Raw genomic sequence first — 53,319 nt, 5'->3', positions numbered from 1 at the left:
GTGTCGATCGACTGGTCGATCCGGCCGCACGGGCGGCTGGCCGACCGGCTGGCGGAGGACGTCGACGCGGTGCTGGCCGCGTGGCGGGAACGGGAGGACGCATGAGTGAGTCTGCGAACGAATCATCAACACTGAGTTTGCGGGGCAAGGTCGCGGTGGTCACCGGGGCGACGAGGGGCTGCGGGCGGGCGATCGCGGTGGAACTGGGCCGCGCCGGCGCGACGGTGTACGTCACCGGCCGCACGACACGCGAAACGGTGTCGCCGATGAAGCGCCCGGAGACGATCGAGGAGACGGGCGAGCTGGTGGAGGCGGCGGGCGGCAAGGCCGTCGTCGTCCGCTGCGACTTCACCTCGGTGTCCGATGTGGACGCTCTCAAGGCGCGTATCGAGTCCGAAGTGGACGGAATCGACGTCCTGGTCGACGACGTCTGGGGCGGTGACATGTACTTCCACTTCGACGCGCCGTTCTGGGAGACGCCGCTGGAAGACGCGCTGAACCTGACGCACAACGCGCTCGACACGCACCTCATCGCCCTGCACCGGCTCCTGCCGCTGGTGGTGGCCCGGCGCGGCCTGGTCCTGGAGGTGACCGACGGCGACAACGACGACTACGTCGGCGCGGGCCTGCCGTACTACCTGGCCAAGTGCGGCATCCGCGCGCTCGGCCGCGCCCTCGGCGTCGAGCTGAAGAAGAACGACTGCGTCGGCCTGGCCGTGACGCCGGGCTTTCTGCGCTCGGAGTCGATGCTGGACCACTTCGAGGTCACCGAGGAGAACTGGCGCGACGCGGTCGGCAAGCTCGCCCCGGCCGACTTCAAGATCTCCGAGACGCCGTACCTGCTGGCCCGCGGCGTCGCGGCACTGGCCAAAGACCCCGAGGTCTCCCGCTTCGCCGGCCAGACCCTGGCGTCCTGGACCCTGATGAAGGAGTACGGCTACACCGACATCGACGGCGACCGCCGGACTTCGGCCGCTGGCTCACCGAAGTCCGCCACCAGGGCAAGAACCCGGCAACCACCCCACCCGACACCTTCCGCTGACCCAAACCCGCCACTTTCCCTATGAAAGTGGCGGCCCTGGGGCTCCACGACGGCACTTTCCCTAGGAAAGATGCGGGGTTGTGGAGGGATTTCGGGGGATGTGGACAAACAAGCCGTAGTTGATCTTCGACGGGGCTGGTTGTCGGTGGCGTGACGCAGGTTTGGAGGGTGTTCCGACTTCGTAACAGTGACCTGGTCGACTTCGCCGAGCCCTTCATCGGCAGCCACGCCGTGGCCGAAGAGGCGTTGACGTTGTGCGACTTGCGGTCCCCCTCGTTCACCCGCTTGTTCCGGAACGTCTACGTCGCTTCGACGACCGAAGTCACGCACGCGATGCGCTGCCGGGCCGCTGCTCTGCTCGCCCCGAGCAGCGCCGTCCTGACCGGGTGCTCGGCAGCGGCCGTCTGGGGTCTCGATCTGGTCGGTTCGCAGGACTTGGTCGAATTCGTCGTGCCCGAGCGCCTGAAGTTCAACCGGCAGGCCGGACTGCACATCCGCCGGACCAGCCGAGTGATCGACAGCGAGCCGTGGGGTGACATCCAGCTCGCCACGCCTCTGCGGCTCGCGTTGGACGTCGCCACGAACACCAAGCTTCATCGTTCGCTTCCCCGGACTGTCGGCTACCTCGACGCCTTCCTCGGCTGCGGGCTGGTGGACCTGGCCGAGCTTCGCCGCTATCTCGGACCGCGCCGTGAAAATGGAATGGTGCGAGCCAGGAAAGCGGTCGCGCTGGTGGACGCGCGCTCGGAGAGCGTGCCCGAGTCCGAGCTGCGCGTGTGGCTCACCGTCGCCGGGCTCAAGCCGGCGGTCCAAGTTGACGTCATAGCGGCGTCAGGTGGCTTCCTTGGCCGCCTTGACCTGGCGTTTCCTGCGCAGAAGCTGGCTGTCGAGTACGACGGCGAGTGGCATCTCGACGGTATCCAGCCGCGCCTCGACGCGCAGCGCCGTGCCGCGATCGAGGCCGAGGGATGGCGCTTCGTGATCGTTACCAAGGCTGACTTGTATGGCGATCCGAAGCGAGTGGTCGCGACCGTCCGGTCATCACTTTCCCTATGAAAGATGCGTCCGGAGGGGTTCGGCGCGCATCTTTCATAGGGAAAGTGCAGCTTCCGTCAGGCGAGGCCGGGGCGGGCGAGGCCGGTTTCGTAGGCCAGCACCACCGCCTGGACCCGGTCCCGCAGCTCCAGCTTCGCCAGGATCCGCCCGACGTGCGTCTTCACCGTCGCCTCGGAGAGGAACAGCGAGTCCGCGATCTCCAGGTTCGACATGCCCTTGGCGATCAGGACGAGCACCTCGCGCTCGCGGTCGGTCAGCACGTCCAGCTCGGCGGTGTCCCGCATCGGCGAGCCGCCGGTGCCGACGAAGCGGTCGAGCAGCCGCCGGGTCACCGACGGCGAGACCACCGCGTCACCCGAGGCGACCGCCCGCAGCGCCGACACCAGGTGGTCGGGCTGGGTGTCCTTGAGCAGGAACCCGCTCGCGCCGCCCTGGAGCGCCGAATAGACGTACTCGTCCAGGTCGAACGTCGTCATCACCAGCACGCGCGCGGTGCCGGCGGCGACGATCCGCTTCGTCGCTTCGACGCCGTCGAGCACCGGCATCCGGACGTCCATGAGCACGACGTCGGGGCGCAGTTCGTCGGCCATCCGGATGGCCTGCTCGCCGTCGCCCGCCTCGCCGACGACGTCGATGTCGGCCTGCGCGCCCAGCACCATCCGGAACCCGACGCGCATCAGTTCCTGGTCGTCGACGACCACCACACGGATCACGGAGCCAACCTAACCGGCAGGGCCGCGCGGACCTGCCAGCCACCACCCGCGGCCGGGCCCACTTCCAGCGTCCCGCCGTACACGTGCGCGCGCTCGCGCATGCCGATCAGGCCGTTGCCGCCCGGGAGCCGCGGGTCGCGCCGCCCGGCCGGGACCAGCTGCGGGACGCGGCCCGCGCCGTCGTCGGACACCAGGACTTCCACCAGGTCGCCGGTGCGGCGCACCCGCACCGCCGCGGTCGCGCCGCGGCCGGCGTGCTTGAGCGTGTTGGTCAGCGACTCCTGCACGATCCGGTACACCCCCAGCGAGACGCCGGCGGGCAGGTCGCCGAGCTCGTCGATCTCCAGCTCCACCGGAACTCCCGACGCGCGCATCCGCTCGGCCAGGTCGGCGAGGGCGTGCGCGTCGGGCTGCGGCACGCGGGGTTCGCCGTCGCCGTCGTCGCTGCGGAGCACGTCGAGGAGGCGCCGCAGCTCGCCGAGAGCGCCTCGGCCGGTCTCGGAAATCGTTTGCAGGGCCCGCTGAGCGAGCTCGGGGTCGCTCTGGATCGCGTACGACGCGCCGTCGGCCTGCACCACCATCACGCTCACCGCGTGGGCGACGACGTCGTGCAGCTCGCGCGCGATCCGCCCGCGCTCCTCCGCGACCGCGATCCGGGTGGCCTGGTCCCGTTCGGTCTCGAGCAGGTGCAACCTGGCCTCCACTTCCACGTCGTAGGCGCGCCGCGCCCCGACGAACTCGCCGAGCGTCCAGCACAGGGCGATGCCGAACGCGAGGAACAGGCTCGTGATCACGAGCTCGTCCGTCTGGTCCAGCGCCAGCTGCAGGGCCGAGGCGACCACGACCGCGCCGACGAACACCAGCCCCTGCCGCCGCCCGACGTAGACGACGACCGAGTAGATGCTCATCGCCAGCCCGGCGACGCTGCCGATGCCGAGCAGCAGCGTCGCGTGCACGGTGCTGATCACCAGCACGACGTACGCCGACCACAGCGGCGACCTCCGCCGGAACACCAGCGGCGCGACCATCGCGATGTTCACCGGCACGGCGACGTACCAGGGCGGCAGCTCCGGGATCTCGGTCAGGCCGTCCGCGGCGAACAGCAGCAGGTCGACCAGGCCGAGCAGGACGGCCAGCACCGAGTCGCCCGCCATGGGGTGGGCACGCATCCAGAGACTCAGCCGTCGCACCACACAACACTAGGTCGCGTCGTGAAGACCGCGCGTCGGTCGGCGGTACGACCTTCGGTGCGACCTACGGATGAGGGACATGGCACGATTCACCAGGGTTTGTCCGTACGACCGGGGAGGACTGGGGGCCGTGACGTCACCGGAGCAGGGCCGGCTCGCCGGCCCGCTGTCGATGTCGGTGGCCAACCTGTGTCACCGCCTGCAGCCGCAGGTCTCGGCGCGCACCGCGGCCGGGTTCGCGGAGGTGCTGCGCCGGCTCGGCGCGCCGCTGCAGGTCGCCGTCGCCGGCCGGATCAAGTCGGGCAAGTCCACGCTGGTCAACGCGCTGATCGGGCGCCGGGTCGCGCCGACCGACATCGGCGAGTGCACGCGGCTGGTGACCCGGTTCCAGTACGGCACGGTGGACCGCGTCGAGATCGTCTTCACCGACGGCCGCAAGCAGGTGCTCCCCTTCGCCGCCGACGGGATGATCCCGGCGGAGCTGGGCGTCGACATCGAGCAGGTGTCGCACATCGAGGCGTACCTGACCAACGCCGTGCTGCAGGGCATGACGGTGATCGACACCCCGGGTCTCGGCTCGCTCGACGCCGCTTCGGTGTCCCGCACCGAGCAGCTCCTCGGCGCGGCGAAACACCGCAAGGAAGAAGACGACGAAGAGGGCTCGGACGAGCTCGACGACACCTCGCGCAGCGCCGTCGCCGGCGCGGAAGCCGTGCTCTACGTCGTCACCCAGGGCGTCCGCGCCGACGACCAGCAGGCCCTCGCCGCGTTCACCGCGGCCACCGCCAGCCGGGAGGCGGGCCCGGTCAACGCGATCGCCGTGCTCAACAAGGCCGACACCATCGCGCCCGAGTCCGTCGAGGGTGCGGGCAGCGACGTCTGGAAGGCCGCGACCCTGCTCGCCGAGAAGCAGGCTTCGACGTTGAAGCCGCGCGTCGCCGACGTGCTGCCGGTGATCGGGCTGATCGCCGAGTCCGCGGAGTCCGGCGGGTTCACCTCCGCGGACGCCGAGGCGCTGCGGCAGCTCGCCGACCTCGACGACGACGTCCTGCAGACCATGCTGATCTCGGCCGACATCTTCACCAGCTGGGAGTGCGACGTCCCGGCCGGCACCCGGCTGCGGCTGCTGGAGAAGCTCGACCTCTTCGGCGTCTCGCACGCCGTCGAGGCCATCCGCAAGGAACCGGAGATCACGGCGGGTGCGCTGCGGCGTTCGCTGCTCGACGCTTCCGGCCTCGAAGCGGTGCGACAGCGGCTGTCGGTGGTGTTCGCCGCCCGCGCCGACGGCATCAAGGCTGCCGCCGCTCTCGCCTCGGTCACCGCGCTCGCGCACGCGTCGGCCGACCCGGCCGAGCGCCAGCGCGTGCACGACGCCATCGAGGTGCTGCTCGCCAAGCCCGAGGCCCACCAGCTGCGGCTGCTCGAAGCGCTGACGCTGGTCGCGTCCGGCGCGGTCGACATGCCGGAGGACCTGTCGGAGGAGGTGCTGCGGGTGGGCAGCAACGCCGACATCGGCGCCCAGCTCGGCAAGCCCGGCGCTCCGAGGCGGGAACTGGCCGCGCACGCGCTCGAACGCGCGGGTTGGTGGCGTTCGTTCGCGTCCTTCGGCGCGACGCCCGCGCAGAGCCGCGTCGCGCACGTCGTGCACCGGGCGTACTTCTTGATCTGGCAACAGGTCCGCGAACCGCAAAGCTGAGTTGTTTCTGCTTGCCGAGTTTGGCTTGACGTGCTGGTCCGCCGCGTACTGTGGAATCGTGCGCCTAGAAAACACGACATCCTGGCGAGCGGGCTGGAGCAGCGAGACGGAGATCGACGTCGCGCTGTACATCCGTGACGCCCTCGCCTTGTCCGTTTCCGAAGGACAGGTGCTGCCGCCGGTGGAGCCGCGGGTTCCGGTGCACATCCCGCCCGAGATCGACCGGGCGGCCGTCCAGACGCAGTGGGCCGACTGGTGGACCGACCTGCTGGCCTACCTCCGCAACCGCGAGGACCCGGACCCGCGCAGCCCGCGCTCCCGCTACGGCAGGCCCGCGCTCTCCCAGGGCTCGGCGATGCGGCAGGCGGTCGAGTTCTTCACGACGGCCGCGGCCAGTCACTTCGCCAACGCCCGCGGTCCCGCCCTGCGCGGCGCCGGCGAGCCGGCGGACAGCACCCCGTGGGCGCCCGGCTTCTACCGGCGCCAGATCGTGGCGGGCGAACGGCTCGGGCAGCTGGTGCGCGAGGCCGAGGTGCGGCAGGGGCGGCGCGCGTACCCGTTCCGGCTGAACGTCATCGAGATCTCGGTCGCCGGTTCGATCTGGTTGCGCACGGCCGACGACCAGCTGCTCGTTTCGTCCCGGCTCGCCGAGGACGGTCCCGGCCTGGAGGCGGTGCTTCGCGCGGTGATCGACGAGCTGGTCTGAGACCCCGGCTTTCATAAACCGAGCGCGCGGTCTAATAATGGTCGTCATGGAGACGACCGTCGACGAGCCGTCGTGGCTGCGCACCGGGTCCTGGATCGGCTGTCCGCTGCTCGGCGCCGGGCTCGGCGTGGGCGTGTGGGCCATCGCCGCGTGGGTCAGCGACCTGCCCGCCTTCCCGTTCCAGGGTGTGTTCAAGGTGCTCACGAAGCTGCCGCAGCCGTGGGCGACGTTGGCCGCGGTCGCCGGCGGGCTGGTGCTGGGCCTGGTGTTCGCCGCGATCTGGGCCCACGAGCGCCTGGTCGTCACGGTCACGCCGACCCGCGTCACGCTGGTCCGCGGCGACAAGACCCGCCGCATCGAGGCCGACCTCGAGGCCGTCTACCTCGACGGCAAGGAGCTCGTCCTGCGCACCACCGACGGCCGCGAGATCGCCAGGGAGAAGACCGATCTCCGCGGCCACGAGCTGGCGCCGGCCTTCACCGAACACGGCTACCCGTGGCAGGACGAGCCGGTCGAGCGATGAGGACGGTCGACCCGGCGAAGCACGCGGCCAAGCGCCGCGCGATCGTCGACGCCGCTGCCGGGTGTTTCGCGGAAAAGGGCCTCGAGCGGACGACGACCGCGGACATCTGCCGGGCCGCGGGCATCAGCTCCGGCAGCCTCTTCCACTACTTCCCCAGCAAGCGCGCGGTGTTCACGGCGATCTTCGAAGAAGACGCCGTGGAGACCGCCGCCCGGCTGGCCGCGGCGGCGGAAGCGGACGACCCGTGGGCCGCGCTGCTCGACGTCGTCACCGAGCTGGCCGGCCAGCTCGCGCACCCCGCCGTCGCCAGGCTGGTCCTGGAGGCCGCCGCACAGGCGGCCCGCGACGACGAGTTCGCGCACCTGATCCACCGCAACGACGGTGCCCTGCGCGACGGCTTGGCCGTGCTGGTCGAGCAGGCTGCCGACGCCGGGCTGATCGACCCCGGCATCCCTTCGCGAGCGGCCGCCGGCTGGGTCGCCGGGCTGCTCGACGCGATCATTTCGCGGGCCAGTCTCGACCCGGACCTCGATCGGGCCGCCGAACTGGCGATTCTCCGGACGATCCTGGTCCGGTTCCTTCGTCCCGTTTCGTCCCCGGACGGCGGCTGAATCCGCCAGACTGTCGGCATGGCGTGGTTTCGCAAGGAGGGAACCGGCGGCGGGTCCGTCGCGTCGGACACCGATGTGCACCCCTTGCAGCAGCAGGTCGGGACCGTGTCTTCGTCGGGGCTTCGCCCCGAGCCGGGGGCTCTGCCACCCGGAACCCCCGAAAAGACGGCCGCCCTCGAGCGTGCCCTCGCCGATCGCCAGGCCTTGATCCAGATGTGCCTCTACGCGCTGGACCGCGCCCGCAGCGGTGGCGTGGTCGAACGCCTCGAAGAAGGGCTCGCCGCGATCGGCGTCCAGGCCCTGCGGCCCGACGGCGAGCGGTTCGACCCGGCCCGCCACGAGGCGGGCGGCGCGATCCCGACCGACGACCCGGCGCTCGACGGCGTCGTCGCGGAAACCGAGGTCACCGGCTTCGCCGACCACGACCGGCTGCTGCGGGCCCCGATCGTCACCGTCTACGCGAAGAAGACCCCGTGAGCGCGCCCACCGCGCCGAGCCTGCCCACGCAGGTCGCGGCGGCGCGAGACCAGCTGCTGACCGTCGTCCGCGACGCCGATCCGGCCGCCGCCAGGTGGGTCGAGGACATCCGGAAGGCCCGGCCCAAGAAGCCGTCCGTCGTGGTCGTCGGCGAGACGAACCGCGGGAAGAGCTCGCTGGTCAACGCGCTGCTCGCGCGGCCGGGACTGTCCCCTGTGGACGCCGACGTCGCCACCGCCACCTACCTGGTGTTCGACCACGCCGACGCGTGGGGCGCGCAGGCCTGCTACCCCGGTCAGCTCGCGCCGGTGCCGATCGACCTGGGTCAGCTGATCCACTGGGTGTCCGCCGCGCACGAGCTGCCGCCGGGTCAGATTCCGCCGCGGTACGTCGAGGTCACCGGGCCGGTGCCGCTGCTGGAGCGGCTTTCGCTGGTCGACACGCCGGGCGTCGGCGGGCTCGACTCGATGCACGGCGAACTCGCCAAGGAGGCCGCCGCGGGCGCGACCGCGCTCCTGTTCGTCGTCGACGCCTCGGCGCCGTTCACCGCCACCGAGCTGCAGTTCCTGCGTGACGTCGGCGAGCGCGTCGAAACCGTGGTGTTCGCGCTGACCAAGGTGGACATGTTCCGCGGCTGGCGCGAGGTCATGGCGGCTGACCGGCAGCTGCTGGCCCAGCACGCGCCCCGCTTCGCCGACGCGGTGTTCCACCCGGTGTCGGCGCGGATGTTCGAGACGGCGGCGAAGGCGCCCAACGAGCAGATGGCCGCGATGCTGCGCGAGAAGTCGGGCATCGCGGCGGTGCAGGCCGCGTTGCAGGAACTCCTCGTCGGCCGCTCGGCGATGCTCGGCGAGGCGAACACGCTGCGCGCGCTGTCCAGCGCGCTGGGCGAGCTCAAGGCGAAGCTGCAGGCCGAGAGCCGGGCGCTGTCCGCGGGCGAGGCCGAGGCGGAGCAGCTGCGCGAACGCCGTGACCAGCTGCAGGCCGAGCGCCGGACGTCGACCCGCGGCTGGCAGCTGAAGCTGCGCGGCGAGGTGCAGCGCACCCGCGTCGAGGTCGGGCACGAGAGCAGCCGGCAGATGCGGGACGCGCAGACCCACTTCCGCCAGCTGATCGACGCGGCGAAGCGGGACGACCTGGCCGCGCTGCCGCAGCAGGTCGACATCGCGCTGCAGACGACGTCGCAGCGGATCTCGATGCTGCTCTCGCAGCGACTGAACCAGGTCACCAACGTCTCGCTGTCGGAGCTGTTCTCCCCCGAAGAGCTCGACGTCATCCGGGCACAGTTCGCCAGGGCGGGCGGTCCGCCGGTGGTGCTGCGCCCGCCGGACAAGAAGCCACCGACGGCCGAAGACAAGCTGCTCGTCTTCATGGGCATCTCGGGGGGCGTCGGCGCCGGCAAGGTGGCCGCGCTGCCGCTGGCCGGCGTCGCGATCCTCAACCCCGTGGTGCTGCCCGCGACGATCATCATCGGCCTCGGCGCCGGCTGGTGGATGGCCCGCACGCGCAAGCACGCGGCCGACAAGCAGCACATGAAGCAGTGGCTGGTCGAGGCCATCGCGGACGCGCGCTCGACGCTCGACCAGCTGGTCGCCGAGCAGCTCATCGAGGCCGAGCAGCAGCTGTCGATGGCGCTGGACGAGGCGCTGGGCCGGCGCATCGACGCGATCGAGGCCGAGCTGAAGGAAGTCGACAAGACGATCAAGATGGGCGCGCAGGAGCGTGCCAAGAAGATCGCGATCGTGTCGAAGCGGCTCAAGGAGGTCAGCGACGGCCGCGAGCGCGCCGAAGCCTTCCTGACGCGCATCCGGGCCCTCCGGGACAAGACCGCCTGAGCACCCGTCCGGTTGTGAAGCGGAACCGAACGGGCCTACGGTGAGTCATACCCGCAGACAGCAGGTCGGAGACGTGTTACCCGGTTCGAAGGGGGAAGTTCCATGTGGGTCGACGAGAGTGGCGGCAGCGACGCCGAGGCCGGCAACCCGGACGCGTTGACCGTCCACGTCGACGGCCAGGAGTACCAGGCCGAGGTCAACTACGACCTGAACGAAGACGGCGTCAACGACACCGCGATCATCGAACACGACGACGGCACGGCCCAGGCCTTCACCGACACCAACCACGACGGCGAAGCCGACCAGTACGCCGTGCTGGACGAGACCGGGCACGTCGTCGAGCAGGCTGTCTACGACGAGGCGAGCGGCCAGTGGGTGGAGGCGGGTGGCGGGGGCCACGACGACTCCGACACCGGTGGCCGGGACGACAGCTCCGGCGGCCACATCCACGCCGACCTGCCGGACGGTGAGGTGGACGCGGGGGTCGCGACCATCGACACCGACCACGACGGACACAACGACACCGTCATCGTCGAGACGAAGAGCGGCGGCACGATCGCCTTCACCGACAAGGACGGCGACGGCGAAGCCGACATCGCGGTGCAGACCGGCGCCGACGGCTCGACCACGACGTTCGAGCACTCCGGCCCCGGCCAGTGGACCGAGGTCTCCAGTGGGCTGATGGACGGCGGCGCCGGCGGCGAGCAGCCGGCCGGCGACCCGGCGGGCGACGCCGAGTGGGGCGGCGCCGGCACGCAGACGCTGGAAGGCGTCGCGCGCATCGACTCCGGCACCGGGCAGTGGATCTCACCCAACTGAAAAAGTAACCCACGTCACAGTTTGAAAGCCCGGCGCACAAGCGCCGGGCTTTCTTCATGTCGAAAATGAAAACGACCAGGTCACAAGTGTGACTGCGCCCACCGGAAGATTTTCGGCGAATACCCCGTTCCGGTGACGTCTGAATCGATTCCCTTATCGTTCTTGTGAGAGAACGTACACGTCAGCTCTCGGTTACCTGCCGGTCATGCGGCTACGCTCGGGGAATCCCAAAACACGCAATACCGGTTCGCCAGCCGGTGTGCGAAGCCATTCGGTCGCCGGCAATGAGGCCCGCACCAGGACAGCGTCGTTCCGGTGCGGGTTCTTTTGTCGTCGGAAGTCAGGAGTAGAGATGACCGCAGTCGCCATCCCCGGACTGGACACCGCGCCGACGACGCACACTGGCGTGCTGTCCTTCGTCCGGGAGGTCGCCGAGCTGACCACCCCGGACCGCGTGGTGTGGGTCGACGGGTCAGCCGAAGAAGCCGCCAGGATCAACCAGGAGCTGGTCGAAGCCGGCACGTTCGTGCAGCTCAAGTCGAAGCCGAACTCCTTCTGGGCCACTTCCGACCCGAACGACGTCGCCCGCGTCGAGGACCGGACCTTCATCTGTTCGGAGCGTCCCGAGGACGCCGGTCCGACCAACAACTGGATGGACCCGGCCGAGATGAAGGCCACCATGACCGAGCTGTTCCGTGGCTCGATGCGCGGTCGCACGATGTACGTCATCCCGTTCTGCATGGGCCCGCTCGGTGACGAGAACCCCAAGCTGGGGATCGAAATCACCGATTTCGCCTACGTTGTCGCGTCGATGCGCGTGATGACCCGCGCCGGTAAGGCGGCGCTCGAGAAGTTCGTCGCGCCCGACGGATCCGAGCGTGAATTCGTGCCCGCGCTGCACTCGGTCGGCCACCCGCTCGAACCGGGCGAGAAGGACAGTTCCTGGCCCTGCAACGAAACGAAGTACATTTCGCACTTCCCCGAGGAGCGCGCGATCTGGAGCTACGGCTCGGGTTACGGCGGCAACTCCCTGCTGGGCAAGAAGTGCTACTCGCTGCGCATCGCTTCGGTGATGGCGCGCGACGAGGGCTGGCTCGCCGAGCACATGCTGATCCTCAAGCTGATCTCGCCCGAGGACAAGGTCCACTACGTCGCGGCCGCGTTCCCGAGCGCCTGCGGCAAGACCAACCTGGCCATGCTGCAGCCGACCATCCCGGGCTGGCGCGCCGAGACCCTCGGCGACGACATCGCCTGGATGCGCTTCGGCGAGGACGGCCGCCTGTACGCGGTCAACCCCGAGTTCGGCTTCTTCGGCGTCGCGCCGGGCACCGACTGGCACACCAACCCGAACGCGATGCGCACGATCGAGAAGGGCAACACGGTCTTCACGAACGTCGCCCTCACCGACGACGGCGACATCTGGTGGGAGGGCATGGAGAACCAGCCCGCCCACGCCACGTCGTGGAAGCAGCAGGACTGGACGCCGGACTCGAAGGAAAAGGCCGCCCACCCGAACTCGCGCTACTGCACGCCGATGTCGCAGTGCCCGATCCTCGCGCCGGAGTGGGACGACCCGAAGGGCGTGCCGATCTCGGCGATCCTGTTCGGCGGCCGCCGCAAGACCACGGTCCCGCTGGTGAACGAGGCCCGCGACTGGCAGCACGGCGTGTTCATGGGCGCCACCATGTCGTCGGAAACCACCGCCGCGGCGGCCGGCGCGGTCGGCAACGTGCGCCGCGACCCGATGGCGATGCTGCCGTTCCTCGGCTACCACGCCGGTGACTACTTCAAGCACTGGCTGAACCTGGGCAAGAACGCCGACGCGAACAAGCTGCCGAAGATCTTCTACGTCAACTGGTTCCGCCGCGGCGACGACGGCCGGTTCCTCTGGCCGGGCTTCGGCGAGAACTCGCGGATCCTCAAGTGGGTCCTCGAGCGGGTCGAGGGCCGCGGCAACGCCGTCGAGACGCCGGTCGGCTTCGTGCCGCGCGCCGAGGACCTCGACACCGAGGGCCTCACCGAGCCGCTCGAGGACATCCAGGCGGCCCTGGACGTCAAGCCCGAGGAGTGGCGCGAGGAGCTGCCGCTGATCGAGGAATGGTTCGACAAGATCGGCGACCGGGTGCCGGCGTCGCTGCGTGACGAGCTCGACGCGCTGGCCCAGCGTCTCGGCTGAGCTTTTTGAACGGAAGGGGACGTCCCGCGCGGGACGTCCCCTTCTTCCGTTCCCCGGTAGCTTCGGGTCCATGAGACCGTTCCGGTTCGGCGTCGATCTGGTGGTGCCCCGATCCCGGGCCGAGTGGGTGGAGAAGTGCCGGAAGGCCGAAGACCTCGGCTACGACGTCGTCGGCGCGGCCGACCACCTCGGGATGGCGCCGCCGTTCCCGGCGCTGGTGCTCGCGGCCGAGGCGACCGAACGGGTCCGGCTCAACACCTTCGTCATCAACGCCTGCTTCCACAACCCGGTGCTGCTCGCGCGGGACGTCACGGGCACCGACCAGTTCACCGGCGGCCGCCTCGAGCTGGGGCTCGGCGCGGGGTACGTCGAGGCGGAATTCCGCGCGGCCGGCATCGAATGGGGCACGCCTGGGCAGCGGTTCGCGCGGCTGGAGCACGCGGTCACCGAGCTGAAGCGGCGGTACGCCGACCCGGAGCACAAGCCGGAGCCGGTGCGGAAGCCCGGTCCGCCGCTGCTGCTCGGCGGGCGCGGCGACCGCGTGCTGAAGCTGGCCGCCGAGCACGCCGACATCGTCGGGTTCACCGGCACCGCCGGGGCCAAGACCGAGGGCCGGATGGCGCTCGCGAACGCCGCCGAGCTCACCGGACGCGTCGAGTTCGCGCGGAAAGCTCTCGGTGACCGCGACGCCGAGCTGAACCTGCTGGTCCACGTCACCCGGATCACCGGCGACCGGCGCGCGGCGCTGGACTTCGTCCACCGGCGGGTGCCGGACCTCGGCGTCGACGAGCTGGCCGAGCTCCCGACCGTCCTCGTGGGGTCCGCGGAAGCGGTCGCCGACCAGCTGCTGCGCACCCGCGAGACACTCGGGATCAGCTACTTCACGGTGATCGAGGACGATCTCACGCGGCTGGCCCCGGTGATCGAGCGACTGCACGGCCGATGAGTATCTTGGTCATATGACTGGGGATTTCCGCTTCGGTGTCAACATGGTCGTGCCGGACAGTCGCGCCGTCTGGGTCGAGAAGTGCCGCAAGGCCGAGGACCTCGGCTTCGACGTCCTCTCCGTGGCCGATCACCTCGGCATGGCCCCGCCGTTCCCGGCGCTCGTGCTCGCCGCCGAGGCCACCGAGCGGGTCAAGGTCAACACCTTCGTGCTGAACACGCCCTTCTACAACCCGGTGCTGCTCGCGCGCGAGGTCACGGGCACCGATCAGTTCACCGACGGGCGGCTGGAGCTGGGCCTCGGCGCCGGGTACGTCAAGGCGGAGTTCGAGGCCGCCGGGATGCCGTTCCCACCCGCGCGCGAGCGCGTCGACCACCTCGAGCGGACGATCACCGAGCTCAAGCGGCGGTACGCGGACCCGGAGCACAAGCCGGCGCCGGTGCGCCCGGCCGGGCCGCCGCTGTTGCTCGCCGGCCGCGGCGACCGGATCCTGACCCTCGCCGCCGAGCACGCCGACATCATCGGCTTCACCGGCACCGCCAAGACGCCGGACGGCGCCGCGGTGGTCCCGGCGAGCGCCGAAGATATCGAAGAGCGTGTCAAGTTCGTCCGGGCGAAGCTCGGTGACCGCGAGGCCGAGTTCAACCTGCTCTGCCACTTCGTGAGCATCACCGACGACCGCGCGTCGGCGCTGGAGGAGCTCGCCAAGCTGACGCGGGGCGCGCTGAGCGTCGACCAGCTCGCCGAGGTCCCGACCGCGCTGGTCGGCTCGCCCGCCGAGGTCGCCGAGCAACTCCACGCGCACCGCGAGCGCTTCGGCCTGACCTACTACACCGTGCTGGAGCACAACATGGAGCAGTTCGCCCCCGTGCTCGAACACCTCCGATGATCGACGCGACGGGCATCGGCGTCCGGGCCGGCGAGCACTGGCTGTTCGACGACCTGGACTTCTCCGTCGACCCCGGCGAGTGCGCCGCGATCGTCGGGCCGAACGGAGTCGGCAAGTCGACCCTGATGCGCTGCTTCTACGGCATGCAGAAGCCACAGCGAGGACGCGTGCTGGTGGACGGCAAGGCGCCGGACGAGCGGGACGTCGAGTTCCGCCGCAAGGTGTCCGTGCTGTTCGACGACTCCGACTTCTTCGCCGAGCTGACGCCGCTGCAGCACCTGGACCTCCTCTCCGGTTCGTTCGGCGCCGACCTCGGCGACCACGAGGACCTGCTGCGCGACGCCGGCCTCGGCGAACGCATGCGCGTCACGGCCGGGCACTTCTCCGCCGGCCAGCGCCGCCGGCTGCTCCTGCTCGGCGTCACCGCGCGCCCCCACCGGGTGCTGCTGCTCGACGAGCCGGAGCGCGCGCTGGACGTGGCGGGCAAGGACTGGCTGGTGGAGCTGATCGCCCGGTCGACGGCGGCCGGCGCGGCGGTCGTGGTGGCCACGCACCACCCGCCGCTGCTGGAAGCCGCGGACAGCGTCCTCGAACTATGGTGACACTGGCGCCGCGCCGGATGCGGATCCCCGGCCGCAAGCGGTTCGGCGGGATCTTCAGCGGCGACACGGCGAGCTTCGTCTTCCTGTTCGGCTTCGGGTTCCTGTTCACGGCGTTCTTCCACGTCGACGCCTGGCGCCCGGCGGTCTACGGCTCGTCGCGGGTGGACTTCCCGGCCGTCCTCGGGCTGCTCACGCTGTGCTGCGCGGTCGGCTGGCGCGGCCTGCTCCGCCGCGGGTTCGCGTGGGCCGAGCCGGCCGAGCTGACCTGGCTGGACTTCGCGCCGGTGGACCGCGGACGTGTCGTCGCGTTGCGGCTCCTCGGCGCCTGGACCGGCGTGGTGGCGGTGACCGGTTATCTGGCGGCGCTGCTGCTCGCCATCGGTGGTGCCGGGCTGGACCAGTGGCGTGCGGCCGTCGCCGTCGTCGCCGCGTCGGGAGTCGTGGCCTTCGTAACGGCGCGGCGGACGGCTCTCCGGCTCGACGCGTTCGGCCCGTTGGTGCTCGCGGTGCTCGGGCTGGGGATCGCCGCCTTCGGCCTCGGCCCGGTGACCGTGCAGGTCGTCGCGGCCGGGGTGCTGGTCGCGGCCCTGCCGCTGGCGTTCGGCGGCGAGCCGGTTTCGCGCGCGGGCCGGGCGGTGCTGCTCGCCGGCTGGGACGGCCGGGTGCTGCGCTCGGTCGCCGTCACCTTCCTCGACCCGATGATGCTGCTCCCGTCGTCCGCGCCGATCGGGCGGTTTTCGCTGCGCCGCCCGACGCCGCTGCGGCTGGCCTGGGCGGGCACGCTCGGCCGGTCGCGGTACGCGGGCGCGGCGGTGCTGGTCGGCTTCGCGGTCGTCATCGCGCACATCGCGGTGCCCACGATGCCGGGCGCGGTCCTGGTCGGCATCGGCGCGTACGTCGCGCTGACGCCGTTCGGCGGCGGGCTCGGCGAGCTCTGGCGCAACCCGGGACGGCGCCGGTGGCTGGGGTCGGGGAACCGCGAGCTGGTGCTGGCCCACGGCCTCGTGCTGGCCGGCGTCGGCCTGCTCTGGGCCGCGCTGCTCGCCGTGGTCACCCTGGCGGCCGGGACGTCGTTCGCCGTCACCGCGTGGTTCGCCGTGCCGCTGTCGGTGCTCTCGATCCTCCGCACGGTCACCCGCGGCGCGATCGACTACGGCAACCCGGCGTTCGTGGACACGCCAATGGGTCCGCTGCCCGCCAACCTCGTTCGTCAGCTCTTTCGGGGGCTCGACCTGCAGATCTTCGGTCTGGTGCTGCTCTCCGCGATCACCTGACAGGGCGGCATTCGGTCGTTCGGCGCATCCTCCTGGCCCGTTCGCACGTTACCCTCGGTACAACGAAGGGAGCAGCCTGTGGGCGGCGGACACGCACCGGGGGTCAGGCGCAGAGCGACGAGCGAATTTCCGCCCGGCTGGAGCGACGAACACATCATCTCGGTGATCAAGGACGTCGCGAACGACCCCAGCGAGGCCAGGCGCCGGCAGCAGAACGGCCGCTGGCGGTGCGCCGGCGAGCGGTTCAACGTGCACCTCATCGTGCTGGTGGAGGAGAACGGGCACGTGCACACCGGCTACCCGGTGGCCGGGCCCGGCGTGATCCGCAACGCCGACAGCGCGCGCGACCCGGCGAACCCGACGGTCGCCGACCTCAAGGAGAACCGGATCAGCTTCTTCGCCGACTCCGTGCTGACGACGGTCGGAAGCCGGCTCAGGCCGGAGGACTACACGCAATACCGCACGCTGCTGTGGGCCGGCGAGTGGGAGGAGCTGGCCGACGTGCTGGCCGCGCACGCCGTCAAGGTCGGCCTGAACTTCTCGGCCGACGAGTTCTCCGACTTCGAGAGGCTGCTCAACAGCTACGACCTGCCGGTCCCCGGCTGCGCGTTCCTCAACGACCGGGATCACATCCTGCGGCAGCTGCGTCCGGTCTAACTCGCCTGGGAAAGCGGTGGTGACGCGGCGGGTGTGACGGTCGCTCGCAGTTCGTCGAGCGGCAGGCCGACGGCGTCCGCGATGGCCGTGACCGTGAAGAACGCCGGCGTGGGGATGCGGCCGGTCTCGATCTTCCGGAGCGTCTCGACCGAGATCCCGGCCTCGGCCGCGACGTCGACCATGCTCCGGCCGGCGCGCGCCGTCCGCAGGGCCTGGCCGAGGCGTTCGCCCCGTTCGCGCTCTTCGTCGGTCAGCGGCACTCGCACCATGGCGCCGATTCTAATACCACTTCTGATCCCACTCGGAGTTGTCCACCGCCTGTGGACAACTCTGTGCACAGGTGTGGAAAAGGCCCCGCCGAGCCGAAGCTCGACGGGGCCCCACCACATCTAGTGCCCTCAGGCGCCCGCGGGCACCGGAAGTGGCATGCCGGGCAGGCGCTGGTCGTTCGGCACGACGCCGTCGACCAGGTAGGCCTCGACGACCTTGTCCACACCCGCGTTGCCGCCGGCGTAGATGCCGTGGTCACCCTCACCGGTGATCGTCAGCATCCGCGAACCCGCGAACGCCTGGTGCGCGCGCTTCGCGCCCTCGAGCGGCGTCGCCGGGTCGTGCTCCGACTCGACGATCAGCACCGGCGGGACACCCTTGCCGTCCAGCACGGGCAGCGGGGACGGCGGCTTCTTCCAGAACAGGCACGGCTGGATGAACCAGCCGGCGCCGAGCAGGGGCAGCTGCTTGTCGATCAGCTTCTGCGAGTCCCTGATGGCGCTGTTCGTGGTGCCGGTCCACGGACCCTCGTTGCACGGGATGGTCCAGAAGCTGGCGTCGTAGGAGTCGCCGTCGGTCGGGACCATCAGCGGCTGGGCGCCGGAGGTCTCGGTGCTCTTGTCGGCGGCCTTGACCTTCTGCGCGGCCGACGCCTTGGCCTGCGCCGACGCGGTGCCCTGGGTCAGCGTGCGGACGCTGACCAGGTAGTCGGCCAGGCCCGGGAAGGCCCGCTTCGAGTAGATGCTCGACGCGATGGCCGAGTCGAGGCCGTTGGCCGAGACGGTCGAGCCGTCGGGCAGGGTGACCGCGCCCTGGGTCAGGGCGTAGCGGACCTGCTCGTAGGTCTGGCGGGCCGCCTCGCCGGTGGTGCCGAAGTGGTAGAGCTTGTCGTACTTCGCCACCCACGGGAGGAAGTCCTGGCGGAAGCGGCGCTCGAAGCCGAGCGGCTGCCAGTCGAACGACTTCTGCCAGGTCGTGGTGAACTCGACCGCCGAGTCGAGCACGAACCGGCCGGTGCGGGTGGGGTACGCCTGCGCGTAGTGCGCGCCCATCCAGGTGCCCGCCGAGTAGCCGACCCAGTTGATCTTGTCGCGGCCCAGCAGCACGCGCAGCAGGTCGATGTCCTTGACCGTCTGGTCGGTGTTGATCAGCGGGCCCAGCTCGCCGGACTTCTGCTGGCAGGACAGCGCCGCGTACTTCGTCGCCTGCAGGATCAGGTTCAGGTTCTGGCGGTCGCGGTCACGCGGGTCGAGGTCCGAGCCGGTGCCGATGGCGCCACCGCAGGTGATGTTGGTGCTCTTGCCGGTGCCGCGCGGGTCGAACCCGACGATCTCCTGGTGCTCGCGCAGCTTCTGCTGGTTGCGCAGGCGGGCCGGGAAGTTGCGGCCGGGCGCGCCGGGGCCGCCGGGGTTGGTGACGACGCTGGCGGTCGCGTCCTTGGTCGCCTTCAGCCTGCTGACCGCGATGGTCAGGTCGATCTGGGCGTTCGCCTGGTACCAGTTACGCGGCGTCTTGTAGGTCGCGCACTCCATGTTCTCGGCGCCCGCGGGCGGGGCCGTCGGCAGTTCGGCGGGAACCGCGCACTTGTGCCAGTCGAGCTTCTGGTTCGCGTATTGAGGCGGGATGTTCGTGGAGTTCAGCGGCTGCTTACCGGCCGCGACCTCCTGACCTGCGAACGCAGGAGTGAACCCGGCCAGCAGGGTGCCTGCGATTGCCGGGATCACCACCGCGTAGCGGAGTCGAGTCATTCAGTTGCCCCTATCGGGTATGCGCGTGCGGAGTCGGGTTATTGATATCGGCCGCGTACCGGCGGGGCAACCCACGTTCGTCGGAGAGCTTTTCCGCGTGGCGATCAAATCGATACCGGACCGACGTGACGCGCCGTCACCGAGGTTCTAAGGTCAGGCGGTCGGTTACGGGAGTGTTAGGTGAGGTCCGATGTCGACTGTGAAGCACGACGGAAAGGTCCGCGGGTTCCAGTTCAGCCCGTGGAATCTGCTTCTGATCGTCCCGCTGCTGGTCCTGGTCACGCCACTGTTCAACATGGACGGTCCACGGCTGTTCGGGCTGCCGTTCTTCTACTGGTTCCAGTTCCTCTTCGTCGGGATCGGGGTGCTGAGCACCTGGATCGTCTACATGATGACGCGGGAGAAGCCGACCGTTGACGCCCCGGACAAGCTGAGCGTCGAAGACCTGGACGAGGGGGACGCTCGATGAGCAACCTGCAGTGGCCCGAGCTGATCATCTTCACGATCCTGTTCGCGCTGGTCACCGTCCTCGGCTTCATGGCCTCGCGCTGGCAGCGGGGCAGCACGCTGGACCACCTGGACGAGTGGGGCCTCGGCGGCCGCAAATTCGGCTCGTGGATCACCTGGTTCCTGCTCGGCGGTGACCTCTACACGGCGTACACGTTCGTCGCGGTGCCCGCGCTGGTGTTCAGCGCCGGCGCGCTGGGCCTGTACGCCCTGCCGTACACGATCGTCGTCTACCCCATCGTGCTGCTGCCGGCGCTGCGGATGTGGTCGGTCTCGCGGGTCCGCGGCTACGTCACCCCGGCCGACTTCGTGCGCGGGCGCTTCGGCTCGCCGATCCTCGCGCTGCTGGTCGCGATCACCGGCATCGTCGCGACCATGCCGTACATCGCGCTGCAGCTCGTCGGCCTCGAAGCCGTGCTGCGGACGATGGGGATCAACGGCTCCGGCATCGTCGGGCACCTGCCGCTGCTGGTCGCCTTCGTCATCCTGGCCTTCTACACCTACCAGTCCGGCCTCCGGGCGCCCGCGCTGATCGCGTTCGTCAAGGACATCCTCATCTACATCGTGATCCTGGTGGCGATCATCTACCTGCCCTCGAAGCTCGGCGGCTGGTCGCACATCTTCGACACGGCGGTGGCCAAGTTCGACAAGACGCCGTCGAAGGCCGACGGCATCCTGTTGACCGCCAACAACCAGCTGCAGTACGCGACGCTGGCGCTGGGTTCGGCGCTCGCGCTGTTCCTGTACCCGCACTCGCTGACCAGCGTGCTGGCCTCGCGCGGCCGCAGCGTCATCAAGCGGAACATGGTCGCGCTGCCGGCGTACTCGCTGGTGCTCGGCCTGCTGGCGCTGCTCGGGTACGTCGCGATCACGGCAGGCGTCAAGCCGCTGACGAACGCGGCGACCGGCAAGCCGGACGGCAACACCATCGTCCCCGTGCTGTTCGACAGCACCTTCTCGTCCTGGTTCGCCGGCATCGCGTTCGCCGCGATCGGCATCGGCGCGCTGGTGCCGGCCGCGATCATGTCGATCGCCGCGGCCAACCTGTGGACGCGCAACATCTACAAGGAGTACATCCGCAAGAACGCGACTCCGCAGGAAGAAGCGAAGCAGGCGAAGCTGGCTTCGCTGGTCGTGAAGCTCGGCGCGGTGGCCGTGATCATCCTGATCGACCCGCAGTTCTCGATCGACCTCCAGCTCATCGGCGGCGTGCTGATCCTGCAGACGCTGCCGGCCGTGGCGCTGGCGCTGTACACGCGCTGGTTCCACCGCTGGGGCCTGATCGCGGGCTGGGTCGTCGGCATCGGCTGGGGCCTGATCATGCTGTACGGCATCCCCAACCCGGCCAACGGAAAGCTGCACTTCGGCGGTTCGGCGCTGCCGCTGGGCAACCTGTCCTTCTTCGGCTGGCACCCGTTCGCGGGTTCGCAGGTGCAGATCTACGTCGGCTTCGTGGCGCTGATCGGCAACCTGGTGGTCGCGGCGATCGTCACGGTGGTCGCCCGGCAGCTGAAGGTGTTCAACGGCACCGACGACACCGAGCCCGAGGACTACCACACCGACGAGCACGACAAGAACCTGCGCCCGATCGGCGTCCACTAAGGACGGTTCTTGAGGACGAGCACCCGCGAGACGAGCCAGAGCACCACCCCGTTGAGCAGGTGCCAGAGGAAGTGCGTGCCGGCCGGGACGTAGTCGCACACGTCCCGGTCGACCGCGCGCAACGACAAGGAAAGCGCGAAGATCGCCCCTGCCACGGCGAAGTGCGCCCAGTAGGCGTCACGCTCAAAGGCGAGTACGGCTGCGAAGGCCGCTAGGCCGATGAGTGCGCTGAGGTAGAGACCGCCACCCAGCAACGCCGTGACAACGGTGAGCGCGAGGAACGCCGGCGCGGCGAGCCAAGCGAACCGCCGGCGGCAGAACGCGCGGGTGAGCAAGACGGCGTACACCAGAGCGAAGACGAGAATGCCCACCGAGTCCCCGACGGCGGCCCAGCGCGTCGCGAGCAGGTGGAAGACGGTGCTGGTGGCGAACACGAGCCCGATGAGCGCGGCGAGCAGCCGCCCGGTCCGGTCCCCCGCGGCCAGCCGCCAGACCAGCACGGCGGCGACGAGGAAGGCCAGGTTGGTGAGACTGTTGAGCGGTTCTCCCCAGAGCCCGGGCGCGACCCGTTCGCAGTACCCGTCGACGTAGTCCGTCACGGGAACAGCCAACCACGGCTAGCGTGGAAGCCTGTGACAACCGGGGCTTCGCCCCGGGCCGGGGGCTTCGCCACCCGGACCCCCGAAAGGAGTTCGATGAGCGACGCGGTGAGCCGGTTCCCGGTGACGGAACTCGAAGATCTGCCCGACGACCTGCGTGAGCGCGTCGGCGCGATCGCGGAGAAGTCCGGCTTCGTGCCGAACATCTTCCGCGCGCTCGGCCACCGGCCTGCCGAGCTGCGCGCGTTCCTCGACTACCACGACGCGCTGATGGAACGCGCCGGCGGACTCAGCAAGGCCGAGCGGGAACTCGTCGTCGTCGCGACGTCCGGCGCCAACCACTGCACGTACTGCGTCGTCGCGCACGGCGCGATCCTGCGGATCCGTGCCAAGGACCCGGAGCTGGCCGACCGGGTGTCGGCCAACCCGTGGCAGGTGGAACTGGACGAGCGCGGCCGCGCGATCGTCGACCTCGCGCTCGCCCTCGCCCAGGACTCGGCATTGTTCGGCGAAGGCGACCTCGAGGCGGCCCGCAACGCTGGCCTGACCGACGACGAGATCTGGGACGTCGGCGCGATCACGGCGTTGTTCGCGATGTCGAACCGGCTCGCACACCTGACCGCGCTGCGCCCCAACCCGGAGTTCTACCTGCTCGGCCGGGTGCCGCGCTAGAACTCGAGCCGCCACTCCTGGCGGGTCATCGCCGGCCCGAAGCCGTCGTACGGTTCTTCCCGGACGAGTTCGAACCCGGCGGAGCGGTAGATCGCGTGCGCGGCGGCGAGCGCTGACATCGTCCACAGCTCCATCGCCCGGTAGCCGTGCGCCTTGGCGAACTCGACGCACTCGGTGACCAGCCGCTTGCCCACGCCGTGACCGCGTGCCGACGGCTCGAGCAAAAGCAGCCGCAGCTGGGCGATGTCGTCGTCGGCCCGGCCGCAGCCGACGCTGCCCACGCGTTCGCCGTCGAGCTCGGCGATCCAGAACGCCTGCCGCGGATCGTCCTGGCTGTCGGCGAAGCCGGCCACGACGCGTGCGACAAGACCCTCGAACCGGGCGTTGAAGCCGTACTCGCGGGCGTAGAGCGCGCCGTGACGGTCCACCACCCAACCGAGGTCACCCGGTCGTGGCGGACGGAGGACGAGGGCCGGGTCGCGACGGCGGTCGCCGACCAGGTCCCCGATCGTGCGCATCGCCGTCAGCAGGCGCTGCTGGTCTTCGTCGGCGAAGCGGCCCAGCAGCCCGCCGATCTGCTCGGTGGACCGGCGGTTGAGCACCGCGAACGCGTCCCGGCCCGCCGCGGTCGGCCGGACGAGCTGGCGGCGGGCGTCCTCGTCGGACCGTTCGCGCACGATCAGCCCGCGTGACTCGAGGCGGGCGAGCAGCCTGCTGGCGTAGCCGGCGTCGAGGTCGAGGCGTTTCCGCAGCTCGGTCACCGGCATGGGGTCCTGGTGGGCGAGCTCGAAGAGCACCCGGGCTTCCGGCAGCGAGTACTCGGCGTCCGCCGGTCCTTCGTCGAGTACGCCGATGACCGCGGTGTAGAGCCGGTTGAAGGCGCGGACCGCGGCCACCCGGCCGGCGAGCTGTACGTCGTTCATTGACCACCTCAACAAGTTCGTTGACGAAGTCAAATATTACTGCGCACGTCGGCGCCGGCAAGGGAGTTTCGGGGAAATGGGAAACCCCGTGATGCTGCCAGGTCGGGGGTCCGCCAGCATCACGGGGTCGTACTGGGTATCGACGCCACTTCGCGAGGCGTTACACCGCGCGCACTATGTGGCATAGGTCACTCGAATGGGTGACCGCTACGGGGTGAGAGATCAGCGCATGTAGCCCGAGCGAGCCTGCGCGATCGCGATGAGTTCCTGACGGACCGTCGCGGTCGCGGCGGTGTCGATCGCCCGGTTCAGCGCCCGGCGAGTACGGGCCTCGGCGCGGTGGGCACGGAGCTTGGCGGCGATGTTGTTCATCGGTTTCTGCATCCCCTTCGAGGGTTCTTGGTGGCTTGTAGCTCTAGTATGCACCTTTTTTCACAAGGATTCCAATGAATATCCGGTGACCTGGCGCACTAGCCGATGAATCATCGGCAAACGAGGCGTCAAACCGGAGAGACTAAGGTGGCGGCGGTCACGGCGAGGCAACCCGCTACCGATGTCTAAGGTTATCTAGCAATTTTCCGATACTTGGCTAGCGACGCTGATAGACCGTGAGAGAGCCGGAGAACGGCCAGGTCAGTCGCGGCCGAGCAGGTAGTGGCCGAAGTGCGGGACGGTGAAGGCGATGTGTCCCCGCTCGGCGGAGTACACGAGGCCCTTCTTCATCAGGCTGTCGCGCGCCGGCGACAGGGACGACGGCTTCCGGCCGAGGAACACGGCGACGTCGGCGGTGCCGGCGGGCTCGTCCCGGCCCTGGGTCAGCTCGGCCATCGCGAGCAGGTACTCGCGCTCGGCCGGTGTCGCCCGCTCGTAGCGCGAACCGAAGAAGCCGACGGCGAGCTCCGACTCGGCCTCCGGCGCGGCGACCTGGACGTCCTTGACCGTGATCGGATCGGACGGCGCCGCGTCCCAAGCCGCCTTTCCGTAGGCCTGGATGAAGTAGGGGTAACCGCCGGACGCGTCGAAGAGCGCGTCGAGGGCTTCGGGCTCGATGCCGGCGTCTTCGCGCTCGATCGGCGCCATCACGGCGAAGTCGGCGTCCTCGCGGCTGAGCCGGTCGATGCGGGCGTACCGGAAGAGGCGCTCGGAGTAGGACTTCGACGCCGAGAGCACGGCGGGCACGTGCGGCAGCCCGGCGCCGACGACCACCAGCGGCGCGCCGGACTGGGACAGCTCGTGGCAGGCCGCGCACAACGCCGAGACGTCGTCCGGCTGCAGGTCCTGGATCTCGTCGATGAGCAGCGCGACACCCGTGCCGACGTCCGCGGCCAGTTCGGCGACGTCGGTGAACAGCTCGACGAGGTCGATCTCGATGTCCCCGGAGTCGGCGCGCCCCTGGGCGGCGGGCACGTCGATGCCCGGCTGCCAGCGGTCGCGCAGCTTGGCGTCGGCCTTGTTGGCCCGCAGGGCGAACGCTTTCAGGACCCCGAGGACCTCTTCGACGCGGTCGGGCGCGCGGTGCCGCACGGCGAGGTCCCGGATGGCCCGGTGCAGCGCGGCGGAGAGCGGCCGCCGCAGCTCGGCGTCCGGCCGCGCCTCGATCTTGCCGGCCCCCCACTTGTGCCGGACGGCCATCGCGCGCAGCTCCCCGAGCAGCACGGTCTTGCCGACGCCGCGGAGCCCGGTGAGGACGAGACTGCGTTCGGGTCTCCCCCTGGCGACCCGCTCCAGCACCACTTCGAACGCCTTGAGCTCACGCTCGCGCCCGGCCAGCTCGGGCGGCCGCTGCCCGGCGCCCGGTGCGAAGGGGTTGCGGATGGGGTCCACTCTGCCAAGCTATCGGCGTATCTAGCGCGAGCCCGATATTCCGCCATAGACGTCTAGCGCGTGTCGCCCCAGGTTCGACCGGATGGCCGTACATAGAGACGAACAGGTCTGCAGGCAAGTTTCGTAGGACCCTGTTAGGCTCGAAAGTATGAGAGTTCACTCGTCCGGGCTAGTCGCGGTGCGCTACAACCGGGTCTCTGACGACAAGCGCAAGCTGTCGCGGTCGGTCCCCGAGCAGAACGCCGAGGGGCTGGCGGTCACGGTAGAGAACGGCTGGATCGACGGCGGCAGCTTCGCCGACCCCGACATGTCGGCGTCGCGGTTCGCGAGGAAGAAGCGGCCGGACTGGGTGAAGCTGGTCGACGACGTGCTGCCCTCCGGCAAGGTGCACGTGCTCGTGTTTTGGGAGCCGGCCCGCGCGAGCCGGGTGCTGTCCACGTGGGCGCTGTTTCTCGAACGCTGCCGCGACCTCGGCGTGCTGATCCACATCACCAGCCACGAACAGACCTACGACATGACCAAGCCGCGCCACTGGAAGACGCTCGCCGACGACGGTGTGAAGGCCGTTTACGACAGCGAAGAGACGTCGCTGCGCATCAAGCGGGACGTGCGGGGGCACGCCGCGACCGGCCGCCCGTATGGCGGGATCTTGTACGGGTATGCGCGGATCTACGACAAGATCACTAAGGACTTCGTCGAACAGGTGATCGTCGAAGAGGAGGCCGCCGTAGTGCGCGAAGCCGCCGACTGGATCGGCGCGAAGAAGTCGCTCAACAGCCTGGTCCAGCACCTGCACGATAAGGGCATCCCTTCGCCAGCTGGCCGCGAGTGGTGGTCGACGGTGACGCTCAAGAAGATCGTGCTCAACCCAGGCTACCTGGGTAAGCGGGTGCACCAGGGCGCGGTCTTCGGGCCGGGTGTCTGGCCGGCGATCCTGACGGAAAAGCAGCACCTCGACTGCGTGGCAGTCCTGAAAGCCGAGGGGCGAGCGCAGGAGCGTGACGGCGCGGTTAAGCACCTGCTGTCTGGGCTGATGTTGTGCGACCGCTGCGAGGGCGTACTGCGGGTGACGCCTGCTCACGGCGTCAACTACTACGCGTGCAAGAAGCGGTGCGTTGGGGTGCGGCAGGCGGAGATCGAGCCGTTCATCTGCGACGTCGTGTTTGGCCGAGCTGGCCGCGAGGACTTCGCCGAGCTGCTGGCGACGAAAGCAGGCGCCACTGACGCAGCGGAACACGAGCTGGAAGCGCAGCGGCTGCGCGCCGCCTTGGAGGGGTACTACCAGCAGGCCGAGCCGACCGTGCCCGAGGATGAGCGGTTGACGCCCGGCGGACTCGCACGGATGGAACGCCACTACCTACCGCTGATCGAGGCAGCTGAACGAAAGGCGAAAGCGTCGCGCGTGCCGCCGGTGCTTCGCGCGATCGCTGGCCCTGGCCTGCGCGGTCGCTGGCCAGGGTTCGACATCACCCAGCAACGCGAGGTGATCCGCACGCTGATGGCTATCCGGGTGCTGCCTATCGGGCGCGGCAAGCGCGCCGCACCGGAGGATCGCACGCTGATCGACTGGCTATAGGCAGAGGTCGAGCACGACCAGGTGAAGCCCGGGCACGCATTGCCGGCTCGCCGTGGTCGTGGCGGTGGTGATGGTCGTGGCGGTAGCGGTTTCTCCGGGCGTGGTCGTCGTCTCGACCGTTGCTGAGGACATCGACGGTGAGCCGGTCGGCGTGTGCGTCGTCGACGGATCCGGCATGGTCCCGTCGCCGTCGGGCGGTGTCGAAGCTGGCGCAGTCGTGATGCCGCTGGGAGTCGATGACGTCGCGATCGGCGGTTCCCCCGTTGCACCCGGCGTAGTGGGCGCGATCGAGTCGGTAGGCGGCGGAAGCGCTTCAGGTGGGCGCTCAACTCCGCCGCCAGGACTGCTGGCGACCAAGGCGACGACGACACCGCCGGCGGCGGCGAGACCTGTGGCCGCCGTTCCGACGGGGTGATCCTTCACCCGTCTCCAGGCCAACGCGAGGCCGGCGACGAGCGGTGCGAAAACGGCGACTACGCGGAGATGACGCCTTCTGCCGTCGCCATCCGGCGGAGGGTCTTCGAGGAGTGCGCGCGCCTGCATGTGACCTTCGAGCCAGCGGCGCGTATCACGCAGGTACCACAGCGCATATCCAGCGATACCCAGCGCAATGAGCGCCACCACCCCCAGGAGGATTACGAAAAACGCCATACATGCACGTTGCGCGCTAGTTAATCCGCGTGCGAGCGCTTTACGCGATTTCCGATTGGAGTCCACTCGGATGGACCAATCGGCGTAAATCATTCACCACTCTTGCGTAGCAACTAGACGTCTGGCCAACCGGTCAATCCCCGTAGCGGCGTGCCTGCCTTGCTCGATGCTGGTCGATGTAGGACCAACGTTCTTCCTCCGACAGCGCCGAGATCGCCCACAGTTGCCGCTCGATGTCGTCGCGGAGTTCAGGACCGGGCGGCGCGGCGGACGCTGAGTCGACGAGCGAGAGATGGGGCACGCCCGCGTTCTCGGTCGGCGGGATCGGGCCATCTTCGAGGATCACGCGTGGCGTGTCTTCGGTCCACCCTGGCAAGGCGCGCCCCACGGCAAAGAGGATCGACTGACCGACGCCCGGGTCGCCCTGCTCCAGTAGCTCCAGACTGCGGACGTTGAGCTTGATTCCGGCCGCCTTGGCGGCATGAACGAACGGTGGCCGGTACTGGTAGCCGGCCGCCTCGCGCGCCTTCGTGACAGCATCGCCGAGCCGCGCTCGCGCTTCCGCGCTGTAGTTCGCAGTCCGCAACCGCTTGCCTGCCATGTGCGCATTGTGCCGCATGGTCCCGCATGGGGCTAGCTTCGCCGGCCCCTTCTGGTGACCGCGCCGTCCATGGTTACCCCTAGTCAGTACTCGTGACATGCACGCATGGTACCGCATGACACCGCATGTTGTGAACCCGTTACGCGGGTTTATGCGGTGCAATGCTTGACGGTGCGCCGCATGATCCCGCATGATCTCCGTATGCCCCTCCTGAACGGACCCAAGGTGCGGCACCTTGCCGCCGCCCTTGGCTGGGACCTCCCCACGCTCGCCACGAAGGCCAAAATCCCGGTTCGAGCGGTGCAGAACTGCACCCGCGAGCGACGTCCCCAGCCCATGCACCTCACTCGCATCTACGCCCTTGGTCGCACGCTCGCCGAGGAGACCGGCGAGGACTACCGCGCGGTTACCGCCGAGATCGTGGACGAGTCCACGGTGGCCGCCGAGATCCTGGCCAATGCCACGGGCGCCGGTAGCCAGCCCGACAAGGAGCAACCGAAACGCGAGCCCACGGGACCCGCGCGACGGCAGGAGAAGACCACAGGCCCGAAGCGTCCCGCCGAGGACGTCGCGGCATGACGTCGTCACTGGCCACCGAGAAGACGCACGGTGCCCGCATCCGCCGTACGGACGGCGAGACCCGCGACGAGTTCATTGCCCGCCTGGTGGACGCGGCTCCCCCACTGACCGAGGCGCAGCGCGCGCGGCTACGGCCGGTCCTCGCGCCGGTCCGCGCGGTCGCGTTGGTGCGGGCCGCCTGATCGGCCGGCGCGCCGGGTGCTGACGCGTTCCGCCCGGCCCGCCGGTGCACCACCCGCAGAAACGAAGACGCCCGCCCCGTGCTGGAACACGAGACGGGCTGACCACCAGAGAGATCGGACCTCCCTGATGACCGAACCCGACCTTATCGACTGGCTCGACCCGAGAACAAACGTCACCGCCGACAACGGCTACACGACCACGCAGACCCCGGAGTACGACTCCCCGCCGATCCTGCCCGACCGGGACGAGCCGAAGGCGCCCGCGAAGCCGGGAGAAAAACCGAAGCCCTGGTGGCGGCAGTTGCCACCTCGACACGCGAAAGCGGGCCGGTGCTCGCAACACCGGCCCGCCTTGATCACGAAAGGCAATGCCTTGACCAGCACGGAGACTACAACACCGGGCGGACGGCACCACGCGTCCGCCGCCGCGGCCACGCTGCCACTGATCACCACCCGCGGCGTGCGGCGCCTCGACGACACGGTGCCGCTATCGCGGATCGACGCCATGGGGAACACCGCGCTCGACATCGCCGCCGACCTGTACCGGCTCGGCGCTTGGGTCCTGCCACTGGTGCAGATGGACCGCGACCAGTGCACGCACTGCCGGCAGATCGGGCACGGCACCGTCGTTCGGTTCTACCCGGCCCCCGACCCGGCGCAGCGGTTCGCCCGCACGTCGGTGCCGGACGCGTGCGGGCACTGCGCACCCGGTGTGCTGCGCGAGCTGCTCGACGAAGCCGGTGGCCGAGACGTGCACGTCGAGGTCTGGCACCCGCGGGCGGTCGCCTGATGGGCATCGTCCGCAAGGTCAAGAACTCCGCGCGGTGGATCGAGAACATCGCCAAGTTCGAGGCACCCCGCCCGGAAGACGCCGACGAATCCGAACCGCCCGCCGACCAGCAGGCCACCGCCGACCAGTCGAGTGAGGCGCAGTGACCGCGCCCGCCCGCGTGCAGCTTCCGTGCGGACGCTGCGGCGTTCCCCGACCCGTGATCAGCGGCCTGATCGCCTGCTCGTGCGTCGGCCCCGGATTCATCTTCCAGCCCCACCCCCGCCCCGAGACCAACGCTCCGAAGGGAACCAGTCGATGACCACCACCGAGAAGCCGTTGCACGTGCAGCGGGCCGAGGCACTGCGGGCGCAGGCCGCGGGAATCCTTCGGCTGGCCGACATGGTCGAGGCGAACCCGGAACTTCCGGCGGAGTACCTCAAGCCGAGCAAGAAGATCACCGTCACCGCCTGGTACGCCAGCAGCCCGGCGCAGCTCGCTGCCATCGCGCGGGCGGGCATGGCTCACGGCGCGAAGGTCGACAAAGACATCGTGGGCGAGGACATCTACAGGCTGCGGCTGTCGTGGGGCTGGTTCACCGCTGAAGCGCTCGCTCAGCGCGGGGAAGTGTGCGAGCGGGTCGTCACCGGCATCGAAACCGTCACCAAGACCGTGCGGGACCCGGCCGCGCTCGCCGCCGTGCCGACGGTCGAGGTCACCGAAACCGTCGAGAACGTCGAGTGGGTGTGTCGGCCGCTGCTGGCCGCCGAATCCGCAAAGGACGGTGCCGAGTGAGCGACCTGTGGTTGAAGGTGGCGGCCCTGAGGATGGTCAGCGACCGAGCCGTCGCCGCATACGAGTCGGTGCGCGCGGCGGCGGAGAAGGTGCTGCCGCGCGGCGCGCGCTGGCCGGTCGAGGTCGACGGGGTGAAGGTCGGCACCGTCTCGCGCTCGGCGCCGGGGAAGGTCGCGCAGGTCACCGACGAGGCCGCGTTCACCGCATGGGCGAAGGCCCACTACCCCGACGACATCGTGCCGGAGATCGACATCATCGGCACCGACGAGCAGGTGAAGGCCGCGCTCTACGAGCACGAGCGTTCCCGCGACCTGGTGAAGCTGCGCGAGAAGGTCAAGCCGTCGCTGCGGGCCAGGGTGATGGAGGCGTCCGCGAAGTACGGCGCGCCCGCCGGGCCGGACGGTGAACTCGACATCCCCGGTATCACGGTGACGGCGTCGGCGACGTCAACGGTGTCGTTCCGCACGGCAGACGGCGCGTACGACGTGCTGGCCGCGATGGTGCGCGCTGGGCAGATCGAGGTACCGGACCTGCTCGCCGACCCGGCCGCAACCACCGCGGGCGGCACCGCCTGATGATGACGCCCGAAAAGCTCGCGGAGCTGGCCGCGCCGTTCCCGCCCGAGGCGGTCGGTATCCGGCCGCAGGTGTGGTGTCCGGACTGCTGGGCCCGTGACGTCGAGTGCGCCGAGCACGTGGTGAAGCCGTGCGCGGAGTGCGGTACCACCGTGACCGAGGCTCACGACGATGTCGAGTACGTCGGGCACGCGTGGGTCCGTGAGCGGCTGAACAAGGTGGATCCCATGTGGAATTGGGAACCGCTGGCCTACGACGCGGACGGCTTGCCGATGTTCGACAGGTTCGGCGGTCTGTGGCAGAAGATCACGGTCTGCGGGAAGACCATGCTCGGCTACGGCGACGCACCGAACCAGCGCGGCAGCCGCGCGGTGAAGGAGACCATCGGCGACGGGCTGCGCAACGGAGGCCAGTCGTTCGGCATCGCGTTGTCGATGTGGCAGCAGCGGCGCCCGCCCCGGGCGGTGCAGCCGGCCGGACCAAAGCTGACCGACGAGCAGCGCGCGGCGCGGCTCCGGGACCAGATCAAGCGGTTCCAGAAAGGCAAGGGAAAGACCTTCGCCACGGTCGTGAACGGCTTCGACCAGTGGGCGGCAAAGGCCGCAGCGGACGCGGGGCAGACCGAGGACGTAGCCGTCTTCCGCACCGCCGGGCCGGACCTGCTCACCGCCTACAAGAAGCGCCTAGGCATCAAGTGAACATCAAGACGTGCAAGGACATCGTGCGCGAACGATCGTCCGGCCTGTGCGAGATCTGCGGCTTGGCGCGCGCCGACACCATGCACCACCGGCTCACCCGGAAGTACGGCCCGTGGGACCCCACGAACATCGTCCATCTGTGCGGCGACGGCACCCGCGGGTGCCACGGCCGGATCACCAATACCCGAAACGAGTACTACGACCGCGGATGGCTGATCCGCACGTGGGACCAGCGCACGCCCGCCGAGATCCCCTTTCTGCACCACGCATGGGGATCCGTCTACCTCGACGCGCTCGGCGACTATCACCACCGCGAACCGGAAGGCACCACCATGACCGACCTGAACATCGTGTTGCACCTGATCGAGCACGCGGAACGCTGGCAGATCAAGGACAAGCGATTCACCTACCTCTCATGCAACGGGCTCGGGATGACGCTCACCCTCCCGCACGGCGAGGTCGGCTTGTTCCACCAGTGGGTACGCGAACTCGGCGGGCGCACAATCGTCGCCCGCCGCGACCTCAACCACCCCGGCCAGCTGGAGGCGTCCGGCACCCTCGTGTCCGGCAACCGCGTGTCCGTGCTCGTCGAGCTGGACCGCCGGCTGCTGATCGACGCGAAGATGCTTGGCCGTGTCGAGCTGACGCGCGTCGAGCAGATGGCCCGCGAGCTGAACCCGGAGACGGTGCCCGCATGATCACCGCGACCGACCTGTTCTGTGGTGGCGGCGGCTCCTCCGAAGGGCTTCGCCAGGCGGGAATGTCCATCGAGGTCGCCGCGAACCACTGGCCCCTCGCGGTGGCCACGCACGCGCTGAACCACCCGGACACCGAGCACCGCACCAAGGACCTGAGCGAGCTGGACTGGCGGACCTTTCCGCGCACGACGGTGCTGTGGGGCTCCCCCTCGTGCCGCAGGCAGGGCCGGGCGTCCGGACAAAAGGCGCCGTCGATCGACGTCGAGCTACGGCGGGAAGACGCCGGGGCAGTCGACCGCGCCACCGCGTTCGCGATCATCGCGGCTGCCGAGGTCCACCTGTACCCGGTGATCATCGTCGAGAACGTCCCGGAGTTCACCGCCTGGACGCTCTACCCCTGGTGGCTCGACGGCCTCCGGACACTCGGCTACACCGTCGAGGTGCTCATCCTGGACGCCGCGGACTTCGAGCACGCGCAGAACCGCAAGCGAATGTTCGCGGTCGCCACCCGCGGCGTCGACGTCGACCTGACGTTGCCTACCTTCGCGCCGGTCGCCGCGTCCGAGATCCTCGACCCTGACCCGGGTCGGCCGGTCACGCGGCGGCTGTACGTCTCTCCGCAGATCGACGAGATCACCGACGACGGCGTGCCGCACCTGGTGACCTACCGGCGCAACGCGCGGGCACGGCGAGCCGATCGCCACCAACTGGCGACCGTTACGGCGGGCGGGAACCACCACGCCGTCGCCACGATCATCGACGGGGTCCCGCATCACCGGCTGGTCAGCAACGCCGAATGCGCCCGCGCGCAGGGCTTCGACGACGAGTACCGGTTTCTCGGCAAACCCGCCGACGTCAAGAAACAGATCGGCAACGCCGTGCCGGTCGGCATCGCCCGATGGCTCGGAACCCGTGTCGCCGCTGGCCTTGGCGTGAGCCAGGGAGTAGCCCAAGGAGAAGACGCCGCATGACCGTCCGATTCGTGATCTCCGCCGACCCGGCCGCCATCGCCGCCGCCGGTGTCGCGCTCGCCGAACAGGGCGTGTTCGTCGAGCACGTCGGCAACGACCCGACCGGCCTCCGGCACTTCGACGTCACCGACGACGAGGGCGACGAGAACGCCCACGAAACCGGCACGCTCGGCAAGATCCGCACCGCCTGGCGGCGCGACATCGATTCGATCCCGTTCCCGTCGATCTTCTACCAAGGACAGTCCGGCGAGTAGTCCGCTCTGCCCGATCTCGGCCCGGCGTGGTCCCGATCCGCGCCGGGCCGTTCCCTACCTGAACCCCTTGGAGGTGATCACGTGGACTTCCACACGGAGAAGAACCGCGACCTGCGCCACGTCCCCAAGTTGACCGGGAACGCGCCGCAGCGTTCCGCGCTCGCCGAGTCCGACGCCGCCGCGTTCGCCCGCGACATCCACGCCTACGACGTCAATCAGATCTGGGGCCGCGCGAACTGGATGCTGGAGAAGAGCCCGACCCGTCTCCTTGCCGCGCTGGTGCACCTGGCTGCCCGCGCCGACCCGAGGACGCCGGCATGGTGCGACGCGCTCGGCGGCACCATCGGCCTGCACCCCGACTACGACCCGGCCCGCCACCGCACCGCCGAGCCGAAGACGGCACCAGCCCGGAAGATGGGCAAGCACGATCAGGCGATCATCGACCTGGCCGGCAAGGGTCTGCACGACAACGCGATCGCCCGCGAACTCGGCCTGAGCCGCAAGACGGTCAACCAGATCCGCGGCGCCTACGGGCTGCCCGACCGGTCGCACGAGCGCGTCACGCGCCGCGACGCCGAGATCGCGGAGCTGGCCGCCGTGGGCAACGGAAACCACACCATCGCCGCCGCTGTCGGCGTGTCCCTGAGCACCGTTCAGCGCGCGCTACGCCGCATCGCCGACGCCGCCGGGACCGAGCACGCGGACGCGGGAGCCGAGCCCGCCGCATGACCATGCTCATGATCGGCGGTGCCTGATGCCCTGGGCACGCCTCGACGACCGGCTACAGATGTCGGTGAAGATCCGCGGGCTCGCCGACGACGGCGTCACCGGCGACCGCAAGAAGGACCAGATCAACGGAGCACTCGGGCACTTCATACAGCTGCTCACGTGGGTTGCCGGCGCGGGCACCGACGGGTTCGTCACGGCCGACGTCGCCGATTTGTTCGGCACCGCCGCGACCACGCGCCGGCTGCTGCGCGCAAGGTTCGGCCGTCAGCCGCTGCTGCACCAGCTCGACGAGCACGGCAAGCCGCCGAAGTGCCCGTGCCTCGACGGCCGCGAGTGGAAACCCGACTTCGAGTTCTTGATCCATGACTATCTCGACAGGAATCCGGCGAAGGCCGAAGTGGACGTCAAGCGTGCGAAGGACCGGGAGTTGCGGAACTCGGCGCTGAAAGCTGCGGTCCGGCTGCGCGACCGCGACACGTGCCGCTACTGCGGCGTTTTCTGCCCGTTCAGCGACCGCGTGTCCGACGACGGCTTGACCTACGACCACGTAGACCCGGAGATCGCCGGCGGCATGGGCAACTTGGTAATCGCGTGCCGAGGCTGCAACCGGAAGAAGGGCAAGCGGACGCCGTTCCAGGCGGGCATGGTGCTGCTGGACCTACCTACGACAGGACCTGTGACCGTCGCTGGCCTCGTCACAGGTCCGGTCACAGGTCCGGTTACAGGTCTCGTCGTCACTCCCGGCGCAGCAACCACACCAGCCCCCGACGGCGCCGACGTGCGCGAACACGTCACCGAACCGGGCACCACCCTGCCCGCTGACCAACGACGTGACGGGTCCTCGTCGCAGGTGCAGAGGTCTCCGGGACGGGACGGGGACGGGCTCGTCACAGGTACCGGGGTTCCTTCCACTGTGGAGCCTCCGCCGTCTGTCCCGATCGGACCGCCACCCCCGCGACTGACCGGCCGTCCCGGCAACCCGTACCTGAGGGAGTCCCGCCCGTTCCCGGATCTGCACGCAGGACACCCGCCCCAGCCCGGCGACGACCCGGCAACCGAACGCCTGGAGGCATCGTGAAACCCCCGTTCGCCTACTTCGGCGGGAAAACCAAGCTGGCTGGGCAGATCGCGGGAATGCTGCCGGAGCACGAGCACTACGTGGAACCGTTCGGCGGGTCGCTGGCGGTGCTGCTGGCCAAGCGTCCGTCCCGGATGGAGACGGTCAACGACATCGACGGCGACCTGATGCTGTTCTGGCGGGTGCTGCGGGATCGGCCGGGCGACCTGGAGCGGGTGTGTGCGCTCACCCCGCACGCGCGGGCCGAGTTCCTGGAGGCGTACGCGCTCGGCGAAGCCCCGGACGACGTCGAGCGGGCGCGGCGGGTGTGGGTGCGGCTCTCGCAGTCCCGCACGGGCACGCTGCTGCGCACCGGATGGCGCCACTACGTCGACCCGGCCGGCTCGTCCATCGGGATGCCGGGCTACCTCGGCGGCTACGTCGAGCGGATCGGACCGGCCGCCGCCCGGCTCGCCGGCGTGTCGCTCGAGTGCCAGCCCGCGCTGGAGCTGATCGAGCGCTACGGGCAGAGCCCGCGCGTGCTGCTCTATGTCGATCCGCCGTACCTCGGCACCACTCGCGTGTCCGGCGCCTACCGGCACGAGATGGCGGCCGCGGCCGAGCACCGCGCGCTCGCCGAGGCGCTGCAGGCATGCCGCGCCGCTGTCGTGCTGTCCGGCTACGACTCGCCGCTGTACGCCGAGCTGTACCCCGGCTGGCACGTCCACCGGATCGAGACGACCACCGGCCAGGGCGGCACCCGCCAGGAACGCACTGAAGTGCTCTGGTCCAACCGACTCGCCGAACCGACCCTGTTCGGCGGCGTGGGCCTCGAGGCCCACGCCGCAACCTCTGATCGAGGAGCTGGGTATGACGTCGCTTGACCCGGGCCGGTCGCCATGCCGGACGCATCCGTGCAGTACCGAGCACGCCGACCTTGTGCGCTCGTTCTGGGAAGCCGTCCGGCTCTGGGACGAGCAGGCGGAGCGGGTCACCGGCGGGTACGGGCCCGAACTGGCGTTGTACCGCGAGGACCACCCGCGGCCGACGCTCAAGGCCTACTTGATCACCAGACGAAGGGCCGCATGATGACCGACTTCCTGAGCGTGGCGGACGCCGAGCCGTTCGACAGCTGCCAGCACCCGGTGTGGGTCGCGGTGGGCGAGGTCGCCGACCTGCCCGCCATCGTCGCCGCGGTGCGCGGCAAGGAACCCGATTGGGCCGTGAGCGGCCTGATTGAGGCGTCGGTGCGCGCGGCGCTTGGCGCGGTGGGCTACCGGATGGACCGGCCGCGCGCGTTCGAGATCGGCGACGCCGAGCCGGACGACGTGACCGAGGTCTACGACCCGGCCCGCCGCCGGTGGGCACGCGGACATGACGGCTTGTGGTTCATGACGGAGACGGCTTCGCCGCATCTGCCGTGGGCCGAGCTGCTCGACCGGACCGGCGAACTGGTCGAGGTGCTGCCCGGCCCGGCGACGCCGACGCGCGCCGAGGTGATCGAGCGGGCGGCGGAGGTGTTCTGTGACAGCCCGGCGAACGGCGTCTGGTGGGCCGACCTCGGCGAGCCAATGCGCGCCATGTACCGGCGCCGTCAGGCCGCGGTCGCGGACGCTGGGCTACTCGCCGACCCGGCGGTGTTCGCCGAGATCGCCCGCCTGAGGAACGAGCGCGACGCTGCCCGCGGCGAAGCGGAGCGGCTGCGCGCGGACGCCGAGCGTGCCAGTGACCCGCGCTCGTGGGTCGCGGTGTGGCGTCCGTACGAGGGGCCGGCCGAGCAGTGGCAGCACGGCGAGACGGCGTGCCTTTTCGGCCAGGACGGCGTGATGGAGTTCCGGCGCCCCGTGCGCCCGGCAGGCGACGGACCGGCCCTGTCCGGTCTCGCGCTGCGCGCTGCCGAGGAAGCCGACGACGCGAGCGAGCCGGACGAGCTGACCCCCACCAGCCCGGAAGTGGTCTCCGGTGACTGACCCCGTCAGCGCGGTTGTCCGCGCGTACGCCGCGTTCCTGCGGGCTCGGCTGGCCGTGCGCGAGCGCGTCGCCAAGTCCCGCGCCATCCAACGCCTGGACCGGGAGGACCGGTGAGCCAGTACCTGACGCCGACGACGGCGGAGGAAGACGAACTTGACCGCGTGGTGCGGGAGACACTGAGCAGCCGAAGCGCGATCAGCTGGCACCAGCTGATCGCGGCAGAGGCCGACGCGATCGCCGTACACGGCGTCCTTGACCGCATCAACCGCAAGATCGCCGTGGACCTGGAGTCGCGGCGCACATCGCTCTCGGCGCTGCGGGCGCAACGCGACGCCGGGCAGGTCTCGCAAACGGTGTTCGCCGAGGCGCACGTGAAGTACTCGGACTGGCGGAGCCGGACGCTCTACTTCCGTGGGCACCTGCGGGCTCGGCTCGACGAACTCGACGACCGGATGCGCGACATCAAGGCACGCCACCGCGCCGACGCCAGCCACGCGGAGTGGCAGCGGTACCGGGACGCGCTGTACACCGTGCAGCGCCAGCACGTTCCCGACGCGTCTGGCGACCCGCGCATGTGTATGCGCTGCCACGACGCCGCCGGCGATCCCATCGAGCACCCGTGCCCCACGCACCAGGCCGCGACGGACGCGCTCACGGCGCCGCAGGCGGTCGCGTCATGACGTCGTTGGACCCGGGCCGGTCGCCGTGCCGGTCGCACCCGTGCAGCGTCGAGCACGCCGACGTGGTGCGTTCGTACCGGGAAGCGGTGCGGCTGTGGGACGAGCAGGCTGAGCGGGTGACGGGCGGCTATGAGTGGGAGATGGCGCGCTACCGGGAGGATCACCCGCGGCCAACGCTCAAGAGCTACCTGTTGGCGCGTCGGGTTCCTGGCGGCTCGCCCGCGTCGGCAGCTCGGCGTCCGGCTCACCGACGTAGTACCGCAGGAACTTGACGATCTCGTCCCCGCGGTTAGTTCCCCGCGCGGTGGCGACCTCGCCGGCGCGTAGCCACAGATCGCGCGGCGCCCACACCCGGCCAGGGAACTTGTCGTCAGCGCGTTGGTTCGCCATGGCAAGAAGATATCACGGGTGAGGTCCCACCTATAAATCCTGCTTGACAGGTGGGATCTCACCCGTGTTAGGGTGAGATCCCACCCAGTCGGGACCACCAACCACGGAGGACCACATGACCGAGGCATCGCAGATCAAGCCCGGCGACTACGTCGCCTACTTCGGCTCCCTCGTGGACCTCCACGACATCTGTTTCGTCGTCGGCGTCAACGCCGATGGCACCTACGAACTCGCGATGGACGACGAACCCGAGGTGGTGCGACTGCACACCGTGCGTCGCCAGTCGATCAGCGGGACCGGCGGCCGAACCGACCGATACCGGCGCTACAGCTGACCACCCGCCCCGGCTTCGGCCGAGGCGGCACCACGGCCCAACTGGCAGACACCCGGCGTTCGAGTCCTGGGAGGGCGCAACCACACGACCGTCCACACCAGACAGGAGCACGACCGTGATCAGCGCCCGCGTGAAGACCATCGCCGCAAAGGCAGGCGTCGAGCGCATGAACGAGCTGCGCCCCGGCGTCTACTACGTCGGACAGCCGAACCTCGGAACGATCGTCGAGCGGCTCAGCGCCACCGCTTGGCGGCTGACCTCGACGCGCGGCAGCTCGATCAGCCGCACCCTGACCCGCGCGTTCGAGATCGCCCAGCGCGAGGCCGCCGACATGGAAGCGATCGTGGCCAAGGTCGACGCGATGACCGACGCCGAGTTGCACGAAGCGCTCCGGACGCCCGGCCTGAACTACACCCTCCGGCAGCACGTCATTGCCGCGCGGATCCGACGCGGAATCGACCGGCAGCCCAGCTCCCGCACCAACCCCACCCACTGACGGACCGTTCACACCAGACCGGAGAACCACGATGACCGAGCAGACCATGATGCGCCTCGTCGCGAAGTACGCCGCCGCCACTTCGGCCAAGCTGATCGAGCAGACCGCCGTGATCAACGCGATTGCCAATGATCTGAGCGACGAGAACTACCGCGACCGCCACGTCGCGCTGCTGGAGGCCGAGCAGAACCGGCGGTGTGTCGCCGACGTCGCGACCGCCCGGATCCTCGCGGGCCGCGAGGACGTCGCCCGCTCGATGGCCACCGACGACTTGCAGGAGATGCTGCCGGACTTCGAGCAGGTCGCCGCGCTGTGCGGCATTCGGCCGGACCAGGCCGAGGCGAACCGGCAGATCGTGATCACCGAGCTGCGTCGGCGCGGTATCGAGGCATGACTGATCTTCGCCCCCGCCGCGCGTAGGCGCCGCCGGTCCGTGACCGAGCGGGGCGCACCACCGACCGGCCTACTTCCCATGATCGAAAGGACCACGCGCCATGACGCGCTTCGCGCTTCCCCGCATCCTGTACATGAGCCGACGTGCCGCCAACCTGGTCGACGAGATCGCCGAGCTGCGCCGGTCCGACTCGGAGATCACCCGCGACGTAACCGCCGACTGGCACGCGGAGAACCGGCAACTTCTACTCGACGAACTGCACGCCGCGGCGCTTGTCGACGACGCCGAGCGGGCCGACCAGTGAGCCGCGGATTCAGGGGCGCCGCGTGGGTGTGCATCGTCCTCTCGGCGGCGTCGTCGATGCTGATCAGCTACGCCGGCCTCGCCGGTCTGGCGCGGCTCGTCGGCTACACCACCGTCGACCTGCCGCTGTCGCCGGTGGCCATCGACGCCAGCGCGCTGCTGCCGATCGCCATCGACGTGGCCATCGTCGCCAGCACGCTGGTGTGGCTCGGCCAGGGCGCCCCGGCGCAGACCCGGAACTACGCCCGCGGCTTGGCGCTGGCGACCATCAGCACCAGCGTGCTGGCGAACGCCGGCTACCACGGGTTGACCGGTGGCGGCCCCGCCGGTTCCTGGTGGCTCGCCAGCATCGTCGGGAGCATCCCGCCCGCCAGCCTGGCGGCGCTGGTGCACCTGGGCGCGCTGCTGGTCCGCGCCAACCCCGCGACGCTGGCCGAGGTCGAGCCCGCGCACCAGGTCCCGGAGCAGCCGCACCAGGACCCGGAGCCCGCTCACCAGGACCCGGCGGAGGGTGCGCCAGCGTCGCCAGAACCGGGCGATGAACCTGGCGACGACTTGGTTACCAGCGAAGATCTCGCCGAGAAGGTCGCCAGCGTGATCGCTGCCGCAGAACGCGCGGGGCTCCGGCCGCCCGGCCGCAGCGTGCTCGCGCGTCAGCTCGACGTGAGCGAGCACGAGGTGCGCCAGGCCCTGGCGAGGCTTCGCCAGGAGCGCACCGGACAGCTGGCGTTGACGCCAGCGGCTGGCAGGTAGCAACACCCGACGCTGGCGGGGGCCGCCCGGCCCCGCCAGCCCGACCAACCACGGAGGAACCGTGAGCACCAAACCGAACCCCGCCCCGGCGCCGCCCGGACTCGCCGCCGGCGTGGTCCTGTTCGCCGCTGGCGTGCTCGCCTGGCTCTGGCTCGGCGACTGGCGGTACAGCGCCACCGGCGCCGTGCTGCTGGTGCTGGCCGTCATCGTCGGTGCCGCGCTCAAGGGCCGGAGGCCGCGCGCATGAGCGCCACCTACGCCGGACGCGTGAGCCGGACCATCGTCCGCGGGACCGCCCGCCGGCTCGGCATCACCCGGCCGATCCCGACCCGGGACCTGACCCCGGCCGAGCGTCGCGAGCGCGAGGGCCAGGCGCTCGCGCAAGGCATGCTCGCCGTTGGCGCGTTGCTGCGCCCGCTCGTGCTCGTCGTCGAGCAGCCTCCGGTGGAGTACTCGCCGGACGGCCAGTGGCGTCGGCGTCGCTGCGCCGAGTGCGGGTTCTCCGATGACACGCACTGCTGGGTGGGGCTTGGTAGCCGTGGCCACCTCTGCCGCCGCGACGGCGCCACGGTCATGGTGCTGTGGTCCGGGGACCGGTGGTGACGGTGGGCGACTTGCTGGCCGAGGCCGAGGTGATCGAAGCGCTGGTGCTGTTCCTGCGGGCACGGCTCGACGAGGCCGAGGGCTGGGCGTACGACGCGAGGCACGACTACTACCACGACGACTGCGGACGACGCCTGAGCACGGACATCCAGGTCAAGCGCCGAATTCTCGACCTGGTGACGTACGCGTCCGGCGGCGACGGCTACACCGAGGCGTACCGCGATGTGGTGCGTCTGCTCGGCATGGAGTACGCCGAGCACCCCGACTACCGCGAGGAGTGGCGCCCGTGACCGGGGTCGTTGTCGAGTTCGTCGGCGGACCAGCGGACGGCACCCTTCGCGTCATGGAGTGCGGCGAGGACGGCCGGCCTCCCACCGTGATCGAGCTGCCGGAGTTCGCCGGACCGTCCGGGCCGGAGATGACCATCCGCGCGGTCCGGTACGAGCTGGAGGTGAACTCCGCGGATGACGGGCCACTGTGGCTCTACCGCCGCAAACGGCCCGTGGCCTGAACGACACGAGGCCGGGCGCCCCCGGGTAGCAGCGGGCACCCGGCATCTCGTGCGCCCGCCGCTCTAACCGCCTACCCCGAATAGACGGTTACGCTGTTCGAGTGAGTGCGGGGTGGACGAACGGCAGCACCCGCCGGTGGCGTGGTATCCGGGCGTACGTGCTGGACCGGGACCGGTGGGTGTGCCAGCTGTGCCATGAGCCCATCGAGCGCAGGCACCGTCACCCGCACCCACGCAGCGCGCAGGTGCACCACCTCGACGGCAAGAGGCACGGCGACAACCCGGAGCGGTGCGTGGCCGCGCACCGTCAGTGCAACCTCGACGCCGGCGAGCCCGCTCCCGCACCTGACCCCGAGCCTCGGCCCCTGACGGAGTGGTGACGACCATGCGCACGACGCGACGCGTACAAGCCTCTGACCTGCGGAAATGCGCGTCTACAGTGGACGAGCCCCTGACCTGCGGTTTTTTGGAGGACCCCCGCGGCCAGGACATCCACGTCCCTGTGTCCTCTCTCTCCCCGGCATACACGGATCCGCGATGAGCGCGCCGGAGGAGCCCGGCGAGGGCGTCGAGCCGGCCACGGGCAGCGTGCTGGCCGCCGTCGAGCAGACGTTGGAAGCGCTCGACTTGGAGGACGAGGATGTCGGCGCGGCCACGCTCGCGCGGCGGCTCGCCGTGGCGCTCGACGTCGAGACGAGCGGGCGGACCGTGGCCGAGCTGTCCGGGCGGCTGCTGGCGGTGCTCGACGCGCTCGGCGCGACCCCGGCGGCGCGCAAGTCGATCGTGCCGAAGGGGGGTGCGCATGACGGCGCCGCCGAAAGCCCCAAGAAGGCCAAGCTCCGAGCCCTCCGGGACGAGCACGACGGCCGTACTGGGTAGCACCGAACCGCGGCTGTACACGCCGCCGCTCATCGTCGGCGCGCCCGGCCCGTGCGGCTGCGGGTGCGCGCTGACCCCGGCGACGTCGTACGGGTTCGCGGTCGACAACTTCGCGCGCGACATCCTCGAAAAGCCGCTTGACCCGTGGGAACGGTTCCTGGTGATCCACGCCGGCGAGCTGCTGCCGGACGGCATGCCGCGGTTCCGCAAGGTGCTCGTCATCGTCGCGCGCCAGAACGGCAAGACGCACGTGCTCGTGGTGCTGTCGCTGTACTGGCTGTTCGTCGCGCGCGTGCGGCTGGTGCTGGGCACCAGCACGAACCTCGACTACGCGAAGGAGTCGTGGGAAAAGGCCGTCGAGCTGGTCGAGGAGATCGAGGAACTCGCCGAGGACGTGCCGCTGCGCACCGGCATCCGCCGGGCGAACGGTGAGCAGACCCTGAAGACGGTCCACAAGAGCCGGTACAAGATCGCCGCTTCCAACCGAAAGGGCGGCCGGTCGCTCACAGTCGGGAAGCTCATCCTCGACGAGTTGCGCGAACACCAGACCTGGGAAGCGTGGAACGCCTCCTACAACGCGATGAACGCCGTCCCGGACGCGCAGGCGTTCGGCATCACCAACCAGGGCGACAAGCGCAGCGTGGTTCTGATCTCGCTGCGCAGTGAGGCCGTGGAGGTGGTCGAGGGCGTCGAGGTGATCCGCGCCGACGGTGACCCGCAACTCGGGTTGTTCGAGTGGTCGGCGCCGCCGGGGTCGCAGGCGGACGACCCGTACGCCCTGGCCGCGGCAAACCCGAACCTCGGCCGCCGGATCGACTTGCGATCGCTGCTGTCGGACGCGCGGCGCGCGATCCGCAACGGCGGTGAGGAGTTGGCCACCTACCTGACCGAGATCCTGTGTATGCAGGTCGAGAACCTGGACCCGGCGATCAACGGCGCGAAGTGGTCGGCGCCGGCGCCGGATGGCGGCTGCCTGGACATCGGCGACATGGCGCACCTGCGCGGCCGGACGGCGATGGTGCTCGACGTGTCGCCGGGCAGTCGACACGCCACGCTCGTCGCCGCGGCCGTGCTCGACGACGGCCGGGTGCGCGTCGAGGCGGTCGCCGCATGGACGGACATGCGGAAGATGCGACGGGAGCTGCCCGGCAAGGTCGCCAAGGCGAAGAAGTTCGGGTGGTTCCCCGACGGCCCGGCCGCCGCGTTCGCCGCCGACCTCGCCGACGGCCCGCAAGCCAACTGGCCGCCCAAAGGCGTCGAGATCGAGGAGATCCGCAGCGACGTCCCAGCCGTGTGCATGGGCTTCGCGCAGCAGGTCGAAGACGGCGACATCGCGCAGTCCGATGACCCGCTGCTCAACGCGCAGGTGAAGGGCGCCGAGAAGCTGAAGTCAGGCGACCGCTGGCGATTCACCCGCCGCGGCGACGGCAACTGTGACGGCGCCTACGCCAGCGCGGGCGCCGTGCACTTGGCGCGGACGCTGCCGGTCGAGCAGCCGCCGCCACGCTCCGCCGTCTACTGATCAGCCTGCCGAGGAGGCACTCGGAACTGTGCGACAATCGGCAACGAATCGAACACCTGTACGCACTCGAATGCAGTAGCCGACGAAGCGGAGGACCGCCCGTGCAGCCGAGCACCGACGAGGCCGGCGCCCCGAAGCGCGTCCGCGCGGTGCTGGCCGCCGCTGTCCGCATCGCCCGCAGCGTCGCCACGCAGGGCCGCAGCCGGGCCGCGGTCGCCGCGCAGCTCGCCGGCACGGGCGGCGCGCTCACCGGGTTCTCGATGCTGGTCGGTCCGGCGTGGACGCTGCTCGTCGGCGGCGTCGCGCTGCTCGGCGTCGGGACGCTCGCCGAGTGGAAGGGCGCGCGCTGATGGGCCTGGGCAAGATGCTGCGCCCGCGCAGCACGCAGGCGCAGCACAACCGCTACGCCGGGTCCGGGTTCGAACTGATCATCGACGGCACCCCGGGCGGCGTGTCCGGGCTCTCGCAGATCCAGCAGTACCGCGGCGCGATGTCCATCCCCGGCGCGTGGCGCGCCGCCATCCTGATCTCGGACCTGCTCGGCGGGGTGCCCTGGAACGCCTACGACGAGGCGGACGCCGGACACCTGGAGAAGGTCACCCCGACACCGCCGCTGCTCGCCAAGCCGGCGCCGCCGGACAACCGGATGACCACCTTCTCTTCGTGGGCGCTGGATCTGGTGTGGCACGGCAACGCGGTCGGGGTGGTGGCTGCGCGCGACGATCTCGGCTACCCCACTGCGGTGCTGCCGGTCCCGGCCAACTGGGTCGGCGTCCGCCGCGTGTCCGGAATGGACTACTCGCCGCTCCCGGTCGGCGCGGTCGAATACTGGATCGGCGGCCTGTCCTACGCCGAACACCAGATCATCCACATCAAGGGCCCGTGCGCGCCCGGCGCGCTGCGCGGGTTCGGGGTGCTGGAGGCGCACCTGAACGGCACGCTCGACCTCGCCTCGGAGTTGCAGGCGCAGGCGCGGTCGATCTCGCAGCACGGCGTCCCGACGGCGGTGCTGAAGTCCGACAACCCCGACCTAACGCAGGGCGAGGCCAACGACCTCAAGGCCGGGTGGCTGAAGTCGCAGCGCGAGCGGACGGTGGCCGTCCTCAACGCAACGACCTCGTTCGAGGCGCTCGGGTGGGACCCGGAAAAGCTGGAACTGGTCGAGGCACGCAAGTTCTCGTTGACCGAGCTGGCGCTGATCTTCGGGCTGCCGCCGCGGTTCCTCGGCGCGTCGTCAGGGGATTCGATGACGTACGCGACCAGCGAGACCGAAACCATCGACCTGTTGAAGTTCTCCCTCGGCGGGCACCTGGCCCGGTTCGAGCAGACCCTGTCCGACCAGATGCCGCCGGAGCGCTGCGCCAAGGCGAACCTGAACGCGCTGCTGCGGGCCGACACGTTGGCGCGCTACCAGGCGCACGACATCGGTATCCGGTCCGGGTTCCTGCTGCCGTCGGAAGCGCGCTCGATCGAAGACCTGCCGCCCGTCGAGGGCATCGACGAGCGGAAGCCGGCCGCGCCTCCCGCACCCGCAAACGCCACCCAGACAGGAGCCAAGCCGTGAGCGCTGCATCCCGCCGCAACACCCGCCCGCGTACCGAGCAGGCCGCGCCCGCCGCGGCGCAGCCTGCCGAGGACGTCGCCGAGCTGTCCCCGCCTGTCGGCGAGGAGCAGCCCGCCGGCGACGGCGCACCGCCGGTGGAGACGACCAGCGACCAGGCGCCGACCGAGGACCAGCAGGCGCCCGCCACCGAGCAGCCGACGACCGACGAGCAGCCGCCCACCGACGTCGAGGGAAAGCCCGCCACCGCGGCGCCGGTAGCGAGGACCACTGACGGGCGCCCGGTGTGCCGCGTCGGGCGCGACGTCGCGCCCGCGCTCCCCGCCTGCGACAAGCCCGAGTTCATCGACGACTTCGGGATCTGCGGCGGGCACTACGCCATCCGTCCGGACCTGCGCAAGGAGGCATACCGTGGCTGAGGTCGTCTTCCGGTCCTTCACGCCGGATCTGGAGGTGCGCTCGGCCGCGCAGGGCGGCGACGGCCGCACCATCGTCGGCATCGCCGTGCCCTACGACCGTCCACAGCGGATCGACCGGACGTTGGTGGAGGCGTTCGCGCGCGGCGCGTTCAACCACCAGCTGCGTGCGGCGCACCGCATCCCGTTCGCGCGTGAGCACATGTCGCTCGGCGGGACGTTGGTCGGCAAGACGGTGAGTCTCCGCGACGACGCGGCCGGCCTGTACGGCGAGTGGCGGGTGTCGAAGACCCCGGCCGGAGACGAGACGCTGGAGCTGGTGCGCGATGGCGTACTGCCGCACCTGTCCATCGGGTTCCGTGAGGACAAGAACAAGCGCGCCGCGGAAGGGACCGTCATCCGTACCCGGGCGCACCTGACCGAGGTCGTCGCCACGCTCCAAGGCGCTTACGGCGATCACGCCGCGATCAGCGGTGTGCGCTCCGCCGACGAGATCGACGACGAGGACCAGGACGACGACGGCACGCCGCGGCTGCTGGCCGTGCGGCGGATGCTGGCCACCTCGACCTCTCCGTACCTGCGTGGCGTCCTGGCCCGCAGCGACGGGTAACCGGCGTACCCGCTTCATCGGTTACGATAGCCGCCAAGAGAACCGGCACCCCGCGTCTCGACGAGATCGAGCAAGCGACACCCCGGATGGTTTCGACAACATCCGGGAGAGGCTGTGCCCCCGAAGAACCCGTACCTCGCCGCCCAGCAGACGAAGCTGACGGCGCTCGAAGATTCCATCCTCGCCACGCAGACCCGCGCGGCCACCGAGAACCGCGACCTCACCGACGAAGAGGTCCGGTCGATCACCGCCGAGGCCAAGCAGCTTGAGGCGATCGGCGCCCAGGTCACGCAGCTGGTCGACATCGAGAAGCGCGCGGCCGCGGTGCGCTCCGCCGCCGCAACGGTCGAGTCGGCCGCCGGGGACGCGGGCGCCACGCAGGCCGGCGGCGAAAACCTCGGCGTCGCCGAGCAACCGGCAGGCACCGGCGGCAACGACGCGGGCACCAAGACCCGTTCCCGCGTCACCACACAGGATCGCGACCCGGGCCACTACCGACGCAAGGGCGGCAGCCACTCGTTCTTCGGCGACCTGTACCGGTCGCAGATGGGCGACGACACGGTTGCTCGCGACCGGCTCGCCGAGCACACCCGTGCACTGACGACCGGCGCGAACGGCCCCGGTGTGGTTCCGCCGCACTGGATGACCGAGGAGTTCGAGACCCTGGCCCGCCAGGGCCGCGCGCTGGCCAACGCCGTGCGGAACATCCCGCTCGGCGACGACCCGCGGCCGATCACTCTGCCCAAGCAGACCGTGGGCACGGACAACGTCGTGGCCGAGCAGGCGAACGAGAACGACCCGGTGTCGGGCACGGACGCGTGGGACTCCGACGTGGACACCGCGACGCCGAAGCCGACCGCGGGCAAGCAGATCGTGTCCCGGCAAATGCTCGACATGTCGAACCCGGCCATCGACCTGCTGATCTACGGCGACCTCATGGAGGTCTACAACGCCAAGGTCGAGGCGAAGGTGGGGGCCGTGTGCATCGCCGCCGCAGGCGCTCCGATCGCCTCCGCGACGTTCGCCACCGAAGCGGCGTTCACCGGCGTGGCCCCGGCAACCCCGGCGCTCGATGCGTCGATCGACCTCGCGATCGCCGTGCGCAACGCGCGCAAGAAGCCCGCCAGCATCCTGGTTTCGACCGTCACCCGGTACGGGAAGTTCCTGAAGCTGAAGGACACCACCGGCCGACCGCTGATCCCCTCGGAGACCGCGGGCATCATGAACGTGGCCGGCGTCGGCGAAGTCGCGGTGGACGGCCGGATCGAGGGTCTCGGCGTGATCGCCACCGACGGCATCGGCGACGGCGCGACCTACCCGGAAAAGTTCCTGGTGATGCGCCCGGCGGACGTGCTGCTGTTCGAAGGCAACATTGCGCGGTTCCGGTTCGAGGAGCAGGCCGGCCCCGAGTCGGTCGTGCTCGGCATCTGGGCCTACACCGCCGCGGTCGCCCGGCAGAAGGGTGCCAGCAGCACCGTCTCCAAGGCGATCCGCGCCGGCCAGGTCACGGCGGCCTGAGTCATGGTGACGTGGCCGCCGCCGCTGGCGGACCTGAAAGCCGACATGAACTCGCCCGCCGGGGCGAGCGATGACGCGGCGCTTCAGGCACAGCTTGATGCGGCGGTCACGTTCGTGCAGCGGGTCCGGTCCGATGTGGACTACCGACCGAACCCGCTGCCCGAGGCCACCGTGCCGGATGCGGATCTGGTGCTCGGCACGCTCCGGCTGGCCGGCCGATGGTTCACCCGCCGCCGATCGCCGGAGGCGCTGGTGACCATGGGCGAACTGGGCTCGGCCCGGGTCCCCTCGTTCGATCCGGACATCGAGCGGCTGTTGCGCATCGGGCGGTTCCGCGGGCCGGTGTTCGCATGACCCAGATCGAGGACGCCGCTGCGGCGCTGAAAGCCGCGCTGGCCACCGTCGAGCAGCTCGACGGCCGGATCTACGAGAACCCCGGCGCCACGGTGACCGGGGTGAGCGCGGTTGTCACGCCGCCGACTCTGGAGTGGGGCAGCTTCGGCCGCGGCGCCGGGCCGACGGAAGCCACGTTCGTCGTGCACTTGGTCGTGCCGTTCGACGAGTACGCCACCGATCGGCTGTACCCGCTCGTCGAGCCGATGCGCGACGCGATCGAGGCTGACCCGCTGTTCACGGTCGCCTCGGCATCCCCGGGCCTGCTCCAGCAGGGCGGGACTCAGCTCCCCACGTACGCCTTCACGGTCGACGTGGGTTTGTAGGAGGAGGACAGGATGGGCAACCTCACCGCGCGGCGGCTGAAGCTGCTGAACCTCACGATCGGCACGGTGTCGGTCGAGTGCCAGCTGTCGAGCTGGAACCTCGATCCGGGAATCCAGGACGGCGACCGGCTGCGCAGCTACTGCCCGGACGGCGTCACGATCGCCGAGACCGACGCGGAACCCACGCTGCAGCTGAAGACCTACAGCAAATGGGTGGTCGGCGGGTTCGAGGACTTCTGCTGGAACAACCGCGGCGTGGTCGCGGATTTCCAGCTCGACCACCACCCCGACATCCCCGCCGAACACGTGCGGTGGAACGGACAGGTGCTGGTTCAGCCGGCGCCGGTCGGTGGCGACCGGGGCGACCAGGAGATGACCGAGATCACGTTCATGTGCATCGACGACCCCGTGTTCTCGCGGCCGTAAGGGAGATCTACGACATGGCCAGGCAATCCGTCACCACACAGAAGATCACCCGCGCCGGGACCATCCCGACAGCGACGTCCCCGAACGTGGACGGCGACATCATCGACACCGGCGCGTCGGTGTTCCTGCTGGTGTCCAACACCGGCGGCTCAATGGCACAGGTCACCGTCCAGACACAGGCCACGTTCGACGGCCTCCCCGTCGAGGACCTGGTGGTCCCGCTCGCCGGCGGGGTCACGCGGGCGATCGGGCCGATCCACACGGGCACGTTCGGGTTCCCCGAGGGCGACACCAACGCCGGTCGGGCGTTCGTCGACTACACCGGCACCCCGGCCGACATCAAGCGTTCCGTTCTGTCCTACTAGGAGGCACGTACATGATCACGCTCCACATCACTGGTGACAGCGGGTTCGACGCCGAGGTGGTCGTCAAGCCGCGGCACTTCCTGCTGTTCGAGCGGGCGACCGGCGTCAAGTTCTCCGACTTCGAGGCCGGCGTCTCGATGGCCACGCTCTACCAGCTGGCGCACCTGGTGATGAAGATCCAGCACGCGGCCGACACCCCGGCGAAGCTGGTCGAGTTCGAAGAGACCTTCGACGTGCTGCCGGTCGGTGAGGAGGAGCCGCCGGGCCCTACCCCCGCGGCTCCCTGAGCTACACGGTCCTGGGGATCGCGGTAGCTACAGGCATTGCGCCGCAGTACATCGAACGACTCGACGAACGATCGATCACCACCATGGCGTGGCATCTCGAACAAGCCGAGAAGCAGGCCAGGGGAAAGACCTCGGGGCCAGGTGAAGGCCCGAGCCGATTCGGCTCCGCCCAGATGTCCGGATAAGGCGCGAGGAGGTGCACCCCGATGGCGAAGACCACGCTCGTGGTCACCGTGCGCATCGACGGTGTGCGGGAGATCCTGCGCGCGTTCTCCGTGCTGCCGAAGTCGGCGCAGAAGGCGATCCGGGACCACTCGCAGGCGCTGGCCCGCAAGCTCGCGGTCAAGGCCGTGGTGGACGTGTCCGCCCACGGTGGACCGCAGGGACCGAACCTGGCGACGACGGTCAAGGCGGTGCGCGACCGGGTGCCGGCGATCCAGGTGGGCGGCACGCGCAAGCTCGGCCGCCACCTGTCGCCGGCGTGGGGGATGTTGTTCGGCTCGCTGTTCGGCATGAACGGCCGGAGCGGCTGGTTCTCCGCCGCCCGCTACGCCTCGGCGGCCGGCCGTCAGTACCGGCCGCACGCCGGGCAGCAGGCGTACGCGTTCTTCCCGCTCGTCGAGGCCGAGGCACCCACCATCTCGCGTGAGTGGCACGCCGCGGTCGACGACGTGGTGCGCGAGTTCTCCCAGGGCGGTGCGTGATGGCCCTCGGCGAACGCACCGTAAAGATCAAGTTCGACGGGTCCAGTGCCGGTCTGGTCGCCGCGGCCGCGGTCGCCAAGGCCGAAATGAAGTCGCTGGCCGACGACGCCAAGAAGCGCAGTAAGGCACTGAACGACTTCGCCGCTGGTGTCGGCAACGCCGCGCGCGGCGTGATGAGCCTGGCGTCCAAGGCCGCGTCGGCGGCGTCGGTCGCGAACCTGCTGCCCGTCGCCATCAACGGCATCATCGCCGCGGCCGGCCTGCTGCCGCTGGCGGTGGCCGGCGGGTTCGCGCTCGCTGGCGCGATGGTCGCGGCCAAGCTCGGCGCCGACGGGGCCAAGCGCGCGTTCGCCCAGCTGAACCCGCAGATGACCTCGCTCAAGGCCGCGGTGTCGTCGAGCTTCGAATCGGCGCTGTTGCCCGCGGTGCGGAACCTGCAAGGGCTGTTGCCGAAGACGACGAGCGGGTTTCAGCAGATCGCGACCGCGATGGGCGGCGTGGCGACCAAGGTCACCGGCGTCGTCGCGTCCGCGAAGGGCACCGAGCAGGTCAACACGCTGCTGTCCGGCACGGCGCGGGTGATCCAGAACATCGGTGCGTTCCTGGCGCCGGTGATCGCCGCGTTCCTGCGGATCGGCGCGGTTGCGATGCCGATCCTGGTGCAGCTGTCGGGCGGACTCGGCGCGGCCGGCGAGAAGTTCAACGTCGCGGTGCAGAGTTTCGCCGACTCCGGCGAGCTGACGCAGTGGATTCAGGGCGCCGTAAGCGGTTTCAAGTCGTTCTTCGGTGTCGTCGGCGACGTGATCGGAATCATCAGCTCCGTACTCGGTGCCATCCAGGACGCCGGCGGTGGACTCGGCGGGTTCATCGGTCCGCTGCTGAACACCGTGCGCGAGTTCCTGGACTCCGCGCAGGGCCACGACACGCTCGTGAAGTTCTTCCAGGCACTGAACACCGTGGCCGGCGTGGTGTCCAAGGTGCTCGGCGCGCTGCTGGCCGCGGTCGCACCGGCGATCCCGCCGCTGGCCTCAGCGTTCGCGAACCTCGCCACGACCATCGGCAACATCCTGGTGCCGGTCATCAACTTCCTGGCGCCCGTGCTCGCGAACATCGCCAATTTCATCGCGCAAAACACGAGCTGGATCATCCCGCTGATCGCGGCGATCGGCGCGTGGATAGTCGTGCAGAACATCTTGAACGCGTCGCTGTGGGCCAACCCGATCGGTGTGGTCATCCTCGCGATCGTCGCGCTGATCGCGATCGTCGCGGTGATCATCACCTATTGGGACCCGATCGCGGCCTTCTTCGTGTGGCTGTGGAACGTGGTGAAGGACGCCGTCACCGTTGCCGCTCAATGGATCTGGCAACGGCTCGTCGACGCCTGGAACTTCATCAAGGGCGTGTGGTCCGGGGTCACCGGCTGGTTCTCCGGCGTGTGGAGCGGCATCACCGGCGGCGTGACCACCGCGATGAACTGGGTCCGCGACCGTTTCAACGACGCGTGGAACTTCATCAAGGGCGTGTGGAACGGCGTCGGGTCCTTCTTCTCCGGGATCTGGTCGGGCATCGGCAACGGCCTGAAGGGCGCCCTCAACGGCGCGATCCGGCTGCTGAACGGCGCCATCGACGGCATCAACAACATCTCCGGCGTGGTCGGCATCCCTGCGATTCCGCACATTCCGTACCTGGCCAAGGGCGGCACCGCCCGCGGCGGCCGGCCGTACATCGTCGGCGAGCGCGGGCCCGAGCTGTTCGTTCCCGGCCAGACCGGGCGCGTGGTGTCGAACGCGCAGACCTTCGGCGGCCCGCGGGTGATCGAGCTGGCGGTGGACCTCGGCAAGGGGATCCAGGAGCGCATCCGAATCGACCTCGACGACGCCGGCCGCCAGACCCGCCGCGCCGTCGCCGCCGGAACCGGTGGGATGCGATGACCACCACCACGACCTACCTCGACGACCTCGGCCGTGTGCGGGTGGAGTTCAGCGGCCTGAGCACCGACGCTGACTACGCACTCGTCGAGCGTTCCACCAACGGCATCACCTGGACCACCGTGCGCGGGGGCGACAAGGTCGGCTTGAGCGGCGGTGTGGGCAAGCTCGACGACTACGAGTTCGCGGCCGGTGTCCCGAACACCTACCGCGTGACCGCCATCGACGCGGCCGACGTGTCCCGGTTCGGCGCGGCCGCGTTCACCACGGGCAACAACGCGACGTTGAACCCGCCGCTGCCAGCGGGTGTACCGAACGGCGCGCTGCTGCTGCTGTCGGTCACCCACGCCAACACCGCGGCGACGATCACCACCCCGACCGGGTGGACACTGCTGCCCGGGGGCGCGTCGCACATGGCGGTGTTCTACCGGACCATGGGCGCCGGGGTCACCGCGCC

At 70.0% G+C, this 53,319-nt stretch carries 72 protein-coding genes and 1 pseudogene (1 of these 73 only partly in view); 62 read left to right on the top strand and 11 right to left on the bottom strand.

What is annotated here, in order from left to right:
- The 3 genes and pseudogenes from AB0M82_RS39860 to AB0M82_RS39850 form a co-directional block, all read left to right on the top strand.
- On the top strand, nt 1–105 hold the end of the coding sequence (locus tag AB0M82_RS39860; protein ID WP_364733779.1) for a TetR family transcriptional regulator. The gene continues 483 nt to the left of window position 1, outside the view; the window shows 105 of its 588 coding nt (coding positions 484–588); its start codon lies beyond the left edge, outside the window; it ends in the stop codon at nt 103–105.
- Nucleotides 102–1,042, top strand: a pseudogene (locus AB0M82_RS39855) (SDR family NAD(P)-dependent oxidoreductase). Before AB0M82_RS39860 ends, AB0M82_RS39855 begins: the two are co-directional and overlap by 4 nt.
- Before the next feature lie 168 nt (nt 1,043–1,210).
- Nucleotides 1,211–2,098, top strand: coding sequence for a hypothetical protein (locus AB0M82_RS39850; protein ID WP_364733776.1), 888 nt, complete (start codon nt 1,211–1,213; stop codon nt 2,096–2,098).
- 56 nt (nt 2,099–2,154) lie between these two features.
- Here the strand turns inward: AB0M82_RS39850 and AB0M82_RS39845 are convergent, their stop codons facing one another.
- Both AB0M82_RS39845 and AB0M82_RS39840 read right to left on the bottom strand, forming a co-directional pair.
- A complete protein-coding gene (locus AB0M82_RS39845) occupies nt 2,155–2,811 on the bottom strand; it encodes a response regulator transcription factor (RefSeq protein WP_364733774.1) in 657 nt (218 codons plus the stop codon).
- A complete protein-coding gene (locus tag AB0M82_RS39840; RefSeq protein WP_364733796.1) occupies nt 2,808–3,965 on the bottom strand; it encodes a sensor histidine kinase in 1,158 nt (385 codons plus the stop codon). The genes AB0M82_RS39845 and AB0M82_RS39840 overlap by 4 nt, the downstream gene beginning before the upstream one ends.
- Before the next feature lie 208 nt (nt 3,966–4,173).
- Here AB0M82_RS39840 and AB0M82_RS39835 point away from each other — a divergent pair, with 208 nt between their 5' ends.
- The 13 genes from AB0M82_RS39835 (at nt 4,174) to AB0M82_RS39775 (ending at nt 17,212) form a co-directional block, all read left to right on the top strand.
- A complete protein-coding gene (locus AB0M82_RS39835) occupies nt 4,174–5,697 on the top strand; it encodes a dynamin family protein (RefSeq protein ID WP_364733794.1) in 1,524 nt (507 codons plus the stop codon).
- A 58-nt stretch (nt 5,698–5,755) separates the two neighbouring features.
- The gene (locus AB0M82_RS39830; protein ID WP_364733769.1) at nt 5,756–6,403 is read left to right on the top strand and encodes a hypothetical protein; all 648 of its coding nucleotides are present in this window, start codon (nt 5,756–5,758) and stop codon (nt 6,401–6,403) included.
- Nucleotides 6,404–6,449: 46 nt separating this feature from the next.
- Entirely contained in the window at nt 6,450–6,926 is a 477-nt protein-coding gene (locus AB0M82_RS39825; protein ID WP_364733767.1) for a hypothetical protein, read from the top strand.
- Nucleotides 6,923–7,537, top strand: coding sequence for a TetR/AcrR family transcriptional regulator (locus tag AB0M82_RS39820; RefSeq protein WP_364733764.1), 615 nt, complete (start codon nt 6,923–6,925; stop codon nt 7,535–7,537). Before AB0M82_RS39825 ends, AB0M82_RS39820 begins: the two co-directional genes overlap by 4 nt.
- An 18-nt stretch (nt 7,538–7,555) precedes the next feature.
- Nucleotides 7,556–8,014 (top strand): nucleotide exchange factor GrpE, encoded by a 459-nt coding sequence (gene grpE, locus AB0M82_RS39815; protein WP_364733762.1) that lies wholly within the window; start codon nt 7,556–7,558, stop codon nt 8,012–8,014.
- Nucleotides 8,011–9,849, top strand: a complete 1,839-nt coding sequence (locus tag AB0M82_RS39810; RefSeq protein WP_364733759.1) for a dynamin family protein — start codon at nt 8,011–8,013, stop codon at nt 9,847–9,849. Before grpE ends, AB0M82_RS39810 begins: the two co-directional genes overlap by 4 nt.
- Nucleotides 9,850–9,951: 102 nt before the next feature.
- Nucleotides 9,952–10,668, top strand: coding sequence for a hypothetical protein (locus AB0M82_RS39805; RefSeq protein ID WP_364733756.1), 717 nt, complete (start codon nt 9,952–9,954; stop codon nt 10,666–10,668).
- A gap of 352 nt (nt 10,669–11,020) precedes the next feature.
- A complete protein-coding gene (locus AB0M82_RS39800; protein WP_364733754.1) occupies nt 11,021–12,844 on the top strand; it encodes a phosphoenolpyruvate carboxykinase (GTP) in 1,824 nt (607 codons plus the stop codon).
- A 70-nt stretch (nt 12,845–12,914) separates the two neighbouring features.
- On the top strand, nt 12,915–13,790 hold the full coding sequence (locus tag AB0M82_RS39795; protein ID WP_364733751.1) for a TIGR03621 family F420-dependent LLM class oxidoreductase: 876 nt from the start codon (nt 12,915–12,917) through the stop codon (nt 13,788–13,790).
- 13 nt (nt 13,791–13,803) lie between these two features.
- Nucleotides 13,804–14,679, top strand: coding sequence for an LLM class F420-dependent oxidoreductase (locus AB0M82_RS39790; protein ID WP_364733749.1), 876 nt, complete (start codon nt 13,804–13,806; stop codon nt 14,677–14,679).
- A complete protein-coding gene (locus AB0M82_RS39785) occupies nt 14,676–15,281 on the top strand; it encodes an ABC transporter ATP-binding protein (RefSeq protein WP_364733746.1) in 606 nt (201 codons plus the stop codon). Before AB0M82_RS39790 ends, AB0M82_RS39785 begins: the two co-directional genes overlap by 4 nt.
- Nucleotides 15,275–16,555, top strand: coding sequence for a hypothetical protein (locus AB0M82_RS39780; protein WP_364733744.1), 1,281 nt, complete (start codon nt 15,275–15,277; stop codon nt 16,553–16,555). The genes AB0M82_RS39785 and AB0M82_RS39780 overlap by 7 nt, the downstream gene beginning before the upstream one ends.
- Before the next feature lie 78 nt (nt 16,556–16,633).
- The gene (locus tag AB0M82_RS39775) at nt 16,634–17,212 is read left to right on the top strand and encodes a hypothetical protein (protein ID WP_364733741.1); all 579 of its coding nucleotides are present in this window, start codon (nt 16,634–16,636) and stop codon (nt 17,210–17,212) included.
- Here the strand turns inward: AB0M82_RS39775 and AB0M82_RS39770 are convergent.
- On the bottom strand, nt 17,209–17,481 hold the full coding sequence (locus tag AB0M82_RS39770) for a helix-turn-helix transcriptional regulator (RefSeq protein WP_364733739.1): 273 nt from the start codon (nt 17,479–17,481) through the stop codon (nt 17,209–17,211). The genes AB0M82_RS39775 and AB0M82_RS39770 overlap by 4 nt on opposite strands.
- 129 nt (nt 17,482–17,610) lie before the next feature.
- Nucleotides 17,611–19,230, bottom strand: a complete 1,620-nt coding sequence (locus tag AB0M82_RS39765) for an alpha/beta hydrolase (RefSeq protein ID WP_364733738.1) — start codon at nt 19,228–19,230, stop codon at nt 17,611–17,613.
- Nucleotides 19,231–19,420: 190 nt separating this feature from the next.
- Between AB0M82_RS39765 and AB0M82_RS39760 the strand changes: the two genes are divergently transcribed.
- Both AB0M82_RS39760 and mctP read left to right on the top strand, forming a co-directional pair.
- Nucleotides 19,421–19,699, top strand: a complete 279-nt coding sequence (locus AB0M82_RS39760; protein WP_364733736.1) for a DUF3311 domain-containing protein — start codon at nt 19,421–19,423, stop codon at nt 19,697–19,699.
- The gene (gene mctP / locus AB0M82_RS39755; protein ID WP_364733734.1) at nt 19,696–21,339 is read left to right on the top strand and encodes a monocarboxylate uptake permease MctP; all 1,644 of its coding nucleotides are present in this window, start codon (nt 19,696–19,698) and stop codon (nt 21,337–21,339) included. Before AB0M82_RS39760 ends, mctP begins: the two co-directional genes overlap by 4 nt.
- Here the strand turns inward: mctP and AB0M82_RS39750 are convergent.
- Nucleotides 21,336–21,938, bottom strand: coding sequence for a hypothetical protein (locus tag AB0M82_RS39750; RefSeq protein ID WP_364733731.1), 603 nt, complete (start codon nt 21,936–21,938; stop codon nt 21,336–21,338). The two genes, mctP and AB0M82_RS39750, sit on opposite strands and share 4 nt — an antisense overlap.
- A 96-nt stretch (nt 21,939–22,034) precedes the next feature.
- On the opposite strand from AB0M82_RS39750, the gene AB0M82_RS39745 reads away from it, so the two are divergent.
- Complete coding sequence (locus AB0M82_RS39745) at nt 22,035–22,610, top strand: peroxidase-related enzyme (RefSeq protein WP_364733729.1); 576 nt, start codon at nt 22,035–22,037, stop codon at nt 22,608–22,610.
- On the opposite strand, the gene AB0M82_RS39740 is transcribed toward AB0M82_RS39745, so the two are convergent.
- From AB0M82_RS39740 to AB0M82_RS39730, 3 genes are all read right to left on the bottom strand, one after another.
- The gene (locus AB0M82_RS39740; protein ID WP_364733727.1) at nt 22,607–23,533 is read right to left on the bottom strand and encodes a helix-turn-helix domain-containing GNAT family N-acetyltransferase; all 927 of its coding nucleotides are present in this window, start codon (nt 23,531–23,533) and stop codon (nt 22,607–22,609) included. The genes AB0M82_RS39745 and AB0M82_RS39740 overlap by 4 nt on opposite strands.
- Nucleotides 23,534–23,755: 222 nt before the next feature.
- The gene (locus AB0M82_RS39735) at nt 23,756–23,917 is read right to left on the bottom strand and encodes a hypothetical protein (RefSeq protein WP_364733801.1); all 162 of its coding nucleotides are present in this window, start codon (nt 23,915–23,917) and stop codon (nt 23,756–23,758) included.
- A 249-nt stretch (nt 23,918–24,166) separates the two neighbouring features.
- Nucleotides 24,167–25,357, bottom strand: a complete 1,191-nt coding sequence (locus tag AB0M82_RS39730) for an ATP-binding protein (RefSeq protein WP_364733725.1) — start codon at nt 25,355–25,357, stop codon at nt 24,167–24,169.
- 178 nt (nt 25,358–25,535) lie between these two features.
- Here AB0M82_RS39730 and AB0M82_RS39725 point away from each other — a divergent pair, with 178 nt between their 5' ends.
- On the top strand, nt 25,536–26,933 hold the full coding sequence (locus AB0M82_RS39725) for a recombinase family protein (protein ID WP_364733722.1): 1,398 nt from the start codon (nt 25,536–25,538) through the stop codon (nt 26,931–26,933).
- On the opposite strand, the gene AB0M82_RS39720 is transcribed toward AB0M82_RS39725, so the two are convergent.
- Both AB0M82_RS39720 and AB0M82_RS39715 read right to left on the bottom strand, forming a co-directional pair.
- On the bottom strand, nt 26,928–27,584 hold the full coding sequence (locus tag AB0M82_RS39720; protein ID WP_364733720.1) for a hypothetical protein: 657 nt from the start codon (nt 27,582–27,584) through the stop codon (nt 26,928–26,930). The genes AB0M82_RS39725 and AB0M82_RS39720 overlap by 6 nt on opposite strands.
- 133 nt (nt 27,585–27,717) lie before the next feature.
- Nucleotides 27,718–28,185, bottom strand: a complete 468-nt coding sequence (locus AB0M82_RS39715) for a hypothetical protein (RefSeq protein ID WP_364733718.1) — start codon at nt 28,183–28,185, stop codon at nt 27,718–27,720.
- A gap of 201 nt (nt 28,186–28,386) precedes the next feature.
- Here AB0M82_RS39715 and AB0M82_RS39710 point away from each other — a divergent pair, with 201 nt between their 5' ends.
- From AB0M82_RS39710 to AB0M82_RS39630, 17 genes are all read left to right on the top strand, one after another.
- The gene (locus AB0M82_RS39710; protein WP_364733716.1) at nt 28,387–28,764 is read left to right on the top strand and encodes a hypothetical protein; all 378 of its coding nucleotides are present in this window, start codon (nt 28,387–28,389) and stop codon (nt 28,762–28,764) included.
- Nucleotides 28,761–28,946, top strand: coding sequence for a hypothetical protein (locus AB0M82_RS39705; protein WP_364733713.1), 186 nt, complete (start codon nt 28,761–28,763; stop codon nt 28,944–28,946). Before AB0M82_RS39710 ends, AB0M82_RS39705 begins: the two co-directional genes overlap by 4 nt.
- A gap of 127 nt (nt 28,947–29,073) precedes the next feature.
- Nucleotides 29,074–29,736 (top strand): hypothetical protein, encoded by a 663-nt coding sequence (locus tag AB0M82_RS39700; RefSeq protein WP_364733711.1) that lies wholly within the window; start codon nt 29,074–29,076, stop codon nt 29,734–29,736.
- Complete coding sequence (locus AB0M82_RS39695; protein ID WP_364733709.1) at nt 29,736–29,882, top strand: hypothetical protein; 147 nt, start codon at nt 29,736–29,738, stop codon at nt 29,880–29,882. The genes AB0M82_RS39700 and AB0M82_RS39695 overlap by 1 nt, the downstream gene beginning before the upstream one ends.
- Before the next feature lie 151 nt (nt 29,883–30,033).
- Entirely contained in the window at nt 30,034–30,510 is a 477-nt protein-coding gene (locus AB0M82_RS39690; protein WP_364733706.1) for a hypothetical protein, read from the top strand.
- On the top strand, nt 30,507–31,085 hold the full coding sequence (locus AB0M82_RS39685; protein ID WP_364733704.1) for a hypothetical protein: 579 nt from the start codon (nt 30,507–30,509) through the stop codon (nt 31,083–31,085). The genes AB0M82_RS39690 and AB0M82_RS39685 overlap by 4 nt, the downstream gene beginning before the upstream one ends.
- On the top strand, nt 31,085–31,783 hold the full coding sequence (locus tag AB0M82_RS39680; protein WP_364733702.1) for a hypothetical protein: 699 nt from the start codon (nt 31,085–31,087) through the stop codon (nt 31,781–31,783). The genes AB0M82_RS39685 and AB0M82_RS39680 overlap by 1 nt, the downstream gene beginning before the upstream one ends.
- 23 nt (nt 31,784–31,806) lie before the next feature.
- Nucleotides 31,807–32,481: a hypothetical protein gene (locus tag AB0M82_RS39675; protein WP_364733700.1), complete on the top strand. Its 675-nt coding sequence runs from the start codon at nt 31,807–31,809 to the stop codon at nt 32,479–32,481.
- Nucleotides 32,478–33,452 (top strand): DNA cytosine methyltransferase, encoded by a 975-nt coding sequence (locus AB0M82_RS39670; protein ID WP_364733697.1) that lies wholly within the window; start codon nt 32,478–32,480, stop codon nt 33,450–33,452. Before AB0M82_RS39675 ends, AB0M82_RS39670 begins: the two co-directional genes overlap by 4 nt.
- On the top strand, nt 33,449–33,706 hold the full coding sequence (locus AB0M82_RS39665) for a hypothetical protein (protein ID WP_364733694.1): 258 nt from the start codon (nt 33,449–33,451) through the stop codon (nt 33,704–33,706). Before AB0M82_RS39670 ends, AB0M82_RS39665 begins: the two co-directional genes overlap by 4 nt.
- Before the next feature lie 81 nt (nt 33,707–33,787).
- Nucleotides 33,788–34,435: a hypothetical protein gene (locus AB0M82_RS39660; protein ID WP_364733692.1), complete on the top strand. Its 648-nt coding sequence runs from the start codon at nt 33,788–33,790 to the stop codon at nt 34,433–34,435.
- A gap of 25 nt (nt 34,436–34,460) precedes the next feature.
- Nucleotides 34,461–35,513, top strand: a complete 1,053-nt coding sequence (locus AB0M82_RS39655; RefSeq protein WP_364733690.1) for an HNH endonuclease — start codon at nt 34,461–34,463, stop codon at nt 35,511–35,513.
- Nucleotides 35,510–36,376: a DNA adenine methylase gene (locus AB0M82_RS39650; RefSeq protein WP_364733688.1), complete on the top strand. Its 867-nt coding sequence runs from the start codon at nt 35,510–35,512 to the stop codon at nt 36,374–36,376. Before AB0M82_RS39655 ends, AB0M82_RS39650 begins: the two co-directional genes overlap by 4 nt.
- Nucleotides 36,363–36,581: a hypothetical protein gene (locus AB0M82_RS39645; RefSeq protein WP_364733685.1), complete on the top strand. Its 219-nt coding sequence runs from the start codon at nt 36,363–36,365 to the stop codon at nt 36,579–36,581. The genes AB0M82_RS39650 and AB0M82_RS39645 overlap by 14 nt, the downstream gene beginning before the upstream one ends.
- Nucleotides 36,578–37,462 (top strand): hypothetical protein, encoded by an 885-nt coding sequence (locus tag AB0M82_RS39640; protein WP_364733683.1) that lies wholly within the window; start codon nt 36,578–36,580, stop codon nt 37,460–37,462. The genes AB0M82_RS39645 and AB0M82_RS39640 overlap by 4 nt, the downstream gene beginning before the upstream one ends.
- Nucleotides 37,455–37,577, top strand: coding sequence for a hypothetical protein (locus AB0M82_RS39635; protein WP_364733680.1), 123 nt, complete (start codon nt 37,455–37,457; stop codon nt 37,575–37,577). The genes AB0M82_RS39640 and AB0M82_RS39635 overlap by 8 nt, the downstream gene beginning before the upstream one ends.
- Nucleotides 37,574–38,143: a hypothetical protein gene (locus AB0M82_RS39630; protein WP_364733678.1), complete on the top strand. Its 570-nt coding sequence runs from the start codon at nt 37,574–37,576 to the stop codon at nt 38,141–38,143. The genes AB0M82_RS39635 and AB0M82_RS39630 overlap by 4 nt, the downstream gene beginning before the upstream one ends.
- Before the next feature lie 177 nt (nt 38,144–38,320).
- On the opposite strand, the gene AB0M82_RS39625 is transcribed toward AB0M82_RS39630, so the two are convergent.
- On the bottom strand, nt 38,321–38,533 hold the full coding sequence (locus AB0M82_RS39625) for a hypothetical protein (RefSeq protein WP_364733676.1): 213 nt from the start codon (nt 38,531–38,533) through the stop codon (nt 38,321–38,323).
- A 115-nt stretch (nt 38,534–38,648) separates the two neighbouring features.
- On the opposite strand from AB0M82_RS39625, the gene AB0M82_RS39620 reads away from it, so the two are divergent.
- From AB0M82_RS39620 to AB0M82_RS39500, 25 genes are all read left to right on the top strand, one after another.
- A complete protein-coding gene (locus tag AB0M82_RS39620; protein WP_364733673.1) occupies nt 38,649–38,867 on the top strand; it encodes a hypothetical protein in 219 nt (72 codons plus the stop codon).
- A gap of 115 nt (nt 38,868–38,982) precedes the next feature.
- Nucleotides 38,983–39,363 carry a hypothetical protein gene (locus tag AB0M82_RS39615; protein WP_364733670.1) on the top strand — a complete coding sequence of 127 codons (381 nt, stop codon included), beginning with the start codon at nt 38,983–38,985 and terminating at the stop codon, nt 39,361–39,363.
- A gap of 31 nt (nt 39,364–39,394) precedes the next feature.
- Nucleotides 39,395–39,757 carry a hypothetical protein gene (locus AB0M82_RS39610; protein WP_364733668.1) on the top strand — a complete coding sequence of 121 codons (363 nt, stop codon included), beginning with the start codon at nt 39,395–39,397 and terminating at the stop codon, nt 39,755–39,757.
- Nucleotides 39,758–39,857: 100 nt separating this feature from the next.
- Nucleotides 39,858–40,061, top strand: a complete 204-nt coding sequence (locus AB0M82_RS39605; protein ID WP_364733667.1) for a hypothetical protein — start codon at nt 39,858–39,860, stop codon at nt 40,059–40,061.
- A 26-nt stretch (nt 40,062–40,087) separates the two neighbouring features.
- Nucleotides 40,088–40,813, top strand: coding sequence for a hypothetical protein (locus AB0M82_RS39600; RefSeq protein WP_364733665.1), 726 nt, complete (start codon nt 40,088–40,090; stop codon nt 40,811–40,813).
- Nucleotides 40,814–40,874: 61 nt separating this feature from the next.
- Nucleotides 40,875–41,060, top strand: a complete 186-nt coding sequence (locus AB0M82_RS39595; RefSeq protein ID WP_364733663.1) for a hypothetical protein — start codon at nt 40,875–40,877, stop codon at nt 41,058–41,060.
- Nucleotides 41,057–41,416, top strand: a complete 360-nt coding sequence (locus AB0M82_RS39590) for a hypothetical protein (protein ID WP_364733661.1) — start codon at nt 41,057–41,059, stop codon at nt 41,414–41,416. The genes AB0M82_RS39595 and AB0M82_RS39590 overlap by 4 nt, the downstream gene beginning before the upstream one ends.
- Nucleotides 41,413–41,706 carry a DUF6221 family protein gene (locus AB0M82_RS39585; protein WP_364733659.1) on the top strand — a complete coding sequence of 98 codons (294 nt, stop codon included), beginning with the start codon at nt 41,413–41,415 and terminating at the stop codon, nt 41,704–41,706. The genes AB0M82_RS39590 and AB0M82_RS39585 overlap by 4 nt, the downstream gene beginning before the upstream one ends.
- Nucleotides 41,703–41,927, top strand: a complete 225-nt coding sequence (locus AB0M82_RS39580) for a hypothetical protein (RefSeq protein WP_364733656.1) — start codon at nt 41,703–41,705, stop codon at nt 41,925–41,927. Before AB0M82_RS39585 ends, AB0M82_RS39580 begins: the two co-directional genes overlap by 4 nt.
- 101 nt (nt 41,928–42,028) lie before the next feature.
- A complete protein-coding gene (locus AB0M82_RS39575; RefSeq protein ID WP_364733654.1) occupies nt 42,029–42,307 on the top strand; it encodes a hypothetical protein in 279 nt (92 codons plus the stop codon).
- A 157-nt stretch (nt 42,308–42,464) separates the two neighbouring features.
- Nucleotides 42,465–42,806, top strand: coding sequence for a hypothetical protein (locus AB0M82_RS39570; protein ID WP_364733651.1), 342 nt, complete (start codon nt 42,465–42,467; stop codon nt 42,804–42,806).
- The gene (locus tag AB0M82_RS39565) at nt 42,730–44,328 is read left to right on the top strand and encodes a terminase (protein WP_364733648.1); all 1,599 of its coding nucleotides are present in this window, start codon (nt 42,730–42,732) and stop codon (nt 44,326–44,328) included. The genes AB0M82_RS39570 and AB0M82_RS39565 overlap by 77 nt, the downstream gene beginning before the upstream one ends.
- A 101-nt stretch (nt 44,329–44,429) precedes the next feature.
- On the top strand, nt 44,430–44,678 hold the full coding sequence (locus AB0M82_RS39560) for a hypothetical protein (protein ID WP_364733646.1): 249 nt from the start codon (nt 44,430–44,432) through the stop codon (nt 44,676–44,678).
- Nucleotides 44,660–45,892 carry a phage portal protein gene (locus AB0M82_RS39555; protein ID WP_364733644.1) on the top strand — a complete coding sequence of 411 codons (1,233 nt, stop codon included), beginning with the start codon at nt 44,660–44,662 and terminating at the stop codon, nt 45,890–45,892. The genes AB0M82_RS39560 and AB0M82_RS39555 overlap by 19 nt, the downstream gene beginning before the upstream one ends.
- Nucleotides 45,889–46,308 (top strand): hypothetical protein, encoded by a 420-nt coding sequence (locus tag AB0M82_RS39550; protein ID WP_364733641.1) that lies wholly within the window; start codon nt 45,889–45,891, stop codon nt 46,306–46,308. Before AB0M82_RS39555 ends, AB0M82_RS39550 begins: the two co-directional genes overlap by 4 nt.
- Nucleotides 46,301–46,915, top strand: coding sequence for an HK97 family phage prohead protease (locus AB0M82_RS39545; protein WP_364733638.1), 615 nt, complete (start codon nt 46,301–46,303; stop codon nt 46,913–46,915). Before AB0M82_RS39550 ends, AB0M82_RS39545 begins: the two co-directional genes overlap by 8 nt.
- 114 nt (nt 46,916–47,029) lie before the next feature.
- Nucleotides 47,030–48,433, top strand: coding sequence for a phage major capsid protein (locus tag AB0M82_RS39540; protein WP_364733635.1), 1,404 nt, complete (start codon nt 47,030–47,032; stop codon nt 48,431–48,433).
- Between the two features lie 3 nt (nt 48,434–48,436).
- On the top strand, nt 48,437–48,787 hold the full coding sequence (locus AB0M82_RS39535; RefSeq protein WP_364733632.1) for a hypothetical protein: 351 nt from the start codon (nt 48,437–48,439) through the stop codon (nt 48,785–48,787).
- On the top strand, nt 48,784–49,152 hold the full coding sequence (locus AB0M82_RS39530; protein WP_364733629.1) for a hypothetical protein: 369 nt from the start codon (nt 48,784–48,786) through the stop codon (nt 49,150–49,152). The genes AB0M82_RS39535 and AB0M82_RS39530 overlap by 4 nt, the downstream gene beginning before the upstream one ends.
- A 12-nt stretch (nt 49,153–49,164) precedes the next feature.
- Nucleotides 49,165–49,578: a hypothetical protein gene (locus tag AB0M82_RS39525; RefSeq protein WP_364733626.1), complete on the top strand. Its 414-nt coding sequence runs from the start codon at nt 49,165–49,167 to the stop codon at nt 49,576–49,578.
- 14 nt (nt 49,579–49,592) lie between these two features.
- Nucleotides 49,593–49,943, top strand: a complete 351-nt coding sequence (locus AB0M82_RS39520) for a hypothetical protein (protein ID WP_364733624.1) — start codon at nt 49,593–49,595, stop codon at nt 49,941–49,943.
- Between the two features lie 11 nt (nt 49,944–49,954).
- Nucleotides 49,955–50,230: a hypothetical protein gene (locus tag AB0M82_RS39515; protein WP_364733621.1), complete on the top strand. Its 276-nt coding sequence runs from the start codon at nt 49,955–49,957 to the stop codon at nt 50,228–50,230.
- Nucleotides 50,231–50,436: 206 nt separating this feature from the next.
- Nucleotides 50,437–50,934: a hypothetical protein gene (locus AB0M82_RS39510; RefSeq protein WP_364733619.1), complete on the top strand. Its 498-nt coding sequence runs from the start codon at nt 50,437–50,439 to the stop codon at nt 50,932–50,934.
- Nucleotides 50,934–52,865 carry a hypothetical protein gene (locus tag AB0M82_RS39505; protein ID WP_364733616.1) on the top strand — a complete coding sequence of 644 codons (1,932 nt, stop codon included), beginning with the start codon at nt 50,934–50,936 and terminating at the stop codon, nt 52,863–52,865. Before AB0M82_RS39510 ends, AB0M82_RS39505 begins: the two co-directional genes overlap by 1 nt.
- A partial coding sequence (locus AB0M82_RS39500; RefSeq protein ID WP_364733613.1) for a hypothetical protein occupies nt 52,862–53,319 on the top strand: 458 nt, incomplete at its 3' end. The genes AB0M82_RS39505 and AB0M82_RS39500, both read left to right, overlap by 4 nt.

The sequence above is a fragment of the Amycolatopsis sp. NPDC051128 genome (genome assembly GCF_040682715.1).
Classification (GTDB): Bacteria; Actinomycetota; Actinomycetes; order Mycobacteriales; family Pseudonocardiaceae; genus Amycolatopsis.
Note: the sequence above shows the minus strand (reverse complement) of the source record. Positions and strands in the feature narration are given on the sequence as shown.

Bases quoted from the DNA above. Each gene is read 5' to 3' on its own strand.
- AB0M82_RS39590 (WP_364733661.1), top strand. From the start codon at position 41,057: ATGAGCGCCACCTACGCCGGACGCGTGAGCCGGACCATCGTCCGCGGG.
- AB0M82_RS39670 (WP_364733697.1), top strand. From the start codon at position 32,478: ATGATCACCGCGACCGACCTGTTCTGTGGTGGCGGCGGCTCCTCCGAA.
- AB0M82_RS39625 (WP_364733676.1), bottom strand. From the start codon at position 38,533: ATGGCGAACCAACGCGCTGACGACAAGTTCCCTGGCCGGGTGTGGGCG.
- AB0M82_RS39840 (WP_364733796.1), bottom strand. From the start codon at position 3,965: ATGGCGGGCGACTCGGTGCTGGCCGTCCTGCTCGGCCTGGTCGACCTG.
- AB0M82_RS39770 (WP_364733739.1), bottom strand. From the start codon at position 17,481: ATGGTGCGAGTGCCGCTGACCGACGAAGAGCGCGAACGGGGCGAACGC.
- AB0M82_RS39710 (WP_364733716.1), top strand. From the start codon at position 28,387: ATGCCCCTCCTGAACGGACCCAAGGTGCGGCACCTTGCCGCCGCCCTT.
- AB0M82_RS39700 (WP_364733711.1), top strand. From the start codon at position 29,074: ATGACCGAACCCGACCTTATCGACTGGCTCGACCCGAGAACAAACGTC.
- AB0M82_RS39570 (WP_364733651.1), top strand. From the start codon at position 42,465: ATGAGCGCGCCGGAGGAGCCCGGCGAGGGCGTCGAGCCGGCCACGGGC.
- AB0M82_RS39820 (WP_364733764.1), top strand. From the start codon at position 6,923: ATGAGGACGGTCGACCCGGCGAAGCACGCGGCCAAGCGCCGCGCGATC.
- AB0M82_RS39780 (WP_364733744.1), top strand. From the start codon at position 15,275: ATGGTGACACTGGCGCCGCGCCGGATGCGGATCCCCGGCCGCAAGCGG.
- mctP (WP_364733734.1), top strand. From the start codon at position 19,696: ATGAGCAACCTGCAGTGGCCCGAGCTGATCATCTTCACGATCCTGTTC.
- AB0M82_RS39790 (WP_364733749.1), top strand. From the start codon at position 13,804: ATGACTGGGGATTTCCGCTTCGGTGTCAACATGGTCGTGCCGGACAGT.
- AB0M82_RS39640 (WP_364733683.1), top strand. From the start codon at position 36,578: ATGATGACCGACTTCCTGAGCGTGGCGGACGCCGAGCCGTTCGACAGC.
- AB0M82_RS39720 (WP_364733720.1), bottom strand. From the start codon at position 27,584: ATGGCGTTTTTCGTAATCCTCCTGGGGGTGGTGGCGCTCATTGCGCTG.
- AB0M82_RS39655 (WP_364733690.1), top strand. From the start codon at position 34,461: ATGCCCTGGGCACGCCTCGACGACCGGCTACAGATGTCGGTGAAGATC.
- grpE (WP_364733762.1), top strand. From the start codon at position 7,556: ATGGCGTGGTTTCGCAAGGAGGGAACCGGCGGCGGGTCCGTCGCGTCG.
- AB0M82_RS39695 (WP_364733709.1), top strand. From the start codon at position 29,736: ATGGGCATCGTCCGCAAGGTCAAGAACTCCGCGCGGTGGATCGAGAAC.
- AB0M82_RS39765 (WP_364733738.1), bottom strand. From the start codon at position 19,230: ATGACTCGACTCCGCTACGCGGTGGTGATCCCGGCAATCGCAGGCACC.
- AB0M82_RS39680 (WP_364733702.1), top strand. From the start codon at position 31,085: ATGATGACGCCCGAAAAGCTCGCGGAGCTGGCCGCGCCGTTCCCGCCC.
- AB0M82_RS39705 (WP_364733713.1), top strand. From the start codon at position 28,761: ATGACGTCGTCACTGGCCACCGAGAAGACGCACGGTGCCCGCATCCGC.
- AB0M82_RS39795 (WP_364733751.1), top strand. From the start codon at position 12,915: ATGAGACCGTTCCGGTTCGGCGTCGATCTGGTGGTGCCCCGATCCCGG.
- AB0M82_RS39740 (WP_364733727.1), bottom strand. From the start codon at position 23,533: ATGAACGACGTACAGCTCGCCGGCCGGGTGGCCGCGGTCCGCGCCTTC.
- AB0M82_RS39745 (WP_364733729.1), top strand. From the start codon at position 22,035: ATGAGCGACGCGGTGAGCCGGTTCCCGGTGACGGAACTCGAAGATCTG.
- AB0M82_RS39505 (WP_364733616.1), top strand. From the start codon at position 50,934: ATGGCCCTCGGCGAACGCACCGTAAAGATCAAGTTCGACGGGTCCAGT.
- AB0M82_RS39805 (WP_364733756.1), top strand. From the start codon at position 9,952: ATGTGGGTCGACGAGAGTGGCGGCAGCGACGCCGAGGCCGGCAACCCG.
- AB0M82_RS39510 (WP_364733619.1), top strand. From the start codon at position 50,437: ATGGCGAAGACCACGCTCGTGGTCACCGTGCGCATCGACGGTGTGCGG.
- AB0M82_RS39715 (WP_364733718.1), bottom strand. From the start codon at position 28,185: ATGGCAGGCAAGCGGTTGCGGACTGCGAACTACAGCGCGGAAGCGCGA.
- AB0M82_RS39525 (WP_364733626.1), top strand. From the start codon at position 49,165: ATGGGCAACCTCACCGCGCGGCGGCTGAAGCTGCTGAACCTCACGATC.
- AB0M82_RS39620 (WP_364733673.1), top strand. From the start codon at position 38,649: ATGACCGAGGCATCGCAGATCAAGCCCGGCGACTACGTCGCCTACTTC.
- AB0M82_RS39800 (WP_364733754.1), top strand. From the start codon at position 11,021: ATGACCGCAGTCGCCATCCCCGGACTGGACACCGCGCCGACGACGCAC.
- AB0M82_RS39605 (WP_364733667.1), top strand. From the start codon at position 39,858: ATGACGCGCTTCGCGCTTCCCCGCATCCTGTACATGAGCCGACGTGCC.
- AB0M82_RS39515 (WP_364733621.1), top strand. From the start codon at position 49,955: ATGATCACGCTCCACATCACTGGTGACAGCGGGTTCGACGCCGAGGTG.
- AB0M82_RS39565 (WP_364733648.1), top strand. From the start codon at position 42,730: ATGACGGCGCCGCCGAAAGCCCCAAGAAGGCCAAGCTCCGAGCCCTCC.
- AB0M82_RS39735 (WP_364733801.1), bottom strand. From the start codon at position 23,917: ATGCAGAAACCGATGAACAACATCGCCGCCAAGCTCCGTGCCCACCGC.
- AB0M82_RS39530 (WP_364733629.1), top strand. From the start codon at position 48,784: ATGACCCAGATCGAGGACGCCGCTGCGGCGCTGAAAGCCGCGCTGGCC.
- AB0M82_RS39760 (WP_364733736.1), top strand. From the start codon at position 19,421: ATGTCGACTGTGAAGCACGACGGAAAGGTCCGCGGGTTCCAGTTCAGC.
- AB0M82_RS39835 (WP_364733794.1), top strand. From the start codon at position 4,174: ATGTCGGTGGCCAACCTGTGTCACCGCCTGCAGCCGCAGGTCTCGGCG.
- AB0M82_RS39665 (WP_364733694.1), top strand. From the start codon at position 33,449: ATGACCGTCCGATTCGTGATCTCCGCCGACCCGGCCGCCATCGCCGCC.
- AB0M82_RS39645 (WP_364733685.1), top strand. From the start codon at position 36,363: ATGACGTCGCTTGACCCGGGCCGGTCGCCATGCCGGACGCATCCGTGC.
- AB0M82_RS39610 (WP_364733668.1), top strand. From the start codon at position 39,395: ATGACCGAGCAGACCATGATGCGCCTCGTCGCGAAGTACGCCGCCGCC.
- AB0M82_RS39825 (WP_364733767.1), top strand. From the start codon at position 6,450: ATGGAGACGACCGTCGACGAGCCGTCGTGGCTGCGCACCGGGTCCTGG.
- AB0M82_RS39520 (WP_364733624.1), top strand. From the start codon at position 49,593: ATGGCCAGGCAATCCGTCACCACACAGAAGATCACCCGCGCCGGGACC.
- AB0M82_RS39535 (WP_364733632.1), top strand. From the start codon at position 48,437: ATGGTGACGTGGCCGCCGCCGCTGGCGGACCTGAAAGCCGACATGAAC.
- AB0M82_RS39690 (WP_364733706.1), top strand. From the start codon at position 30,034: ATGACCACCACCGAGAAGCCGTTGCACGTGCAGCGGGCCGAGGCACTG.
- AB0M82_RS39785 (WP_364733746.1), top strand. From the start codon at position 14,676: ATGATCGACGCGACGGGCATCGGCGTCCGGGCCGGCGAGCACTGGCTG.